Below are 57,671 nucleotides of genomic sequence, written 5' to 3'. Positions count from 1 at the left end.
AACCGGATTTTCCCAATAAAGCGACTATTTCACCTTCCTGTAATTTGAAATTAACGTCCTCAAGGACCAACAAATCCTGAGAAGAAGCCTTTTTAAAAGACTTCCTCAGATTTTCTATGGCAATAATGGTTTCAGACATAAGTGCCTCAATTAAAATTAAAACGCTCTTCAGCTAATCGATAGAGTGGACGCCAGATGAGGTGATTAAAAGCCAAAACATAAATACACATCATCGCAGTCCCCAGAGCAATTTTTGGAAAATCACCTGCTGTTGTACTGGCTTGTATGTATTCCCCCAATCCAGTCGCTTGAAGCGTAATGTTTCCCCAACTCACCCATTCAGCCACAATACTGGCGTTCCAGGCGCCGCCTGCGGCAGTGATTGCGCCCGTGATATAAAATGGAAAAATACCGGGCAACGCCAGGCGCTTCCACCAATTCCATCCTTTCAGACCAAAATTATCCGCAGCAAGATATAAGTCCCTTGGAATGCTTGATGCCCCAGCGATAACATTAAATAAAATATACCACTGAGTTCCCAAAATCATCAGCGGGGTAACCCATATTTCTACACTTAAATGAAACTCAACTATGGCGATGACGAACAGAGGATAAAATAAATTAGCTGGAAAGGCAGCGACAAACTGTATTACAGGTTGTATCTTTTGAGCTATTCGAGGTCTTAAACCTATCCATACTCCAACCGGTATCCATATTAACGAACTTAATATAATTAACACGATAACTCGTGTTCCTGTAGCCGCTCCAAGTAAAAATACATGCACAATATCGCTGACCTTTAGTTCAGCAAGAATAAATCTTAATAACAACCAACTGCCGCTGATTATAGACAACAGAACCAGAGCGCTCCATATCCGATCCAGACGCTTCTGCCGTTTAAAATCAATCTCCTTGACCGCTTTAGGTTCACTGATGCGTAACCATCGGGCGTTCACAAAACCACCGACTAATATCCCAATTCCCTTGGTAAATCGTTTCATCAACCGACTGCCGCGAATCAAGTCAATAAGCCAGGATTGATATTCCGATTCATCAGGTGATTGTTCCACTTTAAATTTTTCCGACCAGGCAATTAAAGGTCGAAACAGAATTTGGTCGTATAAGAAAATAACGATCATCATCGTCAGTATCGCATAACCCACCGCATGCAAATCTTTCTGAGCAATAGCCAAAGCGATGTATGACCCAACACCAGGTAATCGAATGTTTTGATGGGCTACAGAAATGGCTTCAGATAAAACCACAAAGAACCAGCTTGCCGACATCGATATCATCATATTCCATAATAATCCGGACATGGAAAATGGAACTTCCACCTTCCAGAATCGCTGCCATGCCGAAAGCCGGAACATGGATGAAACTTCCTTTAAATCATGAGGCAAAGTTTTTAATGATTGATAAAAGCCAAAGGTCATATTCCAGACCTGAGCACAAAATATAGCAAAAATGGAAGCGCACTCAGGGCCTAACAAACTGTTGGGAAACAAATGAATAAAGCCTGTAACCGTAATGGATAAAAAACTGAGTACGGGGATGGATTGCAAGATATCAATCGCAGGAATAATGACTTGCTCTGCCCGACGGTTTTTAGCGGCCAATGCGCCCACTATAAACGTAAATATAATGGAAAAAATTAAAGCGATAAATAAGCGTAAAACGGTGCGCAAAGCATAAAAAGGAAGATTGGAGGGAGCCAAAGATATAGGGATCTGATCACCCAACTGATACGGGGTGGCCATTTGCGATCCAGCCCAGCCTAAAAAGAACAAAACGGAAAAGATTAAAATAAGTAACAGGATGTCCCAGCGATTAATGAATCGGCCGACTGTATCAGGGTTTGCAGAATAAAAACGGCTGTTACGAACCATAGCTTATATACCTTAATTATAGACAGGGCTTAGTAAGCATTTCGTAGTAAGCATTTTCGTAAGTCCCACTTCAAATAAAATACCACAAAATGGTGCGAAGCTGTATACGTCATGCGATTTACCAAGGCAAAATGATCTGACAAGATCTCTATTTTGGATCAATACCGTGATATTTTATACCAAGAGCCTCCCTGCCCCGGTGTTTTGCCTGGATCGCTTCATAATTAAAACAAAGAACATGGATAAGATTGTACTCGCCATTAAGAGATCGACATCTTGATAACGGGTCCAGCAATCCAGGCTTTGTGCTCGCAATTAAAATGAAGAACAGGGAGCAGACAGTAATTGATCCGCTTCTTCATCAGTTAATAAAACTTGTTTTTCTAATAAATGCAGCTCTTGAATATCAGCACGTTTCTGATCAACCGCTGTAAACGTTAAGTGCAGTTCAGCATAAGGGTAATGCCATACTCGACTCATAGTAATGTTCATTCGTTCAAAGGCAGCATGCACGGCGTGACAATTTCGCTCACTATCATCTACAAAATCGATGCTATGAAAAGAGCCAATGTCTCGTAATAAATAGCCTTGACTTACCACATACTCAAAACAGTGGCCTTTGTCATTGCCGTTTGCAAAAATGACTCCGTTTTTAATTTCCACGAGCTTGTCATTAAGAGTAAATGTGGCATCGTTTAGAACTCCACTGCTAAAAGACACCCCTAGAGTATCAAGCAACGACAGTGTTTTGTCAGTCAAGATGTGATTTCGAGCAGTTAAACCAATGACAGTTACCTGATTTTTCTTTAATTGCTCAATAATATCAGCGACATTTTTGGATTTATCGACAGGCACCATCTCTGTTGAAGCCAGTTGGGCCAAATTGTATATCTCGATAGTCAAAAGAAGGGCTTGAGATGGAGCGTGTCCATCTGCAGCGTGTTGTTGTAATCTCATACGAAACCAGGAATCAAGGCCTATAGCTTGAGGTACTCGCCCTATCGTGTCATCAATGTCTAAAACCACTAGAGAACCTGATTGAGCATGGGACAATATATGCTCTATATCACTGTGTTGTAAGAGTTCATTTTTAATTGCAGGAGTGCTGGATGCCCCCTCGAACATTTGAAAAAATTTACTTGAATACATTGATTTAATATCCATGATTTAAAAGGGCCGAAATTTTACACAGAAGCCAATATTATTACAACAAGGAGCTTTAACTTGCTGAATCAGAGGCAATGAATAAGATTATATGAATCTACGCAGCTCCTGAACAAATTAAAGCAATAAGTTACTTATTTGTTTTTTTGTAACTACCCACGTCATCCCGAACTCAGTGAGGGATCTCCTGAATATGGTGCGGTGCTTGCGTTGGAAGATCCTTCACTACGTTCAGGATGACGAAACTGAGAGCCGTCATCCCGATTGCAACGAGGGCTCTCCTGAATATGGTGCGGTGCCTGCATTGGGAGAGCCGTCATCCCGAACGCGATGACGTGGGTAATTGTATTTTTTTGAATAAATATTGAACTTTCTTGCGAACCCGGTGTCTAAAGTTGTGAGTATTCCCCCCCGAATACTCTGCCCCGCTTTCCCCTCTTTATGCGGGGTAGTGTCTGTTTTCATCCAATTCAGACACATAATGTTCCCCGGTACTTTAACCGGGGTTTTTTTTATATTAAACTTTCAATCAGTTTTAATTGGCTCATGATGTATGGACACACGTATCATGATTCATCACAATGTTGAGGTAAGTCCCGCACAATAGGACTAAACTGGAACCATACCACTATTGAGAATACATCGATGACTAAACTGTTTACTATTGCAGCTGGCTTATTATTGTTTTTGGCACCCCATACAGGAATCGCAGCGCCAGATAGAACGCAATTGGCAGTCTGGGCAAATGAAGCCATTATAGCAACGTATACTTTTGACTTTAAAAACTACTTGCAACAGCAGAAAGAAATTGCCAAATATTTTACATCTGATGGCTGGATAGCATATACCAAAGCCCTTAATGACTCGAAATTACCGGAAGCCGTGCAGAAAAATTCATACGAAGTCACTGCAGTTGCCACCCAACCCCCTGTATTAACAACACTGGATCCAACTCATTGGCAAGCAACCATGACCGTGCTGGTTGTTTATAAAAATCCACAATACCAACAGCAGCAAAATTTAAAGGTTGTCTTAAGCTTTACCCAAGCGCCTTCAGGACAAGGAGTGAGAGGTTTTGCTGTAACCAGTTTACAAGCCGGGATTACAGAGCCTCCATGTGAGTGTAAAACTCCTGAAACCGAAAACACTACCCAATAATCCGATAAACAATGAACCCAATATGAAAAACGATTAAGCAGCAAAGTACAATAACAATAAAATTTAATTTAACCGGAATAGTAACATCCAAAGCAGACTGTTCCGGATTATTCGGATTATAATACACATCAATTTCTGAGTTCTCTTTAAAGGCCATCGCAGCTTTATATGCAACCAAACGGGCATATTTGGAATTGGGGTTGTTGTGTGACGTATCTAAAAACAAATACTCGCCAATCAAGTCTTTATCCTGAACCTGATAACTGTATTCAACCTTAGGCCAGTGACTATGCCCCACTTTGGTCCAGTCACAACGGATAATATGGCCTTTAACCTTTAACCAGGATTTTGACTGCACCAAGTCTGATCGATTTCGCCAAAAATGCCTTAAAAGTACTAAAAGAAAGGTCAACCAACCTAAATCCAGCACCCATCTCCCAGAATTAAGCCAATTCATTATAAAAATCCCTTAAATTTACAGTATATAGCTATTTCGTTTAATTATGCGAAAAATCAAAAGCTAAATCTCGCAAATTTAATCGCAACGAGTATAATCACAAGCATCAAGGTGATAAATAAGGATATGCAATGATTGCAAAAACCCCTCTTCACGCCACCCATCTGGCAAGTGGCGCAAAAATGGTTGATTTTCATGGCTGGGATATGCCTCTGCACTACGGTTCTCAACTCAACGAACATCATTTTGTCCGCAAAGATGCAGGTATTTTTGACGTATCACATATGACTATAGTTGATATTCTTGGTGCCGGTGGACGTCAATTTTTGCGTAAATTACTGACTAATGACGTCGATCAGTTACACCATAATGGCAAAGCATTATACAGCTGTATGTGCAATGAACATGGTGGCATTATTGATGATTTAATCGTTTATCAACGTGCCTCAGATAATTATCGCGTAGTACTCAACTCAGCAACTCGACAAAATGATATCAACTGGATTCGTAAGAAAAGTGAAGGATTTGCTGTAGGATTACAAGAACGACAAGAATTGGCGATGATTGCTGTGCAAGGTCCTAATGCCATAGCCAAAACCTTGACTGTCCTAAGCCCGGCTCAAATCGATGCGGTTTCAACCCTGACCAACTTTGAATGTGTGGATGTGGATAACTGGTTTTTTGCTCGCACAGGGTACACCGGAGAAGACGGATTTGAAATCATCGTTCCCTGGGAACTTATTACCCAATTATGGGATGATTTAGTAAAAGCCGGAGCAAAACCATGCGGACTCGCCGCCCGAGATACCCTCAGGCTGGAGGCCGGCATGATGCTCTATGGCCAAGATATGGATGAAACAACCACTCCTCTTGAATCAGGACTCGCCTGGACCGTCAAATGGGAGCCTCAAGATCGAGACTTTATCGGTATGGGTGCCTTATATTCCCAGAAACAACAGGGAGTTAAGCGAAAAATGGTTGGACTCACTCTATTGGATAAAGGCATCATGCGTCATGGCCAAAAAGTGATTATTGAAGGTTGCCCTGATGGAATAATAACCAGTGGCAGTTATTCTCCAACATTGGAGCACTCGATTGCTCTGGCACGTGTTCCAGTAGAAACTGGCGACACGGTCATGGTAGACATACGAGGTAAACTGGTTCCAGCACAAGTAGGGAAACCACGTTTTGTGAAACAAGGAAAGGCCATCTAACTTAATTCTCGTAAAATAAGCACTTTATATAAGGATAAAATAATGAATGATTTAAAATTCACAGCAACACATGAATGGTTAAAATCAGGCCAAGACGAAGTTACTGTAGGAATTACCGATCACGCACAACAATTACTTGGTGATATGGTATTTGTTGAACTGCCTGAAATTGGTGATGAAGTCAGTGCGGGACAGGAATTAGGTGTTGTTGAATCCGTTAAAGCTGCTTCAGATTTTTACGCTCCAATCAGTGGTGTGGTAACCGCCGTTAATGATGCGGTAGTTGAGAACCCAGCCATTGTGAATACAGATCCCTATATCGCTGGCTGGCTGGTTAAACTCAAACCCAGTAATCCAAACGAAATTAACGAATTATTGAGTGCTGATCAATATCAAAACGAGATAGCTGAGGAAAATTAATCATGCCTTATATTCCACACACTCCTGAAGATACCAAAGAAATGTTGACGCAGATTGGCGTCAACGAAATCCAGGCATTGTTTGATGAAATACCTTCATCTCTGCAATATGCCGGATTTCAAAATATGCCTTCTGGCATCAATGAAATGGATATGCTGAAAGAAGCGCAGCATTTAGCAAATAAAAACCGTAACGGTATCTGTTTTATCGGAGCAGGATGTTATGAGCATCATATTCCTGCGGCGGTGTGGGATATTGCGTCTCGCGGTGAATTTTTAACTGCGTATACCCCTTATCAAGCTGAAGCCAGTCAAGGGACGTTGCAATTATTGTATGAATACCAAACAATGATCTGCGAATTAACGGGCATGGAAGTGTCAAACGCCTCTATGTATGACGGCGCCACTGCACTTGCAGAAGCCGTACTCATGGCGGTCAGAGTGAACAAACACAGTAAAACCAATAGAGTATTAATAGCCGGCACTGTACATCCCTTATATCGCGAAACCATCGAAACAGTTGTACGTAATCAGCATATTGAAGTGCTTACTCTTCCATTCGATGAGCAACAAGGGATTACTGCTTTATCTGCTTTGGAACAATATTCCGGGGAAGATATTACTGCGCTGATTATTGCACAACCCAATTTCTTTGGTTGTCTGGAACAGGTAGACAAACTCACCGACTGGGCACATCAAAACAAGACAATCAGCGTAGCATGTGTCAATCCCGTGTCATTGGCCTTACTGAATCCTCCTGGTCAATGGGGTGCGCATGGAGTTGACATTGCGTGTGGTGAAGGACAACCCTTAGGTTCCCCTATGGCATCAGGTGGACCCTACTTTGGCTTTTTAAGTACCCGAATGGCCCATGTGCGTCAAATGCCAGGACGATTGATCGGCTGTACCGTTGATAAAGAAGGCAAAAGAGGGTTTAGCCTGACCCTTCAAGCCCGTGAACAGCACATACGCCGCGCCAAAGCCACCTCCAATATATGTACGAATCAAGGCTTGCTAGTCACTGCAGCTACGATACACATGAGTTTACTTGGAGCTGATGGGCTTCGGCAGGTTGCCAGTCAGTGCCATCAAAATACTCATGATTTAATAAAAGCACTCATCGAAATTGAGGGCGTCGAACAGGTGTTCAAAGCTCCTTATTTTCATGAGGCATTACTCAAGCTGAATCGACCGGTTGACGAGATATTAAAGCAATTAGCAGATGCAGGCATCGCAGGAGGGTATGCACCAGGCGATCACTATCCACAACTGGCCAATACTTTGTTGGTTTGTGCTACTGAAATGCGTACTCCTGAAGATATCGCAACTTATGCCCGAACATTAAACACCATTATGACCAAGCGAGGTGCCTGATGTTTATCGTACAATTAACGTATCTGACCCCTCTTAACGAAGTAGATAAATATCTGCAGGCTCATAGAGAGTTTCTTGATTACTATTACAAACAAGGACTTTTGCTGTTTTCAGGTCCTATGAAGCCACGAACCGGTGGTATCATCATCGCCAACACTAATGATAGAGAATACCTGGAATCTATATTTAAAAAAGATCCTTATTTTCTGGCTGAAATAGCTGAATACCACTTTATCGAGTTCACTCCGATGATGTATCGAGACGAGTTCAAAGAACTTATTCAAAAAACGGAAGGCCTATTATGATGATTTTTGAATTATCCAAAAACGGACGGCAGTCTTTTGCTCAGGCTCCTAAAATTACAGACAGCACCTATGCGATACCGGCTGAGTTTCAACGTAAAACTCCACCTAAAATGCCCGCTTGCTCTGAATTACAGGTTGTGCGCCACTATACCCGCTTGTCCCATAAAAATTTTGCAATTGATACCAATTTTTATCCTCTGGGCTCCTGTACCATGAAATACAACCCTCGAGGAGTTCATAAAGCCGCCTCTATTCCTGGATTTGCCAATAGACATCCTTTAGCGCTGGAAAGAGACAGCCAAGGCTTCCTGGAGTCGCTGTACCGTTTACAAAACAACATTGCAGAAATCACCGGTATGGCAGGAGTATCTCTAACGCCGATGGCAGGCTCGCAAGGTGAGTTTGCGGGGGTAGCCATGATCAAGGCCTACCACCAATCACGAGGAGATACAGCTCGTGATGAAATGCTGATTCCAGATGCAGCCCATGGAACTAATCCAGCATCTGCAGTCATGTGTGGGTTTAAGGTCATTGAAATTACAACCGGCGCAGACGGTGACATTGATCTGGAAGAATTGAAAAGTAAAGTAGGTCCCAGAACAGCTGGAATCATGCTGACCAATCCCTCAACTCTGGGATTATTTATGCGGCAAATCAAAGAAATTGCTGCACTGGTGCATCAAGCAGGGGGGTTACTGTATTACGATGGTGCCAATCTTAATGCCATTCTTGGAAAAGTCAGACCTGGTGATATGGGATTTGACGTAATGCACCTCAACTTGCATAAGACATTTGCTACACCCCACGGTGGTGGAGGTCCAGGTGCAGGTCCTGTCGCGGTCAGTAAAAGGCTGGTTCCATTTATGCCCCTGCCTGTTGTGAAAAAGACGGGGTCAGAGTATCAATGGGCTACTAAACAAGATTATCCACAAAGCATTGGCCGCTTATCCTGCTTTATGGGTAATGCCAGTATTTTGCTGCGCGCTTATTTCTATATGGTTGTGTTAGGTAAAGAAGGTTTATTACGCGTTTCTGAATACGCCACACTTAATGCCAATTATTTACTCAAAAAATTAACTTCAGCAGGATTTACACCCGCGTATCCTGGTAGAAGAGCCTCTCATGAATTCATTCTGACGTTGAGTCCTGAGAAAAAGAGCTTTGGCATTACGGCAATGGATTTGGCAAAAAGACTGTTGGATTACCGTTATCATGCCCCCACGACCTATTTTCCTTTGCTTGTTCCGGAATGCCTCCTTATAGAGCCTACTGAAACTGAAAGCAAAGAAGAATTGGATGGTTTCATTCAAGCCATGAAAACCATCAGAGAGGAGGCTGCTAATAATCCCAATCTGCTGAAAGATGCGCCTCATACCCTACCCGTAAAACGTCTTGATGATGTAAAAGCAGCACGAGAACTGGATTTGAATTATTTTGCCAGAAACACATCTGATTCAAACCAGGACTAATCCTTAATCCCGGGTTACACCTTGGTGTGTCCCGGGGTCAATCCTGTTATTTTTCGACATGCCCAACTCAATCAATTCGATACGAATTATTTATAAAACCCAATAAAACCCTTAGAAGAGAAGATAATGAACTGGATCAATCCAGGGCAATTAGTGGTTGCGATTTTATCACCTTGGCGTATAATAAAGCACAACTTGAACTTGAGATAAATACAATGAACCTAAAAGCGTTTACTTTTGGTGCGGAAGGTGTAGGTAAAACGGAGTTAATTAAAAAGCTTAGCAATCCTGATTACACCAATCAACCCGGCCAAAGATACAACCGCTCAATTGGGGCTGATTTTAGCATCATCCAAATTCCAGATAGAGAAGGAATAAAAAAGACTCCACTAAGCTTATGGGATATGTCCGGCAATCCAAAATTTAGAGGCATATCTTCATGTTTTTTCCCCAACTCAGACTTTGGCTTTGCTTGTGTCGATTTATCCAAACCCCTTGATCAACAAACAATTGATGAACTCAATGATGACCTTGCCCTGTTCCGGCAACTCAATCCTGATGCTTTATTAATATTGGTAGGAACTAAAAGCGATGCGGCTTTACCAAACGCTCTTGAGAACGCTCAACAACAATTTGCACCTATTCCCTTTTTAGCGGCTGTACCCACTTCGGCAAGGAATGCAGATGGCTCACAGGAATTATTGAATCTCATTACTTTAGAAGCGCGTAAATTGGTCCTGCTCAGACAAGAAGAAGAATTAAATAAAACGCAAGAATTACTCAACGAAATCGAACAAAGAAAGACTATTCTAAATGCTCGAAACCGATGCATTGAAGATTCTGAATTGTATCGTGCGCTGGATCAATTAAACGATAAAGCCCAGAATTTATCCCCAGAAATCATCAAAATACTGGGAATTGAAACACATAACCTGCTGGACACACTTGAAGATCGAACCATTTATGATAAAGAACCCTGCTTAAAATCATTCGTCGCAAAGTGTAACAAAGCGATTAAAGGAACACATTACGAACTTAAAAGTGCCCTATTAGCTCTGGCATACGCTGCGGCTGTTACGGTCATTGCTGCAGTGATCGGCTTTGGCATCGGTTTCGCGTTAGGTGCATGGACAGGCCCCGGTGCATTGTTCACCGGTTTAGCAGCAGGAAGTGCCAGTGCAGTATCTGTTGCAGTTGGTGCCTCAGTATCCGGGACAGGAACACTGATCTATGCGGCGCATCATTTTTTCAAGCCCACACCGTTATTGAATTCAATTAATCACGTTGCACAACATGCGAATGGCAAGGATATTCAACAGTTTAATAGCAGTATTCTATTCGATTAAGGTCTGTTCATGACGTCCAAAACTGACTAATGATAATACCACCGTAATTTAGGGGTTATTGGCAATTGCTCTATAACCCCCTTCGTGGTGCAGCTTTGATCGCAAACTCCAGAATAGCTGCGCAGATCCATTAGTTCCCGCCGTCACAGCCGCGCGAATTCGGTTGGGATGTGAGCAAGTGTTTCTCTTCGAATTTCCGCGGCTATGACCGCGGAACCCAAAGTGCAGTGCTGGACTGGTATTAAAAGAGGTGTCGACAATTCTAAGTCAAGGCACAGTATTTAGACGTATGCGAGTAATGAACCAAGTCAAAGTCCACAGACCCAAGCCCAAATGGTGCTTCCAGAGAAAGAAGGCATCCATTATGATTGATTTTCTGAATACAAAAGATTTGTTCCATGCTTCCATAGAATAAGGCAATCGAATACACTAGGTTCATTTTAAGCCCAAACAGGATAATATTAATGCGCACACAGTACTTGTTTAGTCCTTTATCAACACTGAAGACATACCTGATGCGCAATACAGAAGCGACTAATCCAAAACAGGTACTCGGCTTCTTTATCCTGGGTTTCTCATTAATGTATATCCTGATCCCTTCTATTGGATACCAATCAATATTACCAGACTCCGCACAAAACCTGAGTTGGGGAAACTCTTGGGCATGGAGCTATAATCGCCATCCGCCTCTTGGCACCTGGCTCATCAATTTTATGAGTCTTCTCTTCGTCAATAATGAAGTGGCGACTTTTAGTGCTAGTGTTTTATGTTTATCGACGAGTTTGCTGTTTATATTCCTATTAACAAAACGCTATTTAGGCTCTCAAGATGCTGTTGTCGCATGCATGATGTCCTCCTTTTGCCTGTATTATCAAGCTAATTTCGTTCTTCAATTTAATCAAAACACCATCATGCTCCCTTTTTGGATCATGATATGTTACTTTTTTGATCGCTGCATCCATACAAATCGAATACAGGACTGGATTTTTTTGGCGCTAGTCACAGCAGGATCAATTCTGGCTAAATATGAATCCCTGCTCATCATTTTTATTACGCTGATCTATCTGCTGAGGCATTTTGAATATAAATTTTTATTCAAATTAGTGATGGCTATGGGACTCACACTATTGATACTCATACCGCATCTAATATCTGTAGCCCAACATGGTTTTTTAACCCTGGAGTTTATTCATGGCAAAGTAAGTGAAGACCCAAGTCATTATACACTTCACCCTCATTTGTCCTATCCCATCAAAGCGTTACGTGAACAACTAGGGCACATAGCGCCGGCACTGGCAATACTGATTCTGTTAATTAAAACCAAACGAATACATCCCGCACGTAATGAAACCCCCAAGGAGAAATGGAACTTTTTAGTTTATCTGGGAATTGCTCCTGTATGTTTGGTTATTCTAATCTCATTTATTGTTGGTCTGAAAATACAGCCTGAATGGGGTTTTCCATTCTTTTCATTCACAGTGCCAGCAATAATGTCCTATTTTCAATTAAAAAGCAGAGCGGTGCTTCTAAAACCCCTGCTTTTTATGGCGTTATTAACACATTCAGGCAGTCTGGGAATTTATATGGCTGCCAACTATTTTTCCTCAAAATACACCCGAACCAATAACCCCAGTTATATGTTGGCCCAGGAAGCGCAACGCTATTGGAATCACTTTACCAATAAGCCCTTACGTTTTGTAGCTGGTGATGAGAATTACGATTATTACCTTGCTGCCTACCTACCCAACAGACCCATATTGCTTGAAGGTTATTCATTTAGACTCAGTCCATGGCTGGATAAACGGGAATTAAAAAAGCAAGGATTGATGATGGTTATAAAAGGATGTGACCCAATCAAAAATCATCAATTAAAATCACAGTTTTTGGCCCAGGATTTTAAGTGCGTTGAAATCCCCCTAAGCAATAAATATCAACAACAGTTTACAACAGTGACCTTAATGGTAGTACCTCCGTCCTATTCAAAGGATTGAATCATGATTCAATCCTCCAATGTCCTGTTAAATTGTTGTCATAAAACAGTGAATTGGAGGATATGCCCCCTCATTTTTCTAAACGAACATTCCTTGGGCATATTGCTATGCGCTCGATAACTCAATGAAAATAATTGATTTTTTTAATAAAAAGTCTTTGCTATTGAAAAAAAATAAGTTATAACACTCTTACCTGGTTCATGGATTGACGAGGTATTGATGTAAGGTCAGCCACTCCTTAAGGCAGTGCTGAATTAATTATTTTTTCATGGAGCGAGAAAATGAACAGTAAAGTGTTTTCACAACGCTTTAATCGCGAATTAGCTGCGCTGGGCTTTCCAGAAGAATTAACTGAAAAAACCAAAGCAGTTTCAAAAGTATTTGGAGTTACGCGCCATTTGGCAAACTCAATGATTTTTGGTCATGTACTTCCAAATAAAGAACAACTGGATAAAATCGCGGAAGTTCTGGAAGTATGCCCACAATGGCTAGGTGGAGCAACCGACCGGAAAAAAGCCTATCCAGGCCGTGAGACAGCAGATAGCGTGTAATAATTTTGAAATTATTGTATACTTAAGCTAATAATTGGCGTTTGCCTCAAATTGATTGTACTGCAAACGCCTTATCAATTTGTGGATCATCATAACCATGGAATGCTTAAGCTTTTGTGTTGCCAAATCGATTGACTTAGCGCGTTTAGACAGCCATTTTAAAAATTTATCGAATGAATACAACTCAACTAAAACTCGAGATGTGCTCAAACTGAATTCTCATACCCATAAAGATCACACTGTGTTTATTTTTAAGAACGGTACAGTCGTTTCATGGGGCATTAAACGATATGAAATCAATAACTATCTGAACACGATTAAACTCCTGATCGATAAGCCTGTGGCGATATTAGTCCATGATGAATTTCATTATCAAATCGCCAACAAAACCGCAATCGAACCTCATGATTTTTTTGATGTGGACTGTTTAACAATGGAAGATGACAGCGACGAGCTGAAGCTCAGTTTGTCCTATGGTTTTTCTCAATCAGTAAAATTGCAATATTTTGAAACAATCATTGAAGCGCTGATTGATAAATACAATCCAATGATTCAAAGTTTATCTCATAAAGGTGAAATGCCAATTAGCCGTAAACAAATCCAACAGGTCATTGGAGAAATTCTGGGGGCCAAGAGTGAGTTGAATCTAATCAGTAATTTTCTTTATCACCCCAAATACTTTTGGCAGCACCCCACTCTCGAAGAGCATTTCACCATGCTCGAGCGTTATTTGCATATCCAAAGAAGGGTTAATGCAATCAACCACCGACTGGATACGCTCAATGAGATTTTTGATATGTTCAATAATTATCTGGAAAACCGTCATGGGCATAACCTGGAAATCATTATTATTGTCTTAATCACAATAGAAATTGTCCTCGCTATATCCAATTTCCATTTCTAATTTGAACCGTTAAATCATCACTGCTTATTTAGGCAACGAAATAATTTCTATCAAGCTGTGCCAACAGCTTAATTCATAAAACCGCATCAGTTCAGTTGCAAATAACCCTCGTCTTTGTGTAGCATTATATTTTCCTACCAATCTATCTTCTGATGAACATTTTAAAATCCAATTTTTTGAATGGAACCACCCTTAGAACCGAGGTCCTGGCAGGAATGACAACCTTCCTTACCATGGTGTATATTGCCTTCGTTAATCCTGCAATTTTGCACGATGCGGGTATGGATCAGGGGGCTGTATTTACCGCGACCTGCTTGGTTACGGCTTTTGCCTGCGCCCTTACTGGATTGATTGCCAATACGCCCATTGGCGTTGCACCCGGTATGGCATTAAATATTTATTTTTCTTATAGCGTAGTCCAGGGGATGGGAATTGATTGGCAGCATGCGCTGGCTATGGTATTCATCTCAGGTCTATTGTTTCTGTTGGTCACCTTGACTGGCCTGCGTCGCCTGTTGATTGAAGCCATACCTTACAATTTACAAATTGCGATTTTAATTGGTATTAGTTTGTTAATTGCCTTAATTGCCTTGCAAACCAATCATATTGTTATTGATGATCCCCACAGTTTAATGCGTCTTGGAAATCTCAATCATTCTGAAATCGGCTTGTTTTTCTTAGGCTTTTTACTGATATTAGCTCTTGATTATTACCGCATACCTGGCGCGATTATTATCAGTATTCTCAGTATCGCGGCATTGAGTCTGATGCTTGGATTAACTTCCTGGCAGGGTTTGGTTGCCTTACCGCCCTCTATGGAGCCCACTTTTTTAAAGCTTGATTTTTCTGGTCTTACCAGTATAACCGCATTAAAGGCTATCTTTACCTTTTTCCTCATTGCCATATTTGATGCAACAGGCACTTTAATCGGACTACTCAATCCTACGGTATTCAAACAGGAACACAATTATCCCAAACGTTTAAGTTACAGTTTAACTGCAGATGCCGCCGCATCCTCTTTAGCAGGACTTTTGGGTTCAGCAAGCACCTCTCCCTATATAGAATCGGCTACAGGAATAGAAGCAGGTGGAAGAACCGGTATTACCGCATTGGTTATCGCAGCCGGATTTATCTTGATGCTCTTCTTTTTTCCTCTGGCCAAAATGATTCCCAGTTTCGCGGTTGGTCCAGCCTTATTGTATGTAGCATGTTGCATGATGAAACATTTAACCGATATGAAATTACCCGATATTAGTGAAACCGCACCATGCATGCTAACCATCATGATGATTCCCTTTACTGGCTCCATTGCAAATGGTATTGGAGGAGGAATTATCCTTTACAGTATGCTCAAACTGTTAACCCGACAAAAACAAAGTCCCTTGGTCATTATTTTAAGCCTGATTTTTGTGGTGTTTTTTGTCATCAGTTAATGGAGAGCTTCTTAACATGGCAGCTACTTAAAAATGAGAGCCCCTATCTGATTTTTTAAAAAGCACAGCAATCATAACTTCATGAACACAGAAGGGAAACAGTATGTTGGAACAAACATTAAGGCATCATTATCAACGATTGTTAGTTGATCCTTTAGTCCGCCGTTTAAATACGCGAATTACACCATTATCGATGACCTGGTTATCCGGCTTCTTTGGTTTATTATTTATTCCGTGCCTATTATTGAATAAACCATTTCTAGCTATTGCTTGCCTCCTGGTATCAGGGTATCTGGATACTCTTGATGGCTCACTAGCCCGCTATCAAGGCAAATCAACTGACTTTGGCTCTGCAATGGATATTCTCATTGACCGAACCGTTGAATTTGCAGTGATTTTAGCATTTTATTTAGTGAATCCTGTCCAAAACGCCCTTGCCTCTATTTTGATGTTAGGCAGTATCCTGCTGTGCATTACCAGCTTTCTGGTTGTGGGGATATTTACCAACAACACCACACATAAAAGTTTTCACTACAGCCCGGGTTTAATGGAGCGAGCAGAAGCATTCATTTTCTTTATTGTCATGACCTTATGCCCCGAATATTTTAATCCTTTAGCATGGCTGTTTTGTATTCTGGTTTGTATAACGGCATGGATACGCATGATGGAATTTAAAAAAAACAGCAGCCCTGCTTGTTGATTTGTACTAAACTTAATTCAATGATGTGACTTCACTCAGCAACATCAAGACAGGGAACCAACATGAAAGATCCCTTTATTCGTTCAGTTATTATCTGCCTCCTGCTACTCACAGCATCCATAGGCTTTGCCAAAACCGAACAGGCAATTTTTGCTGGTGGATGTTTCTGGTGCATGGAAGCTGATTTTGATCATCTTCCCGGGGTCATCTCAACAACCTCTGGTTATGATGGTGATACCATTAAAAACCCAACCTACGAACAGGTATCCACCGGAGGGACTAACTACGCAGAATCAGTTCTGGTAGAATTCGACACCAATAAACTCAGCTACAAGCAACTCGTTGACTATTTTTTCAGACACATCGACCCAACAAACCAAAATGGGCAATTCTGTGATCAGGGACATCAATACCGTAGCGCTGTTTTCTATTTAAATGAAGAACAAAAAACAATGGCTGAAGCAATCAAAAAATCATTATTGCCTTCATTTCCCAATATCTATACTGAAATAACTCCTTCGACACATTTTTATCCCGCGGAGGAATACCATCAAAATTATTATCAAAAAAACCCGATTCGCTATAAATATTATCGATACCGTTGCGGCAGGGATGCTCGAGTAGAAGAGGTATGGTCTCATGAATCCAATTAAATACGTTTTAGTAGCCTTCTTATGTTTCATCAGTTTTCTGACTCAAGCTAATCCCGCATTTGATAAGGAACAAAAACTGAAGCAACTAACTCCTTTGCAATATGAAGTGACCCAGGAAGGCGCAACTGAGCCACCATTCAAAAATGCGTATTGGGATAATGAAGCTGAAGGAATCTACGTCGATATTGTTTCAGGAGAACCCTTATTTAGCTCTACTGATAAATTTTCCTCAGGAACTGGCTGGCCAAGTTTTACCAAACCCATCGACCTGCAATTTATTTCCTTGCATACCGGCAGACATTACCTATTTTTTACACGCACTGAAGTCAAATCAAAAATTGGCGATTCACACTTGGGGGATCTTTTTAACGACGGCCCTCAACCCACAGGGCTTCGATACTGCATTAATTCGGCTTCTTTAGAATTTATCCCCAAAGATCAAATGGCGCAAAGGGGTTATGGTGCTTATCTCAAACTTTTTTCTAAAAAATAAGCAATTCTGGGTAAAACGCGCTAATCTTAGCAATAATAAATATTAATAATAAACACCACTATGATTACCAACTTAAACCAACTTAATCAGCATCAACTCAAGGAACTTGAAGGGTTAATGGCCATTTGTAAAAAATCAGATGGAAGCATACCCAATACCTATATTCATATCTTGAGCCAGGTTCGTACATTGCCAGCCAGCTCGCTTTATTATGAAAAAGAAGAGTTAATCGGATTTTTAAGTGCTTATTTCTTTTATGAAGATGCTGTTGAAATCGCACTCATGGTAAAGCCTTCAGAACGCAAACGAGGAATAGCAAGGCAACTCATAGAATCCATAATACCCATTATTGAATACCATGAATTTCAGCGATTGATTTTCTCAAGTCCTTCACATCTTAATGATCCATGGTTACTTGAAAAGGGATTTACTTACCTTCATAGTGAATATTACATGGAGCGGGAAGAGTTAAACCCCTTACTTGATACGAATAAATCGTTGACTTTTCGTAAAGCCGACATGAATGATATTCCTGTTTTATCAGCCATTGATAAAGCCTGCTTTCCCAAACATTACGTCGAATCGGTTGAGCGATTCCAGCATATAATTGAAGGAAGGGAATACCAAATCATCATTGCTATAAAAAATAACAAACCCATTGGGAAGGCCCATATTCGTTGGCAAGAAAATGGAGCCACTCTTTCCGATATCGCCATATTACCCGCCTATCAAGGTAAAGGTCTAGGAACCTCTTTAATTACTTATTGCATCAATCAAGCATTAATCGAAGGTAAACCTCTCCTTAATCTGGATGTTGAAACACATAATCTTAAAGCACTTAACTTGTATTCAAGATTGGGTTTTCTTATCCAAAATGCCTGTGACTACTGGGAAATAAATTTAAAGCAATTACAAAAACTATGATTCGGCAGTATGTTCATAATGTTCAGATGATTGGCACTACAGAACGTGGCAGCTTTAGATTAACGAACCTACCCGACCTCGTTCATAAACGCTGCTTCACGTCCGCTGAAACTAATATTAATTAGAGCTTGACATTATTTAAACCTCACCTTTAGTATTGCTGATAGCCGCCTAAAGGAAGGCATCATAGATTGAATAAAAAGGACCATTAATGAAAAAAAGGGTTGTGATCACTGGCATGGAAATTACTTCCTCCATAGGAACTGGAATTAATAAATTTTGGAATGCCGCAATCCAGGGTCTATGTGGGATCAAACGAATACAAGCCTATGATCCGTCCCCTTATACCACTCAAATTGCTGGGGAAATAACGGATTTATCACTGGATAATTTTCCAGAATTTAATAAAAGCAAACGCTATCCCAAAGCAGCTCAATATGCCTTGTATTGTGCACATCATGCAATTGAACAGGCAGGGCTGACGGCAGAAGATCTTGCGTCTGCAGGAACGTACATCGGTACAAGCCTTGGTGGTCACCCTGAGTTGGAAGTAGGCTATAAAGCATTTTATACTGAAAGCTGGAAAAAAATCCCACCTTTGAGTGTGATTCGAGGAATGCCAAACTCTGTTGCAAATCACGTAGCCATTGCTTTTGGTATCGGCGGACCCAACTCCACCATATCCAATGCCTGTGTTTCTTCCGGAGAAGCCATAGGCACTGCTTATCAACAAATTTCCCAGGGAAACATTTCTACCGCGTTATGTGGTGGAACAGAGTCTCTAATTTGGGAATCAGTAATGGCCGGCTGGTGTAAACTGCGCGTCATGTCAACGAACAATGAAAACCCCTCTCAAGCCAGTCGTCCCTTCGATTTGAATCGAGATGGAATGGTCATGGCCGATGGTGCCGGCATACTGATTCTGGAAGAGCTTCAGCAAGCTAAAGCAAGAGGAGCAAAAATTCTCGGTGAAATCATTGGTTTTGGTGCCAGCTGCGATGCGTTTCACGTCACAGCACCTAATTCTCAAGGTCAATCACGTGCAATCACTGCCGCATTAAATGATGCCAAATTATCGATAAATGACATTCATTACATCAATGCTCATGGCACCGGAACTCAGTTAAATGACAGTACAGAAACGGAGACCATAAAATCTGTTTTTGGAGCAAAGGCGTATGAAATCCCCATCACAGCTCAAAAAGCCATGACAGGGCATACAATAGGTGCCGCTGGCGCCATGGAAATTATAGCCACAACCTTGTGCCTGCAGAACGACATCCTGTTACCCACCATCAATTTAAACACTCCTGATCCTGCCTGCGATCTGGACTACGTACCGAATGTCTCTCGTCCCAAAGCGATTGAAATTGCTTTATCGAATCATTTTGCTTTTGGTGGTGCAAACGCAGCATTAGTACTGCGCAAATACAGAGGCTGACCATCACCAGTGTTCTTTCCCTCATTGAAAGAACACTAGGTAAACAAATAACTTAAGCTAAACAATAATTCATTGGTATAAAGATGGGATAATCGCGGTCCTTTGGTAATCGTATTGCCATCACCACCCAAATAACTTTTACCCCAATCGCCCCATTCATATCCAACGGCAACCTGCCAGTTAGGATTAAGCATTAATTGCACCCCTGCGCCCAATGTATAGGAAAAGGCGATGGTTGTGTTATCAGCAAACCAGGGCGATGGGTATAAATAAGGGCTGACTGATAGTGAGTTGTATCCATGTGAATTATTAAATCCAGCTCCAAAACTGCCGCTAATATAAGGCTGTACAGGTTGAACCAAATTTCCGATGAGCCTGCCCTTCATCTCAACCCGAACGTGATTGACTTTATACTGAAATGAATAAAAATCAGGAACCCCGTCAACATTGACTGTACCGGTAACTTTGGCATCACTGGCGCCAGCCACACCCAATCCCAATTCCCCCAGGATATTGGGTCGAACCATACGCTGCAATCCAAAGAAAATTTCTGCGTTCCCCATCACACCGGTCTTCGAATTATAGGCATAGTAATCAAAACGCGGAATCGGTTCAGGATACAGATATTGATTTTGTCCCGGAGAAGCCCAGGAAGCACCGCCGCTTAAGGTAATTATCGACGACCAAAGTACAGGTATTTCCTCTTGATAAACCAATTCTGCGGCAGAAACACTCATTGAAAAAGCAGCCCCTAACCCAGCGATCATTATTCTTTTTAACATATCCCATCCTTTTGATTTCACATGAGTCTGACCAATAAACTCAGCAAATGAACCATTGAATTAACTGCTCATTATCTTTTTTTATACCTTATTTAAGCTATTTTTTCTATTGAAATATTAGGGGCTGTTGACAATTTCGATATAAATGTTCCCCTGCCTGTTCCTAAACGAACCTCACTTTTTATAGGTCATCCTCGCGAAAGCGAATTAACAACCCACATCTGCATAGGACAAAACAATGAAACCGTACTGATTTATATTCGTATTCGCTCGAAAATGGAGAATAAGGGGTATATAATCGATCTATTTTGCAGAATAAAAAGGTTAATGAATGAATACCTCACTGTGTGATATAGCAAATCTGGTTCAAGGAATTGTGATAGGTGATGACTCAATTTTAATATCCTCATTATCCCCCATAGATAATATTACTCCCGGTTCATTAGTTTTTGCCGAAGGTGAAGGCAATATTGAATTGGCAGAACAATCTGAAGCAGCCGCCATATTAGTGGGTCAATCAACAATAAAATCCAACAAACCCTTGATACAGGTTCAACATCCTTTCAAGGCCTTTATTAAATTACTCAATCATTTTAATCCTCCTAAAAAAGCAACTGCAGGGATTCATCCAACTGCGGTTATAGGTGAAGGTGTTCAACTGGGTGAAGGCGTGTCTATCGGTCCTTACGTCGTGATTGAATCGGGAAGCACAATAGGGAACAACTGCATCCTTAAAAGTCACATACACATTGGCCATGACGTCGTAATGGGGGATAACACCACCATACATGCTCATGTAACGGTATACGATAATACTCAGATAGGGTCAGGGGTAACGATTCACGCATCAACTGTTATTGGTTCAGATGGATTTGGCTATACCTTTGTCGACGGACAACATCTTAAAGTACCTCATTTAGGTCAGGTAATTATTGAAAACGATGTCGAAATTGGTGCCAATACCGCTGTCGACAGAGCCACAATGGGGGCAACCGTTATTGGCCAGGGAACTAAAATTGACAATCTGGTTCAAGTTGCACACTCGGTTAAACTAGGCAAAAACAATATTTTATGTGGCTTTACCGGGATTGCCGGAAGCACGACAACAGGTAATAACGTGATTTTTGCCGCGAATGTCGGTGTCAGTGATCATGTCCGTATTGACGATGGTGTTATTCTTGGTGCTCGCACAGGAGTCCCACCCAATAAACATTTAAAAGAGGGAACCATCTATTTGGGCAATCCCGCTCGTCCTAAAGATTTGGCAATAAAACACGAACTGTCGGTCAATCGTATCCCGTTGATGCGCAAAAATATAAAAACATTGACCGAACAGGTTGCATCACTAAATAAGCGTTTAGCCACACAAGAGGCGGAATAAATATGAAAGCCCCGTTAATACTGGTTGATGGATCATCTTATTTTTTTCGTGCATTTCATGCCCTCCCCCCCTTAACCAATTCAAAAGGGCAACCCACTGGAGCAGTCTACGGGGTTGCCAACATGATAAAAAAACTGATAAAGGACTACCAACCTGAAGAACTGGCTGTGGTTTTTGATGCAAAAGGGAAAACATTTCGAGATGAGTGGTATCCTGAATATAAAGCGCACAGACCGCCCATGCCTGTAGAACTCAGTTCTCAATTCCAACCCTTAATCCAGCTTTTGCAGGCTATGGGCCTGCCCTTGCTCATAATCGATGGTGTTGAAGCAGATGATGTTATTGGCACATTAGCCCGTCAGGCAACAGAACTTGGTTTACCGGTGGTCATATCGACTGGAGACAAGGATATGGCTCAATTAGTCAACCAGCATGTTTCCTTGATCAATACCATGAGCAATTACAGTATGGATGAAGCAGGGGTTCGAGAAAAATTTGGCGTAGCACCGGAGCAAATCATTGATTACCTGACGCTAGTTGGTGATTCGGTTGATAACGTGCCCGGAGTGACCAAGTGCGGCCCTAAAACCGCAGTCAAATGGTTGGATGAATACAAAACTCTGGATAACCTGATTCAACATGCAGATGACATTGGCGGTAAAATTGGCGAACATCTACGCGCCTGCATCCCTCAACTGGCTTTATCCAAAAAACTGGTCACCATAAAAACAGATCTGGATCTTCCTTTAACCCTGAATGATTTAAAACCAAAGCCAGCAGACAAAGAACAATTAATCAACCTGACTCGTGAATTGGAATTCAAGAACTGGCTTAAAGAATTATTAGGTCAGGAAGAAAATCAACACGTTCAAACGGATGAATCAACTACGTCCTATCAATCCTATGAACTCATTACAACCAATCAACAATTAAACCACTGGTTAAATCAATTGGAGCAAAGTTCCATTTTTTCTGTTGATACTGAAACGACCAGCCTTGACTTCATGGAAGCAGAAATTGTTGGTATCTCAATGGCCATTGAGGAAGGCAAAGGGATGTACATCCCTTTAATACATACAGATGGCAGTCCTCAACTGAATCGGGAAGAAGTTTTAACCGCTTTAAAACCCATACTGGAACATCCTGATATAAAAAAAATTGGCCAGAATATAAAGTACGATTATGAAGTGTTTAAGAACCATGGCATAACCTTAAAAGGAATAGCCTACGACACCATGTTAGAGTCCTATGTACTCAACAGCAGCGCTGGACGTCATGACATGGACACATTAGCCTTAAAATATTTAGGCGTTAAAACCATCAGTTTTGAGGAAATTGCCGGAAAAGGCGCGAAACAACTCAGATTTGACCAGATACCTGTAGCCAAGGCAGGGATCTATGCCGCAGAAGACGCCGACATCACCTTACAGCTTCACCATAAATTATATCCTATGATGGATGAACCATTGCGCGAAGTATTTCAGACTATTGAAATGCCCTTACTCACCGTGCTTGCTGATATGGAACGTTATGGTGTATTAATCGACCCAAGAACCCTGAACGATCATGGCAAACGATTGAAAGCGCGCATTGGAGAGTTGGAAAACGAAGCGCTTCAATTGGCTGGAAGACCATTCAATCTTAATTCCCCAAAGCAATTACAGGAGATTTTATTCGATGAACTGAAATTACCGGTTCTATCAAAAACACCGACTGGTCAACCGTCCACAGCGGAATCTGTTTTACAGGAACTGGCTTATGACTTCAGACTTGCCGCGGTCATATTGGAGTATCGCAGCTTAAGCAAATTAGTTTCGACCTATATAGATGCCTTGCCCAAAAAAATAAATCCCAAAACTCATCGAGTTCATACTTCATACAATCAGGCAGTAGCGGCAACTGGACGCTTGTCCTCAAGCGAACCCAATTTGCAAAATATACCAGTACGAAGTGAAGAAGGCAGATTAATTCGAACGGCATTTATTGCCCCTCCCGGCTGTGTCATTCTTGCTGCTGATTATTCTCAAATTGAATTAAGGATTATGGCGCACCTGTCTCAAGATACCAATTTACTGAAGGCTTTTGCCAATGGATGGGACATACATGCCGCCACAGCCAGTGAGATTTTTCAAACCCCTCTCGATCAGGTCACATCGGAACAAAGAAGAAAATCCAAAGCGGTTAATTTTGGTTTAATTTACGGTATGTCGGCTTTTGGTCTGGCCAAACAACTGGGCGTAGAACGTCAGGACGCCCAACATTACATTGATACCTATTTTAAAAGATATCCCGGTGTACTCGACTATATGGAACGTACTCGAAAGCAAGCTCATCAACTGGGTTATGTGGAAACGTTATTTGGAAGAAGGCTGTACTTGCCTGAAATTAATGCCCGAAATATGATGCGTCAAAAGGCTGCAGAGCGCATGGCAATCAATGCTCCCATGCAAGGTACAGCCGCAGACATCATAAAAAAAACCATGCTTGCCGTAGCAAAGTGGCAAAATTCGCAAATCAATCCTCCAGCCCGCATGATCATGCAGGTACATGATGAACTGGTTTTCGAAGTACGTCATGAAGAAGTCGAGTCATGTACTAAAAAAATCCATGATCTCATGGAACATACAGTTGAGCTGTCTGTTCCCTTACTGGTTTCTATTGGAACAGGCGCAAATTGGGATGATGCTCATTAACAGGTTGTGCAAAAGACGAAATGACCAGGCTTTCCGGTTAGGATAGCCATGCCAATGGGTAACTGCCAGTCTTTTGGAATGCCCCTGGCAACAAGACAAAACAGCCAGCCAGGAATAAAGACATTCCTGACTGGCGGTTATTAAGAGAGGCGATTGCGCTTGAGCGCTTGATCCTGGTCTGCATCCTGTTCTTCGCAATCTTCATCAGGACGATCGCGCTTCGCTCTGTCGTCGCTCACAGGCACTGAGGAAGAAGCGGTTCCACTGGTTGCAGCGAAGAAACCGGAGGTCGATGCCGTTGCGGTGGCTGATGTTTTTTGAGATTCGAGAAGCCGTGGAAAATCGACAAGTGACCACAGTCGAGTGACATGATAGGCGGCACTTTCTTTAAGCGCAATACGATCTTTCAGATACGCCACATGGACTGGCTTCCATTCCATTTTATATTTTTCAAACAGTTTCTCTATAAACGCATTGAACTCGTGCTCAGAAATGTCCAGTCCACGAAGAATTTCGCTCTGCTGCTTATTTAATGCGTGCATATCGACCAGCACTTGCTTTATATCACCAAGTTGTTTCAGGTTATCAGGGGTGATTCGGGAAGCAAAATGCCCTCGTACGAACTCACGAAGTTCTTCATCAAGAAGTTCTGTTCCAAGTGCACGCAACAAAGGATGGCCAATAATCGATTGAAAAAGACGACGCAGGCAGCCTGAATAACAGCTTGGCTTATCGCCTTCCAGATCATCGTAATACTCCATAACCTCTCTACCATCAAGGCGTTTTGCAGGACGTATTTTATCCCAGTTATGGGCGCGATTGATGAGGGCAAGCATAGCGATAAAATGTTTGATCCGCCCTTTAAGAGTATGCCCCTGGGTAGGCTCCGCCTTTTCGTCGGTTGCCGCAGCCCAAAGAAGTACAATGTCTTTGCTGTATCCCTCAAATGGCGCATAACCCAATCCCGCCTCCGGTTTCCCCTCAGCAAAGGACGCATTAACCGCCATCCATGGGTTGGGTTTCAGTATCCAGCGCAGCGCAGTATGCACATCATGTGCGTAATAAGCCCTCAATGCACTGGCGTGCGCTTCCCCGCTGAGGCCAAGCCGCTGAAACGCATCCCAGGTCAGGGGCAGGGCTAAGTCCTTTTCATGGAGAGTGATGCGAGCCGGTTTGGCTTCATAACGTTTGCGTAGATAATCACGCAGCTCTTCCATTAAATGGTCTGTGCTGAGGAAAGCCGTATGCGCATAATGCTCTTTAAGACGAGAAAAGCGAAGTTGCTCTAACGGTGATAAAGCACGTAAGGACGATTCCCTATCCTCTACTATGGCTCGGATGTCCGCATCACCGGTAACGTCATCGGCATAATAATTGTGGGCTTGCGCCAGTTCATACACCTGCGGTATTGCCATGAGCAGCTGAATCGCCCCCTGGTTTTGGTGACGAATCGCTGTACGCAGAAGTGCATTTTCCTCATTGAGAAGCACCGTATGTGCCTGGGCACGTACACTGGGGATATGCAGTAAAAAGCGCAAAAGCTGTTGCGATGAGGGATTGTTATGTCGAGTAAATCCTATTGCCGCACGCAGAGCAAAAGCGGTGTTCGCCTCATTCAACGTAAAGACTGAGTCTGGATTACTCTCGGTAAAGGCTCTTGCTTCAGCTCGCCATACCTCACAGCGCTCGTACAAAAATACCGGCAATACATCACCACACTCCGCCTGGTGCAAAAGAGCCCAATCCATGAATGTCGGGTAGTGCAGAAGATGCCACAGTGTATCGGGATGTTTTTTGGCGCATCGGGTGAGGCGAAATTCACTAAAAGACTCGGTGTTGAATACCACCTGAAAATCATCAATTCCGCAAAGGCATCGGAGTACAGTATTCAAAAACGCTGGAGTCATCGAGCGTTCCAGGCGTCGTAAAATTGATGTATTGCCACCTGCCGCAGCATCAATGTAGATATCGGCGATAACCCGGTCAGGAATCTGGGGAGAGCCCAGTTGCTTTAATCGTCTCTCCACATAAGGCGCAACGTCGGGATGTCGCATTGCCAGTACATACAATCGATAATTATTAGACACAATCGCAGCACAAATTTGTTCAGGAGGCATGTAGGACTCAAGGTAAGGCAAGACATCAACCCGCCAGTTATCAAGAGCCTTTCTGTATGCTTCATAATCATTCGACTGCAGTGCCGCCGCCATGAAATCCGAAGGCATTAGTGCAAACATATGCTGAAGAGTTTCGGTATGACCATTGGAGGCAATTTCTTTGAATAAACGATAATTATTCTTTTGAAGCATCCACTTCATTTCATCAAGTGATATGAAGCCCTCAAGGAGATCCTGGATTTCCAGGTTATTGCCTCGAAGAGCATATTCCCATTCCTCAAGACGGGTATTCCGGATCACCTGATTTATTTCTTCAGGGGTCATAAACCTTTTAATGTACTCGCTGATTTCATTATTTCTTAATAAAACAGTTCGGGCCGATGCATAACCATGGGATTGAATTTTATTCCTAATTTCTTCATGCGATAGAAAGTGTTCTTCAAAGTACTTCACAATATCAATAAAGCCACGATATATGGCATAGTTGTACTTTTCGTAGTTATTTTGTCGAAGCACTTGCTGAATTTCTGCTTTATCCAGATATTGCTCTATGTGCCTGAGGTTCGAAAGGCAACCAGAACCTATCGCATAATGATAAACGTTATAATCTCGCGCCCTTAACTTCTGCTTAATTTCATCAATACTCATATAAGTTTCGAGGTACTCTGTAATAGCGAGATTTGAACTACTCAAGACCTCTTGGTATGCTGACCAGGAGTCTGCACTTACAATACTGTAGATTTGCTCCTTGGACAGACGAGACTCCAAGTGTTTGAGTATATTGAGATTGTCCGTCAGGGCATAGGGGTTAAAATCACTGTATTGACAGGCCTCGAATACTTGTTCAGACGTCATCCTGGATTCGAGGTGCTGCACCATCTCCATATGACCGTTTCTGATGGCCTGAATATACGGCGTGCAGCCATCACCTTCATAGTTAGACATTGAGCGTGCTTCAGCTATTTGTTCCTCAGTCATACAACGTTCCAGATACAGCAGGAACGCCATATCACCCTGTTCTGCAGCCTTGCCATAGATATCGTAATCTTTGACACTCAGTGCTTCTCTCCAGATAAAGTCTTCTAATCCTGTTTGCAACTGCTCGAGGGTCGGAACATCGCCTCTTTCGGCCGCAGCTCGCACCACCTCATATTGATTTGCTCGTAATGCGGCAGGCTTGCGTCCGGAGAGTATTCGTGGCTCCAGGTACTGCATGGTAGCGACATGGCCGTTTATAGCAGCTTGGCGGTATGCCAGATAGTAACCGGCGACAACTGCAGCAGTTCGTTGTTTTTCCGTCATGTGCGACTCAAGATACTGCAGAATCTCAACACATCCCTGTGCGGCAGCCTCTTGATAGGCCTCAAATTGATTTTCCCGAATCGCAGTATTGATGTCTTCTGGACTCATTCGGCGTTCCAGGTACCGCAAGGTATCCGCATGTCCATTGGCAGCCGCCTTTCTGTACGCCTCAAATCGGTTGGTCTGAACCATGGCCATGATGTGCTCTTCCGTCATCCATCGTTCAGCATATTCCAGGATAGCGGTATGACCATTTGCCGCGGCCTTTAGCAGAGCGCCAAAGTCATCAGCTGCAAGCGCTGCGTTCCTGTACTCCGGTAACATCAGGGTATCCAGATGTATTATTATCTCAGTATGCCCGTTTGATAACGCCTCTCTGAATGCCCGAGAATTCTGAGCCAGTACAGCCGCACATCGGTTAACAGGATTGGGGTTATTTTCAAGATAGTGCACAAAAGCCATTTGGCCATTTGCTGCGGCTTGGATGTACACAGCAAAATCATCGGCTTCAATCGCATTCCACCACTGCGCAGGTGTTAAGTGCTGTGCCGGCAATTGCATGAACGATAGAGTACCGTATTGTGCAGCAGTAACGCATCCACTAATCCAAAAGCGTTGCAGGGCTTTAGGAGCCATTTTGACATCAGGGTGCGTGATATAACGCTCCAGAAGATCGATACGTCCCATAACCAACAGCGCCTTGAGCACATCATGCAAATGGTTCCTATTAACCTTCAAGAGCACAGATAACAATTCTTCAGAAGAAGCCTCCTGATGCCCCAAGAACATGCACAACAAAGCTTTATAAGGTTTGGACCAACAATTCACACGCCGCAAAAAGGTGTCGAAATCCAAATCCATGAACGCGAGTTCCTGAGCAACCGCTTGATAATCAAATTCATGTTTCCATATCGTCCAGGGAATACGACGAGCTATAGGGTGGGCGGCGTGTTGCGATGGGGTTTTTAAAGAGTTCATACTGGCTCAACTAACCTCTTTGAGGTGAAAAATTGAACATTATAGGTTAATTTAGGCCATTTGACAATGATGAATCACGAACACCCAACAGCGTGCTGAAAAAATGCAAAAAGCTCAAAACCCCAGCCAGCCAGGAATAAAGGCATTCCTGGCTGGCTTTTATTAAGAGAGACGAGAGCGCTTAAGCGCTTGATCCTGGTCTGCATCCTGTTCTTCGCAATCTTCATCAGGACGATCGCGCTTCGCTCTGTCGTCGCTCACAGGCACTGAGGAAGAAGCAGTTCCACTGGTTGCAGCGAAGAAACCGGAGGTCGATGCCGTTGCAGTAACTGGTGGTTTTTGAGATTCGAGAAGCCGTGGAAAATCGACAAGTGACCACAGTCGAGTGACATGATAGGCGGCACTTTCTTTAAGCGCAATACGATCTTTCAGATACGCCACATGACCTGGCTTCCATTCCATTTTATATTTTTCAGACAGTTTCTCTATAAACGCATTGAATTCCTGCTCAGCAATGTTCAGTCCACGAAGAAGTTCTCTCTGCTGCTCATTTAATGCGTGCATATCGACCAGCACCTGCTTTATATCACCAAGTTGCTTCAGGTTATCAGGGGTGATTCGGGAAGCAAAATGCTCTCGTGCGAACTCATGAAGTTCTTCATCAAGAAGTTCTGTTCCAAGTGCACGCAACAGAGGATGGCCAATAATCGATTGAAAAAGACGACGCGGGCACCCTGAAAAACAACTTGGCTTATCGCCTTCCAGATCATCGTAATACTCCATAACCTCTCTACCATCAAGGCGTTTTGCAGGGCGTATTTTATCCCAGTTATGGGCGCGATTGATGAGAGCAAGCATAGCGATAAAATGATTGATCCGCCCTTTAAGAGTATGTCCCTGGGTAGGCTCCGCCTTTTCGTCGGTTGCCGCAGCCCAAAGAAGTACAATCTCTTTGCTGTATCCCTCAAATGGTGCATAACCCAATCCCTCCTGCGGTTCTCCCTCAGCAAAAGATGCATTAGCCGCCATCCATGGGTTGGGTTTCAGTATCCAGCGCAGCGCAGTATGCACATCATGTGCATAATAAGCCCTCAATGCACTGGCGCGCGCTTCCTTGCTGAGGCCAAGCCGCTGAAACGCATCCCAGGTCAGGGGCAGGGCTAAGCCCTTTTCATGGAGAGTGATGCGAGCCGGTTTGGCTTCATAACGTTTGCGTAGATAGTCACGCAGCTCTTCCATTAAATGGTCTGTGCTGAGGAAAGCCGTATGCGCATAATGCTCTTTAAGACGAGAAAAGCGAAGTTGCTCTAACGGTGATAAAGCACGTAAGGACGATTCCCTATCCTCTACTATGGCTCGGATGTCCACATCACTGGTAACGTCATCGGCATAATAATTATGGGCTTGCGCCAGATCATGCACCTGCGGTATTGCCATGAGCAGTTGAATCGCCCCCTGGTTTTGGTGACGAATTGCTGTGCGCAGGAGTGCGTTTTCCTCATTGAGAAGCATCGTATGTGCCTGGGCACGTACGCTGGGGATACGCAGTAAAAAGCGCAAAAGCTGTTGCGATGCAGGACTGTTATGTCGAGTAAGTGCTATCGCCGCACGCAGGGCAAAAGCGGTGTTCGCCTCATCCAGCGTAAAGACTGAGTCTGGATTACTTTTGGCAAAGGCTACTGCTTCAGCATGCCATGATTCACAACGCTCGTACAAAAATACCGACAATACATCACCACACTCCGCCTGATGCAAGAGCGCCCAATCCATAAATATCGGGTGGTTCAGAAGATGCCACAGTGTATCAGGATGTTTTTGAGCGCATTGAGTGAGACGAAAATTATCAGCCGGGCAGTCCTTGAACACCACCTGAAAATCGTCAATTCCACAAAGACATCGGAGTACAGTGTTCAAAAACTCTGGTGTCATCGAGCGTTCCAGGTGCCGCAGAATGGAGGTTCTCCCATTTGCCGCAGCATCAACGTATATGTTGGCGATAATTCGATCAGGAATTTCGGGATGTCGCCACTTCTTTAATTGTCGTTCCACATAGTACGCGCTTTCGGGAGCCCCCATTACGCAAGAATAAGTAAGATAATAATCGGCGAAAATCGCTGTATAGATTTGCCTTCGGGGCATGTAATACTCAAGGTAAGGCAAGACGTCAATCTTCCACATTTTAAGAGCATTTCTGTATGCTGCATAATTATCGGCCTGAAGCGCCGCCTCCAGGAAACCAGAAGGCATTATTTCAAACAAATGCTGGAATAAGTCGATATTGCCTTTTGTGACAGCATCAATCACTATTCTATAATTATCGTTTTGAAGTATCTGTTTCATGTCGTCAAGAGACATGAACCCTTCAAGAAATGCCAGGATTTCAAAATGCTCCCGGCATATGGCCGTGCCCCATTCCTGAAATTGTTCTCGCTGGAACACATTCCTTATTTCTTCATGGCTCATAAAACCACTTAAGTACTCAGCGACTTCAATATCACCTCTTGATACAACGTTTCGAAACACACCATAATCATATTTCGGTAGTACCTGTCTAATTTCTTCACGGGTTATAAAGCCTTCAGACTCAAAGTATTTCAATATTTGAATAGTACCGTGAGATATGGCAAGAGCATAATTGTGGCAATTCTGATTTCGAAGAACTGTCTGAATTTCTGCTTTAAAAAGATGCTTTTCTATGTGCTTAAGGTTCGAAAGACAGCCAGACCGCATCACTTCTTCATATAATTTGTACTTCGATGCCCTTAAAATCATTTTAATTTCTGCATCAGTCATGTAGGTTTCAAGATGCTCAACGATGGCAGTATTATTGCCACACAGCGCCTTGCGGTATGCTAACCACGAACCTGCACTTATGAATAAACGTGTTGCTTCCTTGAGTATATTGGATTCGAGATGTTTGATTATATGAAGGTGACCGCAAGAGATCGCAAGGTAATATGGATTAAAAGTACTGTTTTTTAAGGCTTCGAGTACTTGTTGAGGTGTCATTAATGACTCAAGGTGCTGCACCATCTCTATATGACCGTTTCTAATGGCCCGAATATAAGGCGTGCAACCCAAACCTTCGGGGTTAAACATTGAAATCGCTATGCTTCTTTGTGCCGCGCCCATACAACCTTCCAAGTACTGCAAGGTAACCATATCACCCTGTTCTGCAGCCATGCCGTAGATTTCATAACCGTTGGCACTCAGTGCTTCTTTCCAGATGCTGTCTTCTAATCCTGTTTGCAACTGCTCGAGGGTCGAAACATCCCCTCTTTTGACTGCAGCTCGCACCACCTTATATTGATTTGCTCGTAATGCGGCATGTTTTCGTCCATAGGGCATTCGTGGCTCCAGGTACTGCATGGTAGCGACATGGCCGTTTATAGCAGCTTGGCGGTATGCCTGATAATAACCGGCGACAACTGCAGCGATTCCTTGTTTTTTCGTCATGTGCGACTCAAGATACTGCAGTATGTCAACACATCCCTTTGCGGCGGCCTCTCGATAGGCCTCAAAGTGATTTTCCCGAATCGCGGTATTGATGTCTTCTGAACTCATTCGGCGTTCCAGGTACCGCAAGGTATCCGCATGTCCATTGGCAGCCGCCTTTCGGTATGCCTCAAATCGGTTGGTCTGAACCATGGCCATGATGCGCTCTTCCGTCATCCATCGTTCAGCATATTCCAGGGTAGCGGTATGACCGTTTGCCGCGGCCTTTAACAGAGCGCCAAAGCCATCCGCTGTAAGCACTATGTTCCTGAATGCCGGAGACATCAGGGAATCCAGGTGTATTACTATCTCAGTATGACCGTTTGATAACGCCTCTCTGAATGCCCGAGAATTCTGAACCAGTACAGCCACACATCGGTTAACAGGATAGGGGTAATTTTCAAGATAGTGAAAAAAAGCCATTTGGCCATTTGCTGCGGCTTCAATATACACAGCGAAATCATTGGCTGCAATCATCCTCTGCCACTGTTCGGGTGTTACGCGCTGTGCCAAAAATTGCATGAAAGACAGATTGCCATATTTTGCAGAAATAATGCATCCACGAGTCCAAAAGCGTTGCAGGGTTTTGGGAGCGATTTTGACATCAGGGTGCGTGATATAACGCTCAAAAAGGTCTGTTCGTCCCGTAACCAGCAGCGCCTTGAATAAAACATACAAATGCTTCTTATCAATATTCAAAAGCGTGGGTAGCAATTCTGCAGGAGAAGCCTCCTGGTGCCCCAAGAGCATGCACAACAAGGTTTTATAAGGTTGGTACCAACGATTCACACGCTGCAAAAAGGTGTCGAAATCCAAATCCATGGAACCAAGTTCCCGAGCATCCGCTTGATAATCAAATTCATGTTTCCATATCGTCCAGGGAATACGACGAGCTATGGGGTGGGCGGCGTGTTGCAGCGGGTTTTTTAAAGATATCATACTGACTTAATTAACCTTTTTGTAGGTAAAAATTTGAGCATTATAGGTTGATATAAGCCATTTGACAATTGGAAAGGGGGAGGCTCCCACTGCTGTCCGATTAAAAATGTGACGTCTTTCCGAGCGTAGCGAGGAATCTCCTGCAAATTGGCACAATCTGAATTAATGCATTAATTATCATTACCTTTTAAACTCTCTGTTTTTACAAGGAATTTAATGATGTCATCAGAAGATGTACCTGGGTTTTTATATCATTTCAACACGCTCGAAGATCCAAGAATTGATAGAAAGAAATTGTATCCTTTAACGGAACTATTATTTTTTGAACAGGTTACAAAATACCAAAAAGAAATTTAAGGATATGAACATTAGGCGCCTGCAGAAAAAGGCTGGCTGGGGAGACTCAACTCTTGATATGATTTTAATGGCCCCATTTTAATGGGGTCGTGCAACCTTGCAGGAGATTCCTCGCTACGCTCGGAAAGACGTCATATTTTTAATGGGACAGCCGTGGGGAGGCTCCATTTGTTTCAGTTTTATTTAAAGAAGATAAATCACTGCTAAGTTGGATAAGATCTTCCTGCATAACTATTTGCTTAAGAACCTGCAACGCATCAGGTTACTCAGTAAAAAACTCCAGGATCTGAACAATACAAAAATCTTTTATCAAAGATTGGCACTGTTATAATGAGCATTTTCGAGACTTTTCAAATGTTCTACCCAAGGTACAAATTTAAGTCTATCCGCATCAGATGCTTTTAACAGCATGGATTTCATAAAACACGGTTCCGTAAACAGGGTATCAACAAATTGTACCCACTCACTTGCGAGTTCCTGTTTTATTGTATCTGCTTTGGGCTGATCCAAATGTCCTCGAAAAAATGATTGTAAGGTTGTTACCGATGGTGAACCTCCTTCATTAGAAGTTTTTTGGGGGGTAACATGTATCGTCGATAGCATTTTGGCAAGTATTTGATTGTCTTCCTTGACAATCAAGCAATTCGTTTCCTTGAGAGACAGCACATTAATTTTTTCCGAGAGTTCCTGATGCAAAGACGGATTACTTGACTCGATGCCCTGTAAGCAGTTTTTAATTTTTTCAATAAGAACTTGTTGACGAATCAAACGGGCCTCCAAAAGACGATTTTCCAACCTGTCCATCATTTCCTTTAACTCACTCTCTCTCGAGCTGCAAGTAATGCGCATATAGCCCACGTCATCCCTCATCCCGAAATAGGAGAGAGGTGCTATCATAATTCTGTCTTTAAACAAAAGATAATAAGCAAGTTCTTCGTCAGTACTAACCCGCCCCCCTTTTCCCAGAGCGCGTTTTGAGTCTTCGGGCAAATCAAGGCCAAACAAATCACTTAAGTCAGTCAATACATAGAAAGACCCCTCTACTTGATAATCAGGATCAGGCATAGCAGCTCCCATCGATTTCAAGCGCTCGGCAACATAGTCAACTTTTCTTTTATAAAATTCAATTCGCTTTACTCTTTCTTCCTGATTAAAAGCGGACATAGTACGAGCATATACAATCTGGGAAGATCGGGGAGAGTGCCCCATCAGACTAATGTTTTTGGCTAACAATTTACTGGTCATTTCGGGATCAAATGACATCAGCATAGCCATACGTTCTCCAGCAGCGGACAACCCCTTAGTCGCAGATCGCATCACAATCATCCGGTCTTTCAAATCAGGAGCCAGTTTAAGGAAAAAAGGCATGTCTCTGTAACACATCTCTGCATAGGCTTCATCAAGAATAATGTGCAAGTCAGAATATTTGCGAAGCACTTCTGCTATTTTAAGCAGTTCCTCTTCATGAATAATGGTACCCAGCGGGTTGGATGGATTACAGATAAGCACCGCTTTCGGATACCCATCATCAATCTTTGCAAGTTCTATCGCAGACTCGATACTTGCTTCAAGTGCTTCTGCTGTCAGATGATATCCAGCTTCTTTCATCACCTCTACCGGGTGAAGTCTGTGCCAGGGATTATCTGAATATAGAGTGTAATGAGGAAAAGGAGTGATTACTCGGTATCCAGGGATGTCCCTATACAGTTCATTAAGTGTCTCAAATACAGTTCGAATAGCTCCAACCCCACCGGCGGTAAAAAGTACATGTTCCGATTTGATTTCTACCCCATACCAGGATGTCATCGCTTCTGCCATTATTATTCTCGCATCGCTATCCCCCTGTGGGTCACCATAATCAATAGCAGCACCGTCCATTACCACATCAAGATTTTGCATGGCTAATTTGGCCATTTCCTCAATTTTTTGCCAGTAGGCTAAATGGAAGGCAACCATATTCAGATCAACAGGATAAGTAGGTTTCCCCATGCCAGCTGAAATATATGATTCAGCAATTTTTAATTTAATTTCCTGTCTTGATTTCCCTTTTAAAACCCTAGTCCAGGTTGATAACAACATGATTTTATCCATTTTGTCAGCGGGCTGTCCGTCTGGTGTCAACATGTCAAACCTTCCTATGTGATCAAAATATGATTTTTCTGCTAATATTTTAATTATACATGATCGCGGTTATGGACGTCTAATGCGCAGGAAAACACATAAATTTCATTTTACTCTAGATGAAATGGGTGAATTTCTTGCCAAATTTTCAGAACACAGTGAACAGGTATATTGGATTAGTAATCCTGATTTTTCTAAAATTCAATATGTTAGTCCATCTTATGAAAAAATATGGGGTCGCTCTCGTGCAGAGTTATATAAATCACCTCAAAAATGGCTTTCCTATTTTCACCCTGACGATGCAACAAGTCATAATCCTCTTGACAGTATGGCTGAAGAAATCAAGCTGCATGGGGAAAAAGCCAGATACTCCGCAAATTATCGAATTGTAAAGCCAAATGGAGAGGTTCGTTGGATAAAAGACAGTGGCTTTCCATTGATTGATGATGAGGGTGTTTGTTATGGAGTAACCGGTGTAGCTATTGATGTTACTGATGAATATAAATCCACTGCAAAATTAAAAATTGCTCGAGATACCGCAGAAGCTGCCAATCGCGCCAAGGATGAGTTCATTCGTAACATGAGCCACGATATTCGTACGCCCCTGAGTGGAATCATAGGAATGTCCTCGATTCTGGAAAAGGAAGCTCAAACTCTTGAGGAAAAAGAACTTGCGCACATGGTCAACATCAGCGGTGAACGACTTTTAACCCTGCTAAACAGCGTGCTGGATGTCATTGCCTCGGGAAGCCAGTCAGAAAATAAGGTTGATAAGTCGCTAGTGTGTATCCAAAATCTGATTCACAATATTGTTGAACTCGAACTACCCTCTATCAAGTTAAAAAATCTTGGCCTTCTAGTAACCCTAGCTGATGACTTACCAGAATTAATTGAAACCGATGCCGTTAAAATTCATCGCATCCTTTTGAATTTGCTTAGCAATGCTGTCAAATTTACCGAGCAAGGTTATATTGAAATTGGGGCAAAACTGGGAAACAAAAATAAGACCATGCAATGGGTTGATTTGTTCATCAAAGACAGCGGTGCTGGAATAACCGAAAAAGACCAGAAAAATATGTTCAAGAAATTTTATCGGGGCACATCCTCCTATCAAGGAATATATTCAGGACACGGTGTCGGTTTGTACATTGTAAAAAAATACATACAGTTATTGAAGGGAAAAATAACAGTTGAATCGAAACCAAATGAAGGAGCAATTTTTAAAATATCGATTCCGGTTAAAGTGATTCAGCAGAAGTCTGCCACCTCAAACTCTCCCACGCTTTCGATATCTGAAGATACAACCTTCTATGAATCTGCATCAGCACTACAGGTACTGCTGATTGAAGATAACGCCATTGCTTTAAAAACAGCTGAAAATATACTCAATAGTATGGGTATTGGCTTTCAATCTGCACCCAATGGCGCCAAAGCTATTGAGCTGTTTAGCAAAGAAGAATTTCAATTGGTTCTTTCAGATATTGGATTACCAGACATCTCCGGTATTCATCTAGCACGTCATTTCAGATTTATGGAAAAAACTCTTGAAAAACAGCCTATTCCTATAATTGGATTAACAGCTCATTCTGAACAGGAAACGAGACAGGAAGCATTGCAAGCAGGCATGAATCTGGTACTCAATAAACCAATTAGACCCGAGCAGGTTACAGATTTAATCAAAAAATATAACCTGCAACCCGATCATAAAACAACAAGCATAAGTTCGCCTGAAATTATCAATATAAAAACAACAAAGTATGATTTGCCGGATCATGATAATGAGATGTTCCAAATTGAACAATTTGCCCTGTTTGACGAAGAAGAGGGTATTAAAAATAGTGGTGGACTTGATGCACTTAAGGATTTGCTGGAGTTGTTGATTAATTCAGAGCTACCTTCTGATTATAAGAAAATGAAAGACGCCTTTGAACATAACAACTACCCGGAAGTAGAGCGTTGTGCTCACAAAATCAAGGGCGGTGCCGTCTATATTGGCACTACTCGAATGAAATTTGCTTGTCAATATCTTGAACGCTATTGGAAATCAGGCGAGCGTAAATTGTTTAAGCAACTGTATCATCAGGCAATAAGTACTATTGAAGAAACCATTATTTATATAGAAGGTTGGCTGCAAAAGAACACATCTTGAATAATCAGGCTCAGCACGAAACCACGCAGGATTGACTGGAAAAAGCCTCGGCTTGCCCTCCCATGAACTCATCGAAATAATAAGCCCAGGTTTTGCAAATCCTGTCGATGCTGATGACTTTGCTCCAGCTGTTGTATTCATTGAATGAATGATTGTGACGCTTAAATACCTTGCAGAACGCTTCTCGCATAAATTCGGAATCGGTCCAGGCAATCACGGGAAGTTTTGGATTTTTTGAAATCAGGGTGTCGGCAAGCTCAGGTCCATTACAGTATTGGTCATCAGAGGTTACGCCTAAATCTCCATCAATAACCACCATATCCGGATAGTGGCTATTAATCAGTGATAAAGCGGCCTGACTGTTATTCACAATCGTCACAGAAACCTGTGCTACCACTGACTCCAACAAACGACGTAAACAAAATGCATTAAACGCACTGTCCTCGACAATTAATACTCGCATCTCAACTCCCTAAGATTCACAAAGTGAGTATAAGGGGTAAACCTTAACAAAAACTTAAGGATTAAAATTAAATCTCGACATCATGAGCCAATAATCGTCTGTGCGCCCTGAAATAAGTGATTGGTGAATGTTCCAGAAAATCGGAGAGCTTTTCCATGTAAATACAGGCAAATCTATCCACCTGATAAGCAAAATAACTTTCTTCTGCTCCAGCCCGGAATACTCTCTCCCACTTGGGATTATAAAATTTGGCTTGCTCTTGTATTAATTTGCTAATTTGTAAATCTATGGCTGAAATTTCCACCTGCAAATTATGAATTTGACTGTCGTATTCTCTGGATGCCTCATCAATGCTTCGAGTACACAGATTGACGTAGTGTTGTTCCAGATTTTTTTTAACATTCATGGATTCGACTATTTTTCTTTCAGTCGGTAATGCTTTTAACTGAGCCGCAATCTCTTGACCTAATTCGTCAACAACCAAGGCGGTTCGCCAGTTGCAATCTTTTTTCAATCTTAAAATATCGCCATAGATGTGATCACCTATATAAAGAATCTCATCACCGCTAACGTTAAGTTGCTCCGTGAATTTTTTAGCATTGCCTCCTTGATAAACCCCTGGAATGATAGCCCCAGTCACATTGGTCATGGTGCCATTTTCAGGATTAACGGATAAAAACCTGAGGTTGTCGTAAAAAAACCGGGGTTTATTTGCTAAAGTAATGACGTATTCAAACAAGTCGCGCCAGGTTTCGCCCTTATTCAAAAATGGAGTAATGGCATAATCCAGGAGCAATTTAGTATAAGTGTATTCCGAGTTGGTCAAAATAAATATTTTTTTTCCATGGCGAATAAAATGTTTTAAACCCTCTACGACCGCTTTTTCTTTGATAACGTATGTGTCTAAATCCTGAATAATAAGATTTTTTAAACTGCCATCCGAATGCACTTTATCAACACAATATTGCACATCCAACGCTATAGTCTGGTAATTAGGCATTTCTTCTGGAAACGCTTCTTTTAAATCGACCAACTGACCGTATAACACACAAAAAGCAATCGAAAATGAGGTATCAATCGCCATGTAATTGGGATCACTTAAATCAACGTAAGTACTTCGGTAAAATTTTTGCTGCTCATTAAAGCTGATTAATTTCGTTCCATGATAGCTTTGTCTAATTGCACCATAGCGACTTAACTTTAAAATGTTACCGTTTTTACTGTCGATAACCAAACCGCGTATGGCATCATGATAATTAAATTGCAAATTTTTGATGGCTTCAGGATATTGTTTTAATTCAACCAATCGCTCTTTAATCAACTGATACACCAGGGCTTCAAATGCCTCTGAATTATATCGAATCAAGGTGTGATCCATATCCAGACCAATTAACTTGATTTTTTTCATGTTGATAATTCTATTGACAAAAACCTTGTGTGCATCCATTTTTTTTAAAACCTATAAAATGAGTCTTTTAACCAGGGGCTTTTGATAATTGCTCTACAATCCCTGCTGTATTCCTGCTTATTTCAAGCTCTTAACGTCGTCTACTGAAGCTACCAGCACCTTATCTGCCAAACGATGAGCAAACAATCCATTTTCAACTACTCCAGGTATCTGGTTAATGCTGTCTTCCAGTGCCATGGGCTGAGTAATGGTTAAATTAAACACATCAAGGATGATATTGCCATTATCCGTTACAAATCCTTCTCTGTACTCGGGATCCCCGCCTAATTTCACTAATTGTCTGGCGACAAAACTACGTGCCATGGGAATCACTTCAACTGCAACAGGGAACCTGCCGAGTTGAGTAACCACTTTAGAATCATCCACAATACACACGAATTTTTGGGCTACATTGGCAACAATTTTCTCACGAGTAAGAGCACCGCCACCGCCTTTAATCATTTCTCCGTGCTCATTCACTTCATCCGCACCATCAATATAAACAGGTAATTCATGTACCGCATTAAGATCAATGACCGGAATACCTGCAGCTCGCAATAAGGATTCAGTTGCTTTGGAACTTGCAACACAGGCATCAATTCGATGTTTTACAGACGCTAATTCTTTTATAAAAAAATTTACAGTAGATCCAGTACCCACGCCAACGACCATGTCGTCTTCAATAAAAGCCATGGCTGCTTTTGCTGCTCTGATTTTCAATTCACTCATTGCTTACTGCCTTTTTGTCTTTGCCTGATTACTTCATATAATGAAACACCAGTAGCCACCGATACATTCAAGCTGTCCACCGTACCTGCCATCGGTAGTGAAAACAGACCGTCACAGTGTTCACGAGTCAAACGTCTTAATCCTTCACCCTCCGCACCGAGAGCAATCGCTACAGTACCAGTGCAGTCAATTTGATATAATGATTCATCTGCTTCACCCGCTGCACCGTAGATCCAAACACCTTGCTCTTTGAGAATGTCCATAGCTCTAGCCAGATTTGTAACCCGTACTAAAGGAACGGACTCCGCGGCACCACAAGCTACCTTGCTGACTACGGGAGTAATGCTGGCACTTTTATCTTTAGGGATCACCACAAAATCCACGCCAGTTGCATCTGCGGAGCGCAAACAGGCCCCCAAATTATGGGGATCGGTAACACCATCCAATATTAATACAAGGCCTGGTTTTTTACTGGCCTCCAATAAAGGAATTAAATCGGATTCACCATACTCCGGTAATGGACGGGCTGAAGCGACAACCCCTTGATGAGTAAACTCGGCAAAACGCTGATTCATTTTCTGAGCGCTTAATTTTTCAATGCGTACCTTTGCCTGTTCTGCTTTATCCAATACATCTTGCACTCTCTTATCAATTCTGTCTTGACTAACAAACAGAGTGTTTATCACTCTATGGGGGTTAGCCAATAAAGCATTAACCGCATGAACCCCATATACAAACTGCTCACTCATTGCTAACTTCATCCTCTGCAGGCTCAAAATCAATTTTACGCTCGTCTAAATCAACACGTGCAACCAAAACCGTCATTTTATCGCCCAGGCGATAGACTTGACCGCTGCGGGCGCCAATTAAACGATGTTTTACTGAATCAAAGGTATAATAATCATTTTTTAACGAGGTGACATGCACCAGCCCCTCGACATATATTTCATCAAGCTCAACAAAAATACCAAAACTGGTGACCGCGGAGATTCGTCCTTTGAATACCTGTCCCAATTTATCTTGCATGTACTCACACTTCAGCCAGGTCACGACTTCTCGCGTTGCTTCATCAGCACGACGTTCGGTCATGGAAGAATGTTTGCCTAAACGATTCATATCCTCATGAGTATAGCTAAACTCATAAACAGGGCGATTATCCAACAAATGGCCAATTGCTCGATGAATCAACAAATCAGGAAATCGCCTGATTGGTGAAGTAAAATGAGTATATGCGGAATAAGCCAAACCAAAATGCCCCTCATTCGCTTCAACATATTGGGCTTGCTTTAAGGAGCGTAGCATCACCGTTTCGATTAAATGCTTTTCAGGCCTGTCGCCAATCGCAATCATGGTTTTTTGAAAATCTTTAGGTGTTGGTTTTCTACCGCCTGTGAGTTGCAATCCCATCTCACCTAAAAACTGGCGTAAAGCGGTTATTTTATCTTCTTCGGGAGCCGCATGGACGCGATACAAGGTAGGAATTTCTGCTTTTTCCAAAAACTTGGCTGTTGCAACATTAGCCGCCAACATGCACTCTTCTATTAATTTATGGGCATCATTACGAATGACGGGAACGATGCATTTTATTTTCTTATTTTCGTCAAATTCTATGCGGGTTTCAGTCGTCTCAAAATCCATCGCACCGCGCAATTTTCGAGTCGTTAATAAAACCTGATACAATTCGTAGAGAGAGCCCAGAACAGGCCATAAATGTTGGTGTTTTTCATCGGCTTTCTGCTCTTCAAGCCATAATCCAACCTGGGTATAGGTTAATCGAGCCTGAGAATGAATAACCGCTCGATAAAAACGAGAACGTGCGATTTTGCCATCCATACTAATCGACATCTCGGCAACCATACACAATCTATCGACACGCGGATTCAATGAACACAGTCCATTGGATAGTGCTTCCGGCAGCATGGGCACAACCTTGCCGGGAAAATACACAGAATTACCACGCCTGGATGCTTCTTTATCCAATGCAGAGTCTTGCGCTACATAATTGCTTACATCAGCAATAGCTACGTAGAGTTGAAAGCCGCCTTTGGGCTTTTTATAGCAATATACTGCATCATCAAAATCTTTAGCATCTTCGCCATCAATAGTGACAAACGGCAATGCTCTCAAATCAGTTCGATTCTTAAGTTGGTCTTCGGTAACCTGTTGTGGAATTTTTGCGACTTCCGCCAGAACGTCATCCGGCCATTCAAATGGAATACCATGGGCATGAATTGCGACCTGAATCTCCATGCCCGGGGCCATGTGCTCACCTAAAACATGGATGACCTTTCCAATAGCCTGTGCTCGTTTATTAGGATAGGCAATTAATTCGACCAATACCATTTGACCGTTTTTAGCACCGTCGGCAAATTCAGGGGGTATGGAAATGTCCTGGGTCAAACGTTTGCTGTCAGGTAGAACGAAACTCACTCCGTGATCCGTAAAAAATCGGCCGACTACAGTAGCATTGGCGTGTTCCAGCACTTCATGAATTTTACCTTCGGGTCGTCCTCGTCGATCGACTCCAGCCTGGTAGGCCAGAACCACATCCCCATGCATAACTGCCCGCATTTCTTTAGCAGAAAGTACCATGTCTTCGCCACCCTCATCAGGGACGAAAAAACCAAACCCATCAGGATGTCCTTGCACAGTTCCACGGCGCAGATTGATTTTTTGCAGCAGACAAAATCGTCCTCTTCTGTCTTGCATTATTTGTCCATCGCGCAACATGGCTTTCAATCGAAAACCCAGGGACTCCTGCTTGCTTTCTTCATCCAAATGCAATTTATCAAATAACTGATTTCTTGACATAGGTCTGCCATACTCATCAAGAACTTCCATAATGAATTCTCGACTGGGTATTGGGTCGGCATACTTTTCACTTTCCCGTTTATAAAAAGGATCTTTTGATTTTTTACTCACCTTTCACCACTTATATATTTTATTGTCATAATTAGTACTTAAACACAGTTTAATCTGTTCTACCACTTATCTATATAACTAGCAAGAACAGACACATTTATATAGAGTGAGTCAACAACCTGCATTTCTAAGTCAACAGGCCTTGAAATTGTTTTGATAAGTCGTCAACCCCAGTCGATTAAGATGAGCAATTATCCCTTTACTTCGCTACAGGTAATTTAAAACCACGCCCACCAACAGCCGCTGTCAAAGCGTTTAAGGACATGTCTTCACTAACCCAAAAAGTGCCTTCACTTCCAGAGGGAATTTTTACCCCTTTCCACTGACATACCGCAATGGCTCCTTCGCAGGGAACCTGTTGCTCATGACCTGGTCTGGACTCAATGCAATTTAATTCAAATGGAGGTTTATCGACAGCCAAAGCAGACCAGTTACCCGCCTGCAATCGCGTTGTCCATCCAGCACTGGCGCCAGGATTAGTAACAGGATGAGTGATCCAAAGATCGGCACTGGTAAGATTATGAATAAAGACCAATTTGCTGCTCTTTGATTTCAAGGTTACCGACTCACCCTGGACAGCAACAGCCTGGCACCCATCAGGCAGGGTGGATTCTGCCCAGAGGCACGCACTGACAAACAGTAAGCAAAGAGAGAATACTATTCTCATGACACGCTCCATAGTTATGTTCCAAAATTATTTAAATCGGGCAGTTAAATCGTAGCGAATCATTTAATAGACTCCACTGCTTTATAAAGAATTATATAGTTATCATATCGTTCTGACTAGCGACAACTTCGTTCCACTTCGGAGGTCGGGACTCCTGAGCAGCTCCAAATAAGGTGTGTTTCTTTGTATTGCGATGAATCGTCGGGGCATTTATTACAGGACTACGCTTTACAGTGTCCAGGAGTCCGATTAATTGTTTTCTTTTCACACGAAATCCCAGGCAATCCGTATTTATGCCCCTGGTTTCTGGTGTGTTTACTACATCAGAGGCCTGTCGACGCTCTAATCCTGGTGAATGATCATCACATAACTTAACTATTTTGGAAGTCGATTGTTCTGCAAAAATACCATAATGCCATAATCGTTTAACCGTTTTTAATAATCCAAAATAAAATTCGCCTATATTGGCATGTAAACTTCTTTCCACTTCAGCTTCGGTTGCACCTTTTTGTAAACGCTTTTTTAATTCTTTATCAGTACACGTCTTAGCCAGAGCGTCACATCCCTGTCGCACCAACTCGTACTGTTTATTTTGCCCCCAGTAAGTCAATAAACTCAGTTCAGCCTGCGGGGATTTTATCTCAGAGTTCATGATTTTTTTTGCATAAAACTGAGCCATATCACTTAATACCACCCCATCCAGCTTTTTGGGATTTTTTAACATCACTTCCTCCAGGGCATCAAATAAAACAAAACTGACATCGCGCTGTGGAAATTGGCGTAATAACCCTGAAACCGGATGAAAGAATTCTGTATGATTATCGAAGGAGTCAAAATAATCCTGTAATAAGGTCAAGGCTGATCTTTTTTGGCCCGAATAATTCAACAGATACACGCAAATCATTGGGAGTTTTTTGGTATTAATTTCTTTCCAGGTCTCCAGCATTAAATGCCGCCAGTCCAATAAAATTGGACTGTCATTGAGTTCCTTTTTCAAAGGTATGTGAATAGGCAACCAATCCTTTTTATGGGGAAATTCATCTAATATTTGCTCTTTTATACCTTCAGGTATCCAGAATTTATCAATTAATCTCTCCAGAAAAACACGTGAAAAGGACAAACGGGCAACCGATTTATTAAATCTTTTTTTATAATAAAACAATGAAGTCTGTCCCAGGCTGGCGCTCCTGAATATTAATTCCCCCAGGATTTTATGCCCAATTGAAGAATCATTATCTAATAAACGCTTTTTACTCAAATGCCTATTTGTAAATTTTGCCATTTCATCTAATTCACGAGTTTGCCATGACCCTTTAACCGAGCGAGGCAGCTCTGCTTTTGAAAACAAGTGCGCATGCTGTTTATCTAAAACATGCAAAGCTAATTTATATTGTGCTGTTCCTTCCCAAAAAGAAGTTTTATTTAAAGCGGAGATAACAGCAATTACATGATTTTTATTGAAATATTGAGTCACTCGACTGATTTCAGGATTTTTTACATGCTGAACAGCCGTTTGAGATCGATCATTTAGAAATTCTTTGAGCACAACGGCAGCACAAGCCTCTGTTCCAATCAATTGCAGCAGCAACGCATCAAATTGAGCTGCTTTTTTGTCTCTGGGCACTAAAGCAAGCGCATCGCTCAGGATGCAATCCAGCTTATTTTTTTTACTGTAATAGGCAAATCGCGATAAACCCTCCGCAAACCAGGGTTTATCATAATACTGAGCCATATATTCAGCCAAACACCCAGTCACATGATGCCGATCGAAAAATTGGTGAACATCTGCTTCATAGGAACCACTTAAAAATTGCGCCCGCTTTTTATCGTGTTTTAAAATGCTATGAAATAATTGAATAGCATTAGTCTTATGCCGAATATTGGCTAATAACCCAAATACCTCATCATCACTAAAATGATTGACTATCGATTCAAAAGAAGCTTGATTAATGCCCTTTGCCATATTCTGTAGCGCGGCTGAAACACGCCGTTCAAACCACTGAGCTCGCAAAGTTCCAGCACCAGGTCCCCCGATTTCGTAGAACACGTCCAGTGAGTTTTCAAAAAGCACGTGCTGAATCAATAATGCCAAACCTGCTGGCGACTTATCCAATATCCGCTGCGGAATTGACCTCAGTACGCGAACGCTCAACTCTTTTTGCAATTGACTGGCACTTCTAACCTGGCCTGATTCAGATAAATAGCCGATTGCTTTTCCTGCCAGATCAAAGAGAAGTTCATTCTCCTGGACGGCTCGTGTCTGAATTAATGGTAAAGGCTCTTCATTAACAAAGGTAATGGCCTCATTAGCCTGATTGATAAATCCAATCTTCAATCCGGCTGAATTGTATAATGCAATGTCCTTTTTACGATCTAAATCAGCCGATTCAATAGGGATTTGTGAACCTTGTATATTCAATCGCAGAAGAACTTGATTGGGGTCAGTGCTCAATAGGTTTTCAATTTTTAATACCGACTGATACTCCATTACAATAGCTCTGAGCAACAAATCAAACCGCAAGGAAGAATGAACCTGACTGTAATAGCCATAAAGCACTTGCAAAGCGCGATCCCCAATTTCATTTCCCTCTTTTAGCTCTTGATTGGCCTGCTCTTCCAATTGAAACAATAAGTTATTTATCCTGTGCTCAATACTCATTTTTATTGTTTTAAATCGCTTGGCTAACCAATCCTCTTGGGGGCCAAATTGTTTCTGCAAGTGCAAATTAATGCGTTTTAAATGTTCTTTAAATTCAAGCGTATTGGTATTACGTTCATTCGACGCCAGGATGATCTTGTTCAATTCAGTTTGACTCAGGGTTAAACCAAGCAAAGTCAATCTATCGATTAGTTGTTTTAATACTGCTGATGAATGTGCGGCCACAAAATCAGGAGAGATTAACAGCTTCTCTATACTCTGGCCGTCAAAACCTTCATCTGTTTTATGATGTGATCCATCCTGAAGAGGCTTGGCCAATGTTGGAGTCAGTGGTATCTCGAAAAGAAAATCGTCCATTTGTATAAGGCGGGCTTGTATCCTCTTCAAGCATTTTTTATCAGGCGCACAGGATTCGTAGCAAAATAAGGACAGCATTTCCAAATACATCTGCTGTTCTTCAATACCCTCCTGAGAACATTTTTTTAAACAGAAATCAACAATGAAATAATATTGATCCGCATTCAAGCCACTTAGAAATTCAATTTGTGTCAGGGTATCCATCTTCTTTAACAGATCATGAAGTACCGTAATAAATCCCGAAGCAACCGATGTATTATGATCCAATGCGGATTGATAATACGCACAAATAGCCCATAGAGTCTCTAAATGAAGGGGAAAAGGATAGGCATCTATAGACGATCTCAACTCAGTCAGTTTGTCCATCTCATTCGTACCTGATGAAAAAATCAGTAATAAAAGTCGAAAAGACATGAGTTGTATTGCCTGCTCTGCAAATGAATCAAGATAGCGAGTAAACCATCCGGAACAATCAGGTTGGCGTAAAAATTGAAATAAATCGTTTCGCTTTATTGCCTCCAATTCCTTATTACTTTTACTAAAAAAAACTTCCAGTAAAGCATGAAGATTGGGATCCTTATTTAAGCGATCCAAAGCCATAAGGGAGTGTTCCATAGACTGCTCAAGTACCCTGATTAATTCATTAGGACCTTGCTGTTGTAATGCGGTAATGATTGGCCAAGCCTCTGCAAAATCATTTAACTGATTACAAATTCGAGCATTGAATTCATGATTATCGATCTCCTCACCGCCATCCAATGATTGTGGCGATTCGAGAAGCAGCTCTCGTAATTGCTGTCGTAATTCTTCTGGGGCATAGACGGATACAATGGGAAAAATAGGATAATGCCCTGGAAATTGCGTGTTTGAAATGCTCTGGGCGTTTTTTTCATTGAAATGTGCCGGAATTTGTCTGCAAAACAGATCCGTTACATTGTCTGAATCTTCATTAAAATGCTTTAACAGCCAATTTTTTAAAACAGGACTTGTTAATTGGTGAATTTGTGATTTTACGATATCGATTAACAGCTTCATACCACTTTTCCTTAAAACCGCAAAAATCCCTGGCACTTAATTCCTTCAAGAACAATACGTTAAATATACAGTTAATTCACTAATTTGAAAATGAAGAAGTGCGCCTTTAGATAATATACATACTGTGGTTATGAGATCACTACAATTTTGATAGAATGTTATCTCCTGGATCATTATTTTAAATGATCAACGCACCTTCATAAGGATGAAACATAATGCATATATGGGTAGACGCTGATGCCTGTCCCAAAATAATTAAAGACATTTTATTTCGCGCAGCCATACGCACTAAAACCCACATGACCTTGGTGGCTAATGCATTCCTGACGTACCCCAACTCACCGTTCATTCGTTCGGTACGGGTAGAAAAAGGCTTTGATCAAGCCGATAACTTCATCGTCAGTCATATACAAGCTGATGATATAGTCATTACTGCAGATATTCCTCTCGCATCTGAAGTTGTTGCAAAAAACGCTTTGGCCATTAACCCACGAGGGGAAATTTATACCGCAAATAACATCAAACAGCGCTTAACCCTAAGAGATATGAATGAGCAATTGCGTTCTACAGGAGAGCGTATTGGTGGTCCACCAGCATTAAGCATCAAAGAAAAAACCGCATTTGCCAATGCCCTGGATCGCTGCCTGGCTAGAAAAAAGTGAACAGGAGCTCTTGGCATTACATCTATTTCCCCCTGAACAATCTTCACTTTTTAGCATAGAGCCAAGGGATTCCGCGGTCATAGCCGCGGAAATTCGAAGCATGATAAGCGCGATCATAGCCGAGGAAATTCTATGTATGATCATCGCTAATACCTCAACCGAATTCCCGCGGCATTGACCGCGGGATCCACTGGGCTTAGTCAGTGATCTACTCACGAGATAGTACGGAGCGTAGCCAGTGTCAACAGATCCTAATTCAAGCCCAAATAATCACCAATTTGACAAATAATCTTTAGCCACCTAGAGTTTAAGTAAATCTTGACCAGGCTATAAACATGAAAAAGATACTTGGTTTTATCTTGTTTATAAGCAGTACTCTTCTCTTTGGAACCCCGATCACTGTTGGTTTTATTATTACTCCTCCTTATGCGGTCTTTGCAGACGTGGATAAAAAAGAATTTTATGGCTTTAACATTGACCTGATGAATGAAATTTGTAAGCGAATCAAAGAAGACTGTGTGTATAAAGCCATCACGTTTAATAATGAGTTGGCAGAATTACAAGATGGAACTGTTGATCTTGAGTTCACTCAAATCCCGATAACCAATGATCCTACAGGCAATTATTTATTCAGCCTTCCTTATTTAATCAGTGATGGTCAATTTGTGACCCTAAGCAACAACAAATTGAATGCGATTAGCGATCTAAAAAATAAACGTATCGGTGTTATAACCGATACATTATATCAAATATTGCTCAACTCAAATTATGATGATGGCCTAATTACGCGATACTCAAATTTTCCAGATATGATCTCAGCACTTGAAAATAATAAGATCGATGCCGTTTTCATTAATAATCACCTCGCGCATTACATGGTGTACAATGCGTCATTAGATATCAAAATGATTGGTAATAAAATTCCTATAGGGGAGGGTTATGGAATTCTCGGACTGCAAACCAATAAAGCCTTAATAGATAAAGTGAATACCGCTCTGCTCAGCATGGAGTCTGATGGTACTTATCTCAATATCTATACACTGTACTTTGGTGAAGACCAATAAACGTTCCCCCTAGCTTAGCAAGGAAGTTGCTGATTAACCTCCATTATTTCCCCATTGAAAGAATGCTGGATTCACTCCCATAAAAAAGGTTAAACTATTCAACTTTTTAATCAGTAGGATAGATTATGCATCAGGATATCAATCCCTCAGTTATCACCAACCTGCATAAAAACTGCATCATCGCATGGAAATCTTCAGGGGTCGAACACCAACATACGCAGTTTCTTCAATTGGTTGAAGAAAATCATGCATTTAATTATCAATTATGGCATGCCGAAGATCGGGCACGCAGAGATGACATGGGTTTTGAATTTGTATATCAGGCGAAACGTGAAATCGATACCTGTAATCAGCTGAGAAATAATCGTATGGAAGCTATGGATGAATGGTTGTTTCATTTATTGCGCCCAGCCAATCCCGCACAATGTCCTGTTAATTCAGAATCACCAGGGATGATTATTGACCGTCTCTCCATATTGGCACTCAAATCCTATCATATGAACCTTCAGACCAAACGTGCTGATGTCAATGAGGAGCATAGAAACACCTGCGCACTGAAACTGACCACCATACATCAACAATTAGAACAATTGGCACTTTGTCTGGGGCAATTACTGACTGAAGTACACGAAAAAACACGCACCTTCAGAATATATCATCAATTTAAAATGTATAACGATCCTACGTTAAACCCTGAATTGTACTCTGTGGACTAGCAGTAAATATTGAAAAGTCCTGTTCGCTCCTGGCGTGGCGTATTTCTGCTTTGACTGGTTTTTTATTAAAAAATCCGAAAGGGGATGAAGCGGTGGGCAAAGTACTCTGGGAATCAGTCCGAGGATTTTTGCTCTGGATTGACTCCCCCTGTGACTCGGTTTGGAGCAGTACCTTCGGTGTTACAGTATCATTAACAGACTGAGGCTCAACTTCAGCGGCAAGATCGACTTGTCCTAAAGGTGCACGCCCCAGCCCCCTTGCCAAGGCTCTGAGCGCCAGGATAATACCAAAGAATAATGCACTGAATACGGATAGAACATACATTATCGGTGTATCTTGATAATGCCCCTGTTCGTCCATCTCCTGTAGAGGATTTCCGGCAAAATCAACAAATTTTTGTCCTTTACCAAAACCGGAAAATAAGGAACGAAACACTTCAAACCATTCCTGAAAGAAAAACTGCGGAGATCGATCAAGAAAAAGACCATCTCTGATTGATTGCTGAAAAGACTCTGGCTCAAGAAAATCAGCGGCCCCATTCAATAGATTGTTCTTCATTTCAATCAATTCATCGAATGGATGATGTTCAGAATCATCTTTCTTGTTTAATTTAAAATAAGTTGTAACCAGAGATTGAATTGCAAAACCGACCATAAACACCAAGCCAAGAGTGACGCAGGTAACAAGCAATGCAGGTGGAAAGGCTATACCTGTTAATACCAATATAGAACCCACCAAAAATAAGATACTTGCCAAAGCGCTGTAAGCATACAATCCGTTTTTTATTCCTAATAAAGCAGCAGACAAATAAGTAGGGGTTGACTGGTGTTTGAGCAGATTTCGTTTATCCTCAAACCGGTTGATTAACTTATAAACTTCCAATTCCAAACAGCGAATGGCGATATGATCCTCTAAAGTATTATTGAGTTTACCCCTCATTGCTAATAATTGCGCGTAGCTGGTTTCCAATTCCTTGGTAATCAAAGTCAATTCACATTTAGTATGAGTGACAAACAATCTGAGCTGAAAATCATATTCTTCATATAAACGGGTTACAACACAGGCAATAGTGTATATAGCGCAAATAATGGCCATTGATGCCAGCAAGGGAGGCGATAACATAGCCAGGCCTAACACCCCGACATACAAATACAAACCGTCAATGAAACCACCAGCAGCTACTGCAACAAAAGCCTTGCAACGTGTATCAAATGATTGTGATTGTTCTTTGATTTTTCCCAGGTAGGATTCACTCTCTTCCCTGGTTAGTGTTCTCAACTTTTTGATTTCAAGCAAAAGTTCCGCATTGGCTGTCATCATTACTTTTCGGTCATTGACCATTTTAAGCAGCCAGGTTCGATTGACTGCAGCAAAAATGCCAAGCAATAATCCAACCGGAGCGATAAGATATTTTAAATCAATCCCTCCAATTAAACTAATGGCGACTATCGCACTTCGGAATCCCTTGTACGCATTTTTCAGCCCCTTCATAATGCCACGAAAATAAGGCCAATCCGTAGCGATGTATTTTTTAATCGAGTCGGCCTGTTCTTTATCATACAGGGTTGCCAGAAAAGAGAATGATACCAAAAATAGAGTTTCTATAGAGATTGCGATGATTCCACCAGGAGTCATCATCAAGTCGTGCATCTGATCATTGGTGCCACTTGGAGTACACAGATCAAAAAAATATTTGAACATGCTGTAGGAGGAACTGAGCGAATCCAGAACCGCATAAGCGTAGTATACGGTGCGATCTTTATTGAGTTTTTCCGCGAGAATTCGACTTTGCGCGTCGATACGGCCAGCTATTGCTAGAATGAAAACTAAATCTACAGGTTTTATAGTTTGTTTTTCATCACTCTTAAGAGACATTAGTGCACGTATGGGCCATCAGCTAAGATTGCGCAGCATTGTATGCATTATTGCGCTTGATGTCAATAAAATTTTCATCCTGAATTAAAAAAATACAAAAATCAAGGGCGATTTATGATTTTATCACACTCAAAGAGAAAAAATATGAATAAATTTGAAATTTCTTTAACTAATCTCTTTCACGTACTGTGACTTAAGACTCAAACCTGATACGATATTGCACCAATTAATATATATAACCCTAATTGAGGATTAGATGAGATCAATACTTGCTCTCTTTTTATTTATGTCACTATTGACTGGATCTGCTATGGCAAAAAGTGAAGTACAAATTTATGGTTATGTTGAAAAAGCCACATTGGTGGATAAAAATCTTACTCTCTCGGCAAAATTGGACACCGGTGCAAAGTCCGCATCATTAAACGCAGTAAATATCACTGAAATCGATGTAAAAGGTGTACCTTATTTACGTTTTACTGTTCCTACCAAAAATGGCGATCATATTTTTGAGTGCGAATACATAGGCAAAGTAAAAATTAAAGTTAGAGCCAACGAGTCAAATCCCGGGTTACAAAAATCCGCTCCAATTAAACGCCCGGTAGTCCTTTTAAATGTAAAACTGGGAGATAAAGTCAGAGCCATACAGGTTAATTTAACCAACCGAAAACGCTTTCTCTACCCGCTGCTTCTGGGGCGAGATGCGATTATTGATTTTGATGGCGCAGTTGATCCCGCCCTTACCTTTACTTTGAAATCCAAGAGCTTTGCTAAATAATGAAAAAGAACACGCGACATGTCTACGGCCTCATCCTTACCCTGTTTCTGCTCGGTTCTGGAATATTTTTATACCGGCATATTATTTTGGATGTTCCTCTAACAGACACTGAAACTATAAACAGCTGGATGGTTGAATCGAATTTACGCTTTACTGCAGACAACAACACTCCGATTAAAGCCAGTTTTACCATTCCTTATTTACCCCCTCATTTCGCGATTCTTGATGAATATTTTGTCTCCAGAAGCTATGGGGTTACAACCAATTTAAACGGTTATAACAGAGAAACTGTCTGGTCTATCAGACGTAGCCATGGTGCTCAATCACTCTATTACCGAGCCATTTTTCGCCAAACAGACAGTGATGAATCATCTTTACCCAAACCCTCTGTCATCAAGTCACAGCCCCTGGATGACAGCCAAAGATCGGCAGTTGAAACTATTACCAACCAGGTCAGACAATCATCTGCAGACATCCAGACTTTCGCTCAAAGCACTATTAAAGAGTTAAATAAGAAAGATGGAAATGCCAAATTATTAGTTGGGAATGAGTTCAACGATGAAACCATCATCAATGCAACCATTTTATTACTCAATCAATCGAAGATTTTTGCTATGCCGGTGAAAGGCATCTATCTGAACCAGCAAAGCAAAGCGGATTTAAAATCCTTGCTGGCAGTATTTAATGGAAAGCGCTGGATCTACATTAATCCACGGACTGGCGGAGCAGGATTACCTAAAGAGTTTCTCATCTGGCAATACGGTAATGATCCTTTATTTAACGTAACTGGTGGTAATAAAGCCCAATTTTCACTTACCGTTTCTCCAACGCCAATTAACGCACTCAGTGTTGCCAAATCCAGAGGCTTGCAATCCGATTCACAACTCTTGCGATTTTCACTTCTTCAGCTCCCGGTGAACGTTCAGGCCACTTATAAAATCCTGTTAACAGTACCTATTGGGGCCTTTATTATCCTGTTGCTGCGCAATTTCGTAGGCATAAAAACCTTTGGCACCTTTATGCCGGTATTAATTGCTTTAGCATTTAGAGAAACGCACGTTGTCTGGGGAATAAGTCTCTTTGTTATCATTGTTTCTTTTGGCCTGCTCGCCCGTTTTTATCTGGATCAATTACGATTGCTTTTGGTGCCGAGGCTGGCTGCCATTCTCACCGTAGTCATTTTGTTAATGATATTCATTAGTGTGGTTAGTCAAAATCTGGGACTGGATTCCGGGCTATCTGTTGCTTTATTCCCTATGGTTATTTTAACCATGACCATCGAACGGATGTGCATTACATGGGATGAACGTGGAGCATCCGAGGCAATCAAATCGGGTGTCGGCAGCCTGGTAGCCGCTGTTTTATCCTATTGGGCAATGAGTTACGAACCCGTGCAATACTTGGTATTCGCGTTCCCAGAACTGCTTCTTGTTCTCCTGGGATTTATTTTGTGGTTTGGCCAATACCGCGGTTATCGACTTTCCGAACTAAAACGGTTTAAAGCACTTGCGAGCGCTATAGAATGATCCGTCTCTATCGTCGCTTAAAAAAACACGGTGTTTTAAGTATTAATCAGCGAAATACTGATTTTGTCTTGCGTTACAATCCAAGAAAGTTATTTCCCTTGGTTGACGATAAACTTAAAACAAAAAAACTTGCGCTAAAAGCCGGAATTGCTGTTCCCCCCTTATACGACATCATAGAAACAGAACAACAAATCCGAAACATAGAGGAACGATTTTCTCCCTATAATGATTTCGTTGTTAAACCCGCACGTGGATCTGGTGGTGATGGTATTTTAGTTTTCAAAGATAAAGTATACGGCCGCTATCGACAAATTAACGGAAAACTGACTACCCATCAGGAATTAAGTTACCATCTATCATGCCTCTTATCAGGTGCCTATAGTCTCGGGGGATCCTCTGATTATGCCATCATCGAAAAACGAGTCGTTGTCGATCCCGTTTTTGCCGAAGTCAGTTATGAGGGCATTCCAGATATTCGCATCATTACCTTATTGGGTTATCCGGCAATGGCCATGGTGCGTTTGCCCACGCGGCTTTCTGGCGGCAAAGCAAATTTGCATCAGGGAGCAATTGGTGTTGGGGTTGATCTTGCAACCGGAAAAACTCTTGGCGGTGTCTTTCAAAACGATACCATTGACTACCATCCCGATACTTTGAATCCTATTGTGGATATTGAAGTACCTTACTGGAACCAAATCCTTGAAATTGCATCGAGTTGCTACGATTTAACCGGATTAGGCTACCTGGGCGTTGATATAGTATTGGATAAAGATCAAGGGCCTTTAATGCTGGAGCTTAACGCAAGGCCAGGGTTAAATATTCAGATTGCCAATCGTGAGGGCGGATTAAATCGATACAGAGCTATTGAAAACCGGTTTATGGAACATGGGCAGGAATCTGCATCGGATAAAGTAACCTTCAGCCGCGAACTTTTTGCCCGGTAACAAACCAAAATTAAAATCGGGAAGAAGGGGCACCAATGGAAGGACGCGCTTGTATCTCTTCAAATATCTTTTGCCGTGTATTGAGCCAGTCTATTTGTTCTTCCAGAACTTGTATATTTTCTAAAGGGGCAATGTGATTCAAATTCTTTTGCATCTCTTCCCAGAATAATCCTCTAACAGCAAATCCCTGCCTTGCTCTCTCTATAGAAGGATTAAGACAGTTCGTTTCCATCGCCAGTTGCAGCTGGTGCTTTTCATAAGATAAATCTTCAAGAACTAATTCTTCGGCCTGAATCCTGTCTCGTATATTTTGCCAGCCTGCCTTTTTAATCTCATCTACCAATTCTTTTCTGATAATGTCTTCAGTAGTTTCAGCCGCCATACGGCCTATATGAACGTTCGACAGCTCTTTAGTGTGAGGCATACTGCGACGAAGCATATGATAGAAATTTCGTGCGAACATCAATTACAACCTTTTTTTTGTCTCATATTATTACAAATATCAATTTTTTTGTAAACCAAGCACAAATCGGTTAAAAAATAAACTCAAGTTGGTTTTAAATTGAACTGTGTTGTAATATAATCATCCATCTATTGTTTACAGAGATTGATATGTTTGGAAAAGGCATCTCTTCTTTTTTATTCCGCCCCCGGACCACACCCGCCCCCGTTCAACCACAGAAATGGTTTGAAAAGCAACTGATGGAAAGTGGATTAAATGCTAAAATTTCCAGAGAACACTTAAAAAAATCTCAGGCTACAGTTAAAGTTTATTACAACACCAACTATCTGCCCGACGAACTGGCTGTTCAGAATTCATTAACGAAGATACCCGCGGTTAACGTCGCAGGAGACCGATCGGGATATTTCCAAAATGGACTCAGTTTTCCGTCTGATCTTGATTTTTTTGCTAACATCCCTGAAGGCCATCCTGAATTATTATCTCCTGTTGAGCGGCTCATATCGGCAAAAAAGCTGATTTTTTCAGAAAGTCATGTTTTTGCCTCAGGTGGTTATCCCAATGCGAATCCAGTAAGGGTATATCCCAAGCCCATCAATGTTGGACTTTTTTCTTTACCTGGCGCTACCTTCGAAAACAGTTATCTGCATTATCGATTGTTTATGCTTGATCCCAAGAACTTTAAAATTAATACCGCTAAATTTGAATCAATTTATAAAAATCTGCCCACTGAATTTGCAGCAGCAAAAAACGAATTAGGTACTTATGATTTAAATCATTCATTAATACGTATCAGAACTGGATTACCCTACCTTGCCCGAACGTCCTCAGGAACATACTATCCATCCTTTACCCAATCCAATGCGGTAATTTTTCAATCAGAAGCGTATTTTCGACACCTGTTAGAAGATACTTCGTTACTGTTGACCTCTGTAAATGATGCGGCAAAAAGTACGGGCAGGCCTGCATTTTTAAAAGCAACCGCAGTAGGAATGGGTTTTTTTGCCAAAATTGATGGGCATTATGATATTCAGCATATGCTGTACCCTTATTTTCTAAGAGCCTTCAGAAAACTACTCAATGAACAAAGCTATCCCTGGATTGCTAAAGTAGAATTTCCCTTGTTTAGCGAAAGACAACACATGCAATTTGAATCGGTTTTTGAAGATT

General features: G+C 41.8%; 44 protein-coding genes (2 of these 44 running past the window's edge). 27 read left to right on the top strand and 17 right to left on the bottom strand.

Features of this window, described 5'->3' with window-relative positions; all coding sequences use genetic code 11:
- From ELY21_RS01235 to ELY21_RS01225, 3 genes are all read right to left on the bottom strand, one after another.
- On the bottom strand, positions 1-139 hold the start of the coding sequence (locus ELY21_RS01235) for an AAA-associated domain-containing protein (RefSeq protein ID WP_028385454.1). Its footprint begins 1,160 nt before the window's first position; the window shows 139 of its 1,299 coding nt (coding positions 1-139); it begins with the start codon at positions 137-139; its stop codon lies off the left edge, out of view.
- Between the two features lie 7 nt (positions 140-146).
- The gene (locus tag ELY21_RS01230; RefSeq protein ID WP_127106117.1) at positions 147-1,889 is read right to left on the bottom strand and encodes an ABC transporter permease subunit; all 1,743 of its coding nucleotides are present in this window, start codon (positions 1,887-1,889) and stop codon (positions 147-149) included.
- A 315-nt stretch (positions 1,890-2,204) separates the two neighbouring features.
- Positions 2,205-3,038, bottom strand: coding sequence for a DUF2608 domain-containing protein (locus ELY21_RS01225; protein ID WP_158618489.1), 834 nt, complete (start codon positions 3,036-3,038; stop codon positions 2,205-2,207).
- A gap of 660 nt (positions 3,039-3,698) precedes the next feature.
- On the opposite strand from ELY21_RS01225, the gene ELY21_RS01220 reads away from it, so the two are divergent.
- Positions 3,699-4,211, top strand: coding sequence for a DotI/IcmL family type IV secretion protein (locus ELY21_RS01220; RefSeq protein WP_127106113.1), 513 nt, complete (start codon positions 3,699-3,701; stop codon positions 4,209-4,211).
- Here ELY21_RS01220 and ELY21_RS01215 read toward each other — a convergent pair.
- Positions 4,201-4,668 (bottom strand): DUF3592 domain-containing protein, encoded by a 468-nt coding sequence (locus ELY21_RS01215; protein WP_127106111.1) that lies wholly within the window; start codon positions 4,666-4,668, stop codon positions 4,201-4,203. The two genes, ELY21_RS01220 and ELY21_RS01215, sit on opposite strands and share 11 nt — an antisense overlap.
- 131 nt (positions 4,669-4,799) lie before the next feature.
- Here ELY21_RS01215 and gcvT point away from each other — a divergent pair, with 131 nt between their 5' ends.
- The 15 genes from gcvT to ELY21_RS01140 all read left to right on the top strand — a co-directional run bounded on the left by gcvT (position 4,800) and on the right by ELY21_RS01140 (position 19,885).
- On the top strand, positions 4,800-5,882 hold the full coding sequence (gene gcvT, locus ELY21_RS01210; protein WP_127106109.1) for a glycine cleavage system aminomethyltransferase GcvT: 1,083 nt from the start codon (positions 4,800-4,802) through the stop codon (positions 5,880-5,882).
- 42 nt (positions 5,883-5,924) lie between these two features.
- The gene (gcvH, locus tag ELY21_RS01205; protein ID WP_127106107.1) at positions 5,925-6,302 is read left to right on the top strand and encodes a glycine cleavage system protein GcvH; all 378 of its coding nucleotides are present in this window, start codon (positions 5,925-5,927) and stop codon (positions 6,300-6,302) included.
- A gap of 2 nt (positions 6,303-6,304) precedes the next feature.
- The gene (gene gcvPA, locus ELY21_RS01200; protein WP_127106105.1) at positions 6,305-7,675 is read left to right on the top strand and encodes an aminomethyl-transferring glycine dehydrogenase subunit GcvPA; all 1,371 of its coding nucleotides are present in this window, start codon (positions 6,305-6,307) and stop codon (positions 7,673-7,675) included.
- Entirely contained in the window at positions 7,675-7,980 is a 306-nt protein-coding gene (locus tag ELY21_RS01195) for a YciI family protein (RefSeq protein WP_028385463.1), read from the top strand. The genes gcvPA and ELY21_RS01195 overlap by 1 nt, the downstream gene beginning before the upstream one ends.
- Entirely contained in the window at positions 7,977-9,449 is a 1,473-nt protein-coding gene (gene gcvPB / locus ELY21_RS01190; RefSeq protein ID WP_127106103.1) for an aminomethyl-transferring glycine dehydrogenase subunit GcvPB, read from the top strand. Before ELY21_RS01195 ends, gcvPB begins: the two co-directional genes overlap by 4 nt.
- A 26-nt stretch (positions 9,450-9,475) precedes the next feature.
- Positions 9,476-10,795, top strand: a complete 1,320-nt coding sequence (locus ELY21_RS01185; protein ID WP_127106101.1) for a hypothetical protein — start codon at positions 9,476-9,478, stop codon at positions 10,793-10,795.
- A 464-nt stretch (positions 10,796-11,259) separates the two neighbouring features.
- Positions 11,260-12,786, top strand: a complete 1,527-nt coding sequence (locus ELY21_RS01180) for a glycosyltransferase family 39 protein (protein ID WP_127106099.1) — start codon at positions 11,260-11,262, stop codon at positions 12,784-12,786.
- A gap of 281 nt (positions 12,787-13,067) precedes the next feature.
- Positions 13,068-13,337: a hypothetical protein gene (locus tag ELY21_RS01175; RefSeq protein WP_028385467.1), complete on the top strand. Its 270-nt coding sequence runs from the start codon at positions 13,068-13,070 to the stop codon at positions 13,335-13,337.
- Between the two features lie 97 nt (positions 13,338-13,434).
- Entirely contained in the window at positions 13,435-14,241 is an 807-nt protein-coding gene (locus ELY21_RS01170) for an RMD1 family protein (protein ID WP_127106097.1), read from the top strand.
- A 152-nt stretch (positions 14,242-14,393) separates the two neighbouring features.
- Entirely contained in the window at positions 14,394-15,674 is a 1,281-nt protein-coding gene (locus tag ELY21_RS01165) for an NCS2 family permease (protein WP_127106095.1), read from the top strand.
- A 103-nt stretch (positions 15,675-15,777) separates the two neighbouring features.
- Complete coding sequence (locus ELY21_RS01160) at positions 15,778-16,374, top strand: CDP-alcohol phosphatidyltransferase family protein (RefSeq protein WP_127106093.1); 597 nt, start codon at positions 15,778-15,780, stop codon at positions 16,372-16,374.
- A gap of 62 nt (positions 16,375-16,436) precedes the next feature.
- Positions 16,437-17,027, top strand: a complete 591-nt coding sequence (gene msrA, locus ELY21_RS01155) for a peptide-methionine (S)-S-oxide reductase MsrA (RefSeq protein ID WP_127106091.1) — start codon at positions 16,437-16,439, stop codon at positions 17,025-17,027.
- A complete protein-coding gene (msrB, locus tag ELY21_RS01150) occupies positions 17,014-17,520 on the top strand; it encodes a peptide-methionine (R)-S-oxide reductase MsrB (protein ID WP_127106089.1) in 507 nt (168 codons plus the stop codon). Before msrA ends, msrB begins: the two co-directional genes overlap by 14 nt.
- A gap of 60 nt (positions 17,521-17,580) precedes the next feature.
- Positions 17,581-18,444 carry a GNAT family N-acetyltransferase gene (locus ELY21_RS01145; RefSeq protein WP_127106087.1) on the top strand — a complete coding sequence of 288 codons (864 nt, stop codon included), beginning with the start codon at positions 17,581-17,583 and terminating at the stop codon, positions 18,442-18,444.
- A 211-nt stretch (positions 18,445-18,655) separates the two neighbouring features.
- A complete protein-coding gene (locus tag ELY21_RS01140; protein WP_028385474.1) occupies positions 18,656-19,885 on the top strand; it encodes a beta-ketoacyl synthase in 1,230 nt (409 codons plus the stop codon).
- A gap of 35 nt (positions 19,886-19,920) precedes the next feature.
- Here the strand turns inward: ELY21_RS01140 and ELY21_RS01135 are convergent, their stop codons facing one another.
- A complete protein-coding gene (locus ELY21_RS01135; RefSeq protein ID WP_127106085.1) occupies positions 19,921-20,667 on the bottom strand; it encodes an outer membrane protein in 747 nt (248 codons plus the stop codon).
- A 331-nt stretch (positions 20,668-20,998) separates the two neighbouring features.
- Between ELY21_RS01135 and lpxD the strand changes: the two genes are divergently transcribed.
- Positions 20,999-22,048 carry a UDP-3-O-(3-hydroxymyristoyl)glucosamine N-acyltransferase gene (gene lpxD, locus ELY21_RS01130; protein WP_127106083.1) on the top strand — a complete coding sequence of 350 codons (1,050 nt, stop codon included), beginning with the start codon at positions 20,999-21,001 and terminating at the stop codon, positions 22,046-22,048.
- Between the two features lie 2 nt (positions 22,049-22,050).
- The gene (gene polA / locus ELY21_RS01125; RefSeq protein WP_127106081.1) at positions 22,051-24,741 is read left to right on the top strand and encodes a DNA polymerase I; all 2,691 of its coding nucleotides are present in this window, start codon (positions 22,051-22,053) and stop codon (positions 24,739-24,741) included.
- A gap of 140 nt (positions 24,742-24,881) precedes the next feature.
- On the opposite strand, the gene ELY21_RS01120 is transcribed toward polA, so the two are convergent.
- Positions 24,882-29,138 carry a sel1 repeat family protein gene (locus ELY21_RS01120; RefSeq protein ID WP_127106079.1) on the bottom strand — a complete coding sequence of 1,419 codons (4,257 nt, stop codon included), beginning with the start codon at positions 29,136-29,138 and terminating at the stop codon, positions 24,882-24,884.
- A gap of 162 nt (positions 29,139-29,300) precedes the next feature.
- Positions 29,301-33,572, bottom strand: coding sequence for an ankyrin repeat domain-containing protein (locus ELY21_RS01115; RefSeq protein ID WP_127106077.1), 4,272 nt, complete (start codon positions 33,570-33,572; stop codon positions 29,301-29,303).
- Between the two features lie 216 nt (positions 33,573-33,788).
- On the opposite strand from ELY21_RS01115, the gene ELY21_RS15510 reads away from it, so the two are divergent.
- Complete coding sequence (locus tag ELY21_RS15510; protein ID WP_148111679.1) at positions 33,789-33,929, top strand: transposase family protein; 141 nt, start codon at positions 33,789-33,791, stop codon at positions 33,927-33,929.
- 309 nt (positions 33,930-34,238) lie between these two features.
- Here the strand turns inward: ELY21_RS15510 and ELY21_RS01110 are convergent, their stop codons facing one another.
- Complete coding sequence (locus tag ELY21_RS01110) at positions 34,239-36,008, bottom strand: pyridoxal phosphate-dependent aminotransferase (protein ID WP_233588625.1); 1,770 nt, start codon at positions 36,006-36,008, stop codon at positions 34,239-34,241.
- 124 nt (positions 36,009-36,132) lie between these two features.
- Here ELY21_RS01110 and ELY21_RS01105 point away from each other — a divergent pair, with 124 nt between their 5' ends.
- Entirely contained in the window at positions 36,133-38,199 is a 2,067-nt protein-coding gene (locus ELY21_RS01105; RefSeq protein ID WP_127106073.1) for a PAS domain-containing hybrid sensor histidine kinase/response regulator, read from the top strand.
- A gap of 10 nt (positions 38,200-38,209) precedes the next feature.
- Here the strand turns inward: ELY21_RS01105 and ELY21_RS01100 are convergent, their stop codons facing one another.
- From ELY21_RS01100 to ELY21_RS01070, 7 genes are all read right to left on the bottom strand, one after another.
- Positions 38,210-38,662 carry a response regulator gene (locus ELY21_RS01100; RefSeq protein WP_127106071.1) on the bottom strand — a complete coding sequence of 151 codons (453 nt, stop codon included), beginning with the start codon at positions 38,660-38,662 and terminating at the stop codon, positions 38,210-38,212.
- A 67-nt stretch (positions 38,663-38,729) separates the two neighbouring features.
- Positions 38,730-40,109 (bottom strand): HAD-IG family 5'-nucleotidase, encoded by a 1,380-nt coding sequence (locus ELY21_RS01095; RefSeq protein ID WP_127106069.1) that lies wholly within the window; start codon positions 40,107-40,109, stop codon positions 38,730-38,732.
- A 78-nt stretch (positions 40,110-40,187) separates the two neighbouring features.
- Entirely contained in the window at positions 40,188-40,838 is a 651-nt protein-coding gene (gene rpiA, locus ELY21_RS01090; RefSeq protein ID WP_127106067.1) for a ribose-5-phosphate isomerase RpiA, read from the bottom strand.
- On the bottom strand, positions 40,835-41,587 hold the full coding sequence (gene rlmB, locus ELY21_RS01085) for a 23S rRNA (guanosine(2251)-2'-O)-methyltransferase RlmB (protein ID WP_199741606.1): 753 nt from the start codon (positions 41,585-41,587) through the stop codon (positions 40,835-40,837). Before rlmB ends, rpiA begins: the two co-directional genes overlap by 4 nt.
- The gene (rnr, locus tag ELY21_RS01080; RefSeq protein ID WP_127106065.1) at positions 41,580-43,760 is read right to left on the bottom strand and encodes a ribonuclease R; all 2,181 of its coding nucleotides are present in this window, start codon (positions 43,758-43,760) and stop codon (positions 41,580-41,582) included. The genes rlmB and rnr overlap by 8 nt, the downstream gene beginning before the upstream one ends.
- Positions 43,761-43,959: 199 nt before the next feature.
- Entirely contained in the window at positions 43,960-44,427 is a 468-nt protein-coding gene (locus ELY21_RS01075) for a hypothetical protein (protein ID WP_127106063.1), read from the bottom strand.
- A gap of 91 nt (positions 44,428-44,518) precedes the next feature.
- Positions 44,519-48,478: a hypothetical protein gene (locus tag ELY21_RS01070; RefSeq protein WP_127106061.1), complete on the bottom strand. Its 3,960-nt coding sequence runs from the start codon at positions 48,476-48,478 to the stop codon at positions 44,519-44,521.
- Between the two features lie 215 nt (positions 48,479-48,693).
- Between ELY21_RS01070 and ELY21_RS01065 the strand changes: the two genes are divergently transcribed.
- The 3 genes from ELY21_RS01065 (at position 48,694) to ELY21_RS01055 (ending at position 50,920) form a co-directional block, all read left to right on the top strand.
- Positions 48,694-49,140: a YaiI/YqxD family protein gene (locus ELY21_RS01065; RefSeq protein ID WP_127106059.1), complete on the top strand. Its 447-nt coding sequence runs from the start codon at positions 48,694-48,696 to the stop codon at positions 49,138-49,140.
- Positions 49,141-49,475: 335 nt separating this feature from the next.
- Positions 49,476-50,204, top strand: a complete 729-nt coding sequence (locus tag ELY21_RS01060; RefSeq protein WP_127106057.1) for a transporter substrate-binding domain-containing protein — start codon at positions 49,476-49,478, stop codon at positions 50,202-50,204.
- A 125-nt stretch (positions 50,205-50,329) separates the two neighbouring features.
- Entirely contained in the window at positions 50,330-50,920 is a 591-nt protein-coding gene (locus ELY21_RS01055; RefSeq protein ID WP_127106055.1) for a DUF4254 domain-containing protein, read from the top strand.
- Here ELY21_RS01055 and ELY21_RS01050 read toward each other — a convergent pair.
- A complete protein-coding gene (locus tag ELY21_RS01050; protein ID WP_127106053.1) occupies positions 50,886-52,796 on the bottom strand; it encodes a hypothetical protein in 1,911 nt (636 codons plus the stop codon). The two genes, ELY21_RS01055 and ELY21_RS01050, sit on opposite strands and share 35 nt — an antisense overlap.
- A 256-nt stretch (positions 52,797-53,052) precedes the next feature.
- Here ELY21_RS01050 and ELY21_RS01045 point away from each other — a divergent pair, with 256 nt between their 5' ends.
- From ELY21_RS01045 to ELY21_RS01035, 3 genes are read left to right on the top strand one after another with little or no spacing between them, the layout of a single operon-like run.
- Positions 53,053-53,571, top strand: a complete 519-nt coding sequence (locus ELY21_RS01045; RefSeq protein WP_127106051.1) for a RimK/LysX family protein — start codon at positions 53,053-53,055, stop codon at positions 53,569-53,571.
- Positions 53,571-55,097 carry an inactive transglutaminase family protein gene (locus ELY21_RS01040; protein WP_028384010.1) on the top strand — a complete coding sequence of 509 codons (1,527 nt, stop codon included), beginning with the start codon at positions 53,571-53,573 and terminating at the stop codon, positions 55,095-55,097. Before ELY21_RS01045 ends, ELY21_RS01040 begins: the two co-directional genes overlap by 1 nt.
- A complete protein-coding gene (locus ELY21_RS01035; protein ID WP_127106049.1) occupies positions 55,094-56,041 on the top strand; it encodes an alpha-L-glutamate ligase-like protein in 948 nt (315 codons plus the stop codon). The genes ELY21_RS01040 and ELY21_RS01035 overlap by 4 nt, the downstream gene beginning before the upstream one ends.
- 10 nt (positions 56,042-56,051) lie before the next feature.
- Here ELY21_RS01035 and ELY21_RS01030 read toward each other — a convergent pair whose 3' ends face one another.
- The gene (locus ELY21_RS01030; RefSeq protein ID WP_127106047.1) at positions 56,052-56,504 is read right to left on the bottom strand and encodes a hypothetical protein; all 453 of its coding nucleotides are present in this window, start codon (positions 56,502-56,504) and stop codon (positions 56,052-56,054) included.
- Positions 56,505-56,653: 149 nt separating this feature from the next.
- Between ELY21_RS01030 and ELY21_RS01025 the strand changes: the two genes are divergently transcribed.
- On the top strand, positions 56,654-57,671 hold the 5' portion of the coding sequence (locus tag ELY21_RS01025; protein WP_127106045.1) for a type IV secretion protein Dot. It continues 368 nt past the right edge of the window; the window shows 1,018 of its 1,386 coding nt (coding positions 1-1,018); its start codon is at positions 56,654-56,656; the stop codon falls past the right edge of the window.

Source organism: Legionella sp. km535 (assembly GCF_003990085.1).
Classification (GTDB): domain Bacteria; phylum Pseudomonadota; class Gammaproteobacteria; order Legionellales; family Legionellaceae; genus Legionella; species Legionella moravica.
The sequence above is the reverse complement of the archived record's forward strand: the minus strand, read 5'-3'. Positions and strand labels throughout refer to the sequence as shown.

Excerpts from the sequence above, each read along its gene's own strand:
- ELY21_RS01115 (WP_127106077.1), bottom strand. The coding sequence starts at position 33,572 with ATGATATCTTTAAAAAACCCGCTGCAACACGCCGCCCACCCCATAGCT.
- lpxD (WP_127106083.1), top strand. The coding sequence starts at position 20,999 with ATGAATACCTCACTGTGTGATATAGCAAATCTGGTTCAAGGAATTGTG.
- ELY21_RS01220 (WP_127106113.1), top strand. The coding sequence starts at position 3,699 with ATGACTAAACTGTTTACTATTGCAGCTGGCTTATTATTGTTTTTGGCA.
- ELY21_RS01035 (WP_127106049.1), top strand. The coding sequence starts at position 55,094 with ATGATCCGTCTCTATCGTCGCTTAAAAAAACACGGTGTTTTAAGTATT.
- ELY21_RS01225 (WP_158618489.1), bottom strand. The coding sequence starts at position 3,038 with ATGTATTCAAGTAAATTTTTTCAAATGTTCGAGGGGGCATCCAGCACT.
- ELY21_RS01100 (WP_127106071.1), bottom strand. The coding sequence starts at position 38,662 with ATGCGAGTATTAATTGTCGAGGACAGTGCGTTTAATGCATTTTGTTTA.
- ELY21_RS01175 (WP_028385467.1), top strand. The coding sequence starts at position 13,068 with ATGAACAGTAAAGTGTTTTCACAACGCTTTAATCGCGAATTAGCTGCG.
- ELY21_RS01160 (WP_127106093.1), top strand. The coding sequence starts at position 15,778 with ATGTTGGAACAAACATTAAGGCATCATTATCAACGATTGTTAGTTGAT.
- ELY21_RS01050 (WP_127106053.1), bottom strand. The coding sequence starts at position 52,796 with ATGTCTCTTAAGAGTGATGAAAAACAAACTATAAAACCTGTAGATTTA.
- ELY21_RS01030 (WP_127106047.1), bottom strand. The coding sequence starts at position 56,504 with ATGTTCGCACGAAATTTCTATCATATGCTTCGTCGCAGTATGCCTCAC.
- ELY21_RS01095 (WP_127106069.1), bottom strand. The coding sequence starts at position 40,109 with ATGGATGCACACAAGGTTTTTGTCAATAGAATTATCAACATGAAAAAA.
- ELY21_RS01040 (WP_028384010.1), top strand. The coding sequence starts at position 53,571 with ATGAAAAAGAACACGCGACATGTCTACGGCCTCATCCTTACCCTGTTT.
- ELY21_RS01110 (WP_233588625.1), bottom strand. The coding sequence starts at position 36,008 with ATGTTGTTATCAACCTGGACTAGGGTTTTAAAAGGGAAATCAAGACAG.
- ELY21_RS01230 (WP_127106117.1), bottom strand. The coding sequence starts at position 1,889 with ATGGTTCGTAACAGCCGTTTTTATTCTGCAAACCCTGATACAGTCGGC.
- ELY21_RS01165 (WP_127106095.1), top strand. The coding sequence starts at position 14,394 with ATGAACATTTTAAAATCCAATTTTTTGAATGGAACCACCCTTAGAACC.
- ELY21_RS01045 (WP_127106051.1), top strand. The coding sequence starts at position 53,053 with ATGAGATCAATACTTGCTCTCTTTTTATTTATGTCACTATTGACTGGA.
- ELY21_RS01135 (WP_127106085.1), bottom strand. The coding sequence starts at position 20,667 with ATGTTAAAAAGAATAATGATCGCTGGGTTAGGGGCTGCTTTTTCAATG.
- ELY21_RS01055 (WP_127106055.1), top strand. The coding sequence starts at position 50,330 with ATGCATCAGGATATCAATCCCTCAGTTATCACCAACCTGCATAAAAAC.
- gcvT (WP_127106109.1), top strand. The coding sequence starts at position 4,800 with ATGATTGCAAAAACCCCTCTTCACGCCACCCATCTGGCAAGTGGCGCA.
- polA (WP_127106081.1), top strand. The coding sequence starts at position 22,051 with ATGAAAGCCCCGTTAATACTGGTTGATGGATCATCTTATTTTTTTCGT.
- ELY21_RS01120 (WP_127106079.1), bottom strand. The coding sequence starts at position 29,138 with ATGAACTCTTTAAAAACCCCATCGCAACACGCCGCCCACCCTATAGCT.
- gcvH (WP_127106107.1), top strand. The coding sequence starts at position 5,925 with ATGAATGATTTAAAATTCACAGCAACACATGAATGGTTAAAATCAGGC.
- ELY21_RS01060 (WP_127106057.1), top strand. The coding sequence starts at position 49,476 with ATGAAAAAGATACTTGGTTTTATCTTGTTTATAAGCAGTACTCTTCTC.
- ELY21_RS01195 (WP_028385463.1), top strand. The coding sequence starts at position 7,675 with ATGTTTATCGTACAATTAACGTATCTGACCCCTCTTAACGAAGTAGAT.
- ELY21_RS01170 (WP_127106097.1), top strand. The coding sequence starts at position 13,435 with ATGGAATGCTTAAGCTTTTGTGTTGCCAAATCGATTGACTTAGCGCGT.
- gcvPB (WP_127106103.1), top strand. The coding sequence starts at position 7,977 with ATGATGATTTTTGAATTATCCAAAAACGGACGGCAGTCTTTTGCTCAG.
- ELY21_RS01070 (WP_127106061.1), bottom strand. The coding sequence starts at position 48,478 with ATGAAGCTGTTAATCGATATCGTAAAATCACAAATTCACCAATTAACA.
- msrA (WP_127106091.1), top strand. The coding sequence starts at position 16,437 with ATGAAAGATCCCTTTATTCGTTCAGTTATTATCTGCCTCCTGCTACTC.
- ELY21_RS01215 (WP_127106111.1), bottom strand. The coding sequence starts at position 4,668 with ATGAATTGGCTTAATTCTGGGAGATGGGTGCTGGATTTAGGTTGGTTG.
- rpiA (WP_127106067.1), bottom strand. The coding sequence starts at position 40,838 with ATGAGTGAATTGAAAATCAGAGCAGCAAAAGCAGCCATGGCTTTTATT.
- msrB (WP_127106089.1), top strand. The coding sequence starts at position 17,014 with ATGAATCCAATTAAATACGTTTTAGTAGCCTTCTTATGTTTCATCAGT.
- ELY21_RS01180 (WP_127106099.1), top strand. The coding sequence starts at position 11,260 with ATGCGCACACAGTACTTGTTTAGTCCTTTATCAACACTGAAGACATAC.
- ELY21_RS01105 (WP_127106073.1), top strand. The coding sequence starts at position 36,133 with ATGCGCAGGAAAACACATAAATTTCATTTTACTCTAGATGAAATGGGT.
- ELY21_RS01140 (WP_028385474.1), top strand. The coding sequence starts at position 18,656 with ATGAAAAAAAGGGTTGTGATCACTGGCATGGAAATTACTTCCTCCATA.
- ELY21_RS01065 (WP_127106059.1), top strand. The coding sequence starts at position 48,694 with ATGCATATATGGGTAGACGCTGATGCCTGTCCCAAAATAATTAAAGAC.
- ELY21_RS01075 (WP_127106063.1), bottom strand. The coding sequence starts at position 44,427 with ATGAGAATAGTATTCTCTCTTTGCTTACTGTTTGTCAGTGCGTGCCTC.
- rlmB (WP_199741606.1), bottom strand. The coding sequence starts at position 41,587 with ATGAGTGAGCAGTTTGTATATGGGGTTCATGCGGTTAATGCTTTATTG.
- ELY21_RS01145 (WP_127106087.1), top strand. The coding sequence starts at position 17,581 with ATGATTACCAACTTAAACCAACTTAATCAGCATCAACTCAAGGAACTT.
- gcvPA (WP_127106105.1), top strand. The coding sequence starts at position 6,305 with ATGCCTTATATTCCACACACTCCTGAAGATACCAAAGAAATGTTGACG.
- ELY21_RS15510 (WP_148111679.1), top strand. The coding sequence starts at position 33,789 with ATGATGTCATCAGAAGATGTACCTGGGTTTTTATATCATTTCAACACG.